General features: G+C 70.9%; 33 protein-coding genes and 1 pseudogene (1 of these 34 only partly in view). 16 read left to right on the top strand and 18 right to left on the bottom strand.

Annotation, left to right across the window (positions count from 1 at the left end):
* The first annotated feature begins 366 nt into the window (after positions 1-366).
* A complete protein-coding gene (locus tag U8525_RS26570; protein WP_374269284.1) occupies positions 367-9,780 on the top strand; it encodes an RHS repeat-associated core domain-containing protein in 9,414 nt (3,137 codons plus the stop codon).
* An 836-nt stretch (positions 9,781-10,616) separates the two neighbouring features.
* Positions 10,617-12,272 (top strand): ISL3 family transposase, encoded by a 1,656-nt coding sequence (locus U8525_RS26565; protein ID WP_374269283.1) that lies wholly within the window; start codon positions 10,617-10,619, stop codon positions 12,270-12,272.
* A 216-nt stretch (positions 12,273-12,488) separates the two neighbouring features.
* Here U8525_RS26565 and U8525_RS26560 read toward each other — a convergent pair.
* Positions 12,489-12,713, bottom strand: a pseudogene (locus U8525_RS26560) (ISAzo13 family transposase); the annotation flags it as partial.
* 208 nt (positions 12,714-12,921) lie between these two features.
* Between U8525_RS26560 and U8525_RS26555 the strand changes: the two are divergent.
* Complete coding sequence (locus tag U8525_RS26555; RefSeq protein ID WP_374269282.1) at positions 12,922-14,064, top strand: hypothetical protein; 1,143 nt, start codon at positions 12,922-12,924, stop codon at positions 14,062-14,064.
* On the top strand, positions 14,061-14,303 hold the full coding sequence (locus U8525_RS26550; protein ID WP_374269281.1) for a hypothetical protein: 243 nt from the start codon (positions 14,061-14,063) through the stop codon (positions 14,301-14,303). The genes U8525_RS26555 and U8525_RS26550 overlap by 4 nt, the downstream gene beginning before the upstream one ends.
* A gap of 173 nt (positions 14,304-14,476) precedes the next feature.
* On the opposite strand, the gene U8525_RS26545 is transcribed toward U8525_RS26550, so the two are convergent.
* A complete protein-coding gene (locus tag U8525_RS26545; RefSeq protein ID WP_374269279.1) occupies positions 14,477-15,331 on the bottom strand; it encodes a hypothetical protein in 855 nt (284 codons plus the stop codon).
* Between the two features lie 107 nt (positions 15,332-15,438).
* Here U8525_RS26545 and U8525_RS26540 point away from each other — a divergent pair, with 107 nt between their 5' ends.
* The 5 genes from U8525_RS26540 (at position 15,439) to U8525_RS26520 (ending at position 20,885) form a co-directional block, all read left to right on the top strand.
* Positions 15,439-15,621 carry a hypothetical protein gene (locus U8525_RS26540; protein ID WP_374269277.1) on the top strand — a complete coding sequence of 61 codons (183 nt, stop codon included), beginning with the start codon at positions 15,439-15,441 and terminating at the stop codon, positions 15,619-15,621.
* Between the two features lie 125 nt (positions 15,622-15,746).
* Positions 15,747-17,447, top strand: coding sequence for a hypothetical protein (locus U8525_RS26535; protein WP_374269276.1), 1,701 nt, complete (start codon positions 15,747-15,749; stop codon positions 17,445-17,447).
* Between the two features lie 2 nt (positions 17,448-17,449).
* Positions 17,450-19,333 carry an HAD-IIIA family hydrolase gene (locus U8525_RS26530; RefSeq protein WP_374269274.1) on the top strand — a complete coding sequence of 628 codons (1,884 nt, stop codon included), beginning with the start codon at positions 17,450-17,452 and terminating at the stop codon, positions 19,331-19,333.
* Positions 19,330-20,325, top strand: coding sequence for a hypothetical protein (locus tag U8525_RS26525; RefSeq protein ID WP_374269272.1), 996 nt, complete (start codon positions 19,330-19,332; stop codon positions 20,323-20,325). The genes U8525_RS26530 and U8525_RS26525 overlap by 4 nt, the downstream gene beginning before the upstream one ends.
* The gene (locus tag U8525_RS26520; RefSeq protein WP_374269270.1) at positions 20,322-20,885 is read left to right on the top strand and encodes an SIS domain-containing protein; all 564 of its coding nucleotides are present in this window, start codon (positions 20,322-20,324) and stop codon (positions 20,883-20,885) included. The genes U8525_RS26525 and U8525_RS26520 overlap by 4 nt, the downstream gene beginning before the upstream one ends.
* Here the strand turns inward: U8525_RS26520 and U8525_RS26515 are convergent.
* Both U8525_RS26515 and U8525_RS26510 read right to left on the bottom strand, forming a co-directional pair.
* Positions 20,848-21,756: a glycosyltransferase family 2 protein gene (locus tag U8525_RS26515; RefSeq protein WP_374269268.1), complete on the bottom strand. Its 909-nt coding sequence runs from the start codon at positions 21,754-21,756 to the stop codon at positions 20,848-20,850. The genes U8525_RS26520 and U8525_RS26515 overlap by 38 nt on opposite strands.
* Complete coding sequence (locus U8525_RS26510; protein ID WP_374269267.1) at positions 21,749-23,191, bottom strand: glycosyltransferase family 4 protein; 1,443 nt, start codon at positions 23,189-23,191, stop codon at positions 21,749-21,751. The genes U8525_RS26515 and U8525_RS26510 overlap by 8 nt, the downstream gene beginning before the upstream one ends.
* 466 nt (positions 23,192-23,657) lie before the next feature.
* On the opposite strand from U8525_RS26510, the gene U8525_RS26505 reads away from it, so the two are divergent.
* A complete protein-coding gene (locus U8525_RS26505; RefSeq protein WP_374269266.1) occupies positions 23,658-24,605 on the top strand; it encodes a phosphotransferase in 948 nt (315 codons plus the stop codon).
* Positions 24,606-24,724: 119 nt separating this feature from the next.
* Positions 24,725-25,636 carry a polysaccharide deacetylase family protein gene (locus U8525_RS26500; RefSeq protein ID WP_374269264.1) on the top strand — a complete coding sequence of 304 codons (912 nt, stop codon included), beginning with the start codon at positions 24,725-24,727 and terminating at the stop codon, positions 25,634-25,636.
* A 12-nt stretch (positions 25,637-25,648) separates the two neighbouring features.
* On the opposite strand, the gene U8525_RS26495 is transcribed toward U8525_RS26500, so the two are convergent.
* The 3 genes from U8525_RS26495 to U8525_RS26485 are packed head-to-tail and all read right to left on the bottom strand — an operon-like array spanning position 25,649 to position 29,819.
* The gene (locus tag U8525_RS26495; protein ID WP_374269263.1) at positions 25,649-27,910 is read right to left on the bottom strand and encodes a peptidase domain-containing ABC transporter; all 2,262 of its coding nucleotides are present in this window, start codon (positions 27,908-27,910) and stop codon (positions 25,649-25,651) included.
* 8 nt (positions 27,911-27,918) lie between these two features.
* A complete protein-coding gene (locus U8525_RS26490; RefSeq protein WP_374269261.1) occupies positions 27,919-28,857 on the bottom strand; it encodes an HlyD family efflux transporter periplasmic adaptor subunit in 939 nt (312 codons plus the stop codon).
* A 53-nt stretch (positions 28,858-28,910) separates the two neighbouring features.
* A complete protein-coding gene (locus U8525_RS26485) occupies positions 28,911-29,819 on the bottom strand; it encodes an efflux RND transporter periplasmic adaptor subunit (protein ID WP_374269260.1) in 909 nt (302 codons plus the stop codon).
* 150 nt (positions 29,820-29,969) lie between these two features.
* On the opposite strand from U8525_RS26485, the gene U8525_RS26480 reads away from it, so the two are divergent.
* Positions 29,970-30,230 (top strand): hypothetical protein, encoded by a 261-nt coding sequence (locus U8525_RS26480; RefSeq protein WP_374269258.1) that lies wholly within the window; start codon positions 29,970-29,972, stop codon positions 30,228-30,230.
* A 133-nt stretch (positions 30,231-30,363) separates the two neighbouring features.
* Complete coding sequence (locus tag U8525_RS26475; protein ID WP_374269257.1) at positions 30,364-30,954, top strand: DUF938 domain-containing protein; 591 nt, start codon at positions 30,364-30,366, stop codon at positions 30,952-30,954.
* Positions 30,955-31,001: 47 nt separating this feature from the next.
* Here U8525_RS26475 and U8525_RS26470 read toward each other — a convergent pair whose 3' ends face one another.
* The gene (locus tag U8525_RS26470) at positions 31,002-31,574 is read right to left on the bottom strand and encodes a hypothetical protein (RefSeq protein ID WP_374269255.1); all 573 of its coding nucleotides are present in this window, start codon (positions 31,572-31,574) and stop codon (positions 31,002-31,004) included.
* 153 nt (positions 31,575-31,727) lie between these two features.
* Positions 31,728-32,114 (bottom strand): hypothetical protein, encoded by a 387-nt coding sequence (locus U8525_RS26465; RefSeq protein ID WP_374269253.1) that lies wholly within the window; start codon positions 32,112-32,114, stop codon positions 31,728-31,730.
* Positions 32,115-32,354: 240 nt separating this feature from the next.
* Here U8525_RS26465 and U8525_RS26460 point away from each other — a divergent pair, with 240 nt between their 5' ends.
* On the top strand, positions 32,355-32,891 hold the full coding sequence (locus U8525_RS26460; protein ID WP_374269251.1) for a hypothetical protein: 537 nt from the start codon (positions 32,355-32,357) through the stop codon (positions 32,889-32,891).
* Positions 32,892-32,919: 28 nt separating this feature from the next.
* Complete coding sequence (locus U8525_RS26455) at positions 32,920-33,498, top strand: hypothetical protein (RefSeq protein ID WP_374269249.1); 579 nt, start codon at positions 32,920-32,922, stop codon at positions 33,496-33,498.
* A gap of 7 nt (positions 33,499-33,505) precedes the next feature.
* Here U8525_RS26455 and U8525_RS26450 read toward each other — a convergent pair whose 3' ends face one another.
* Complete coding sequence (locus U8525_RS26450) at positions 33,506-34,258, bottom strand: hypothetical protein (protein ID WP_374269248.1); 753 nt, start codon at positions 34,256-34,258, stop codon at positions 33,506-33,508.
* Between the two features lie 519 nt (positions 34,259-34,777).
* Between U8525_RS26450 and U8525_RS26445 the strand changes: the two genes are divergently transcribed.
* Positions 34,778-35,518 (top strand): SDR family oxidoreductase, encoded by a 741-nt coding sequence (locus U8525_RS26445; protein WP_374269247.1) that lies wholly within the window; start codon positions 34,778-34,780, stop codon positions 35,516-35,518.
* A 149-nt stretch (positions 35,519-35,667) separates the two neighbouring features.
* Here the strand turns inward: U8525_RS26445 and U8525_RS26440 are convergent, their stop codons facing one another.
* From U8525_RS26440 to U8525_RS26405, 8 genes are all read right to left on the bottom strand, one after another.
* On the bottom strand, positions 35,668-39,135 hold the full coding sequence (locus U8525_RS26440) for a methylmalonyl-CoA mutase family protein (protein ID WP_374269246.1): 3,468 nt from the start codon (positions 39,133-39,135) through the stop codon (positions 35,668-35,670).
* Between the two features lie 75 nt (positions 39,136-39,210).
* Positions 39,211-40,194, bottom strand: coding sequence for a methylmalonyl Co-A mutase-associated GTPase MeaB (gene meaB / locus U8525_RS26435; protein ID WP_374269244.1), 984 nt, complete (start codon positions 40,192-40,194; stop codon positions 39,211-39,213).
* Complete coding sequence (gene scpA / locus U8525_RS26430) at positions 40,191-42,377, bottom strand: methylmalonyl-CoA mutase (RefSeq protein WP_374269242.1); 2,187 nt, start codon at positions 42,375-42,377, stop codon at positions 40,191-40,193. The genes meaB and scpA overlap by 4 nt, the downstream gene beginning before the upstream one ends.
* Positions 42,377-44,260 carry a methylmalonyl-CoA mutase family protein gene (locus tag U8525_RS26425; protein WP_374269240.1) on the bottom strand — a complete coding sequence of 628 codons (1,884 nt, stop codon included), beginning with the start codon at positions 44,258-44,260 and terminating at the stop codon, positions 42,377-42,379. Before U8525_RS26425 ends, scpA begins: the two co-directional genes overlap by 1 nt.
* Before the next feature lie 113 nt (positions 44,261-44,373).
* On the bottom strand, positions 44,374-45,843 hold the full coding sequence (locus U8525_RS26420; RefSeq protein WP_374269239.1) for an efflux transporter outer membrane subunit: 1,470 nt from the start codon (positions 45,841-45,843) through the stop codon (positions 44,374-44,376).
* 10 nt (positions 45,844-45,853) lie between these two features.
* Positions 45,854-48,958 carry a multidrug efflux RND transporter permease subunit gene (locus U8525_RS26415; RefSeq protein WP_374269237.1) on the bottom strand — a complete coding sequence of 1,035 codons (3,105 nt, stop codon included), beginning with the start codon at positions 48,956-48,958 and terminating at the stop codon, positions 45,854-45,856.
* Positions 48,955-52,020, bottom strand: a complete 3,066-nt coding sequence (locus U8525_RS26410) for a multidrug efflux RND transporter permease subunit (protein WP_374269236.1) — start codon at positions 52,018-52,020, stop codon at positions 48,955-48,957. Before U8525_RS26410 ends, U8525_RS26415 begins: the two co-directional genes overlap by 4 nt.
* Positions 52,021-52,151, bottom strand: partial view of an MdtA/MuxA family multidrug efflux RND transporter periplasmic adaptor subunit gene (locus tag U8525_RS26405; protein ID WP_374269235.1) — the 3' portion only. Its footprint extends 1,189 nt past the window's final position; only the last 131 of its 1,320 coding nucleotides appear in the window; its start codon lies off the right edge, out of view; the stop codon is at positions 52,021-52,023.

Genomic DNA, 52,151 nt, shown 5'->3' with positions numbered 1-52,151 from the left:
TACCGGCTCGAACTCTCGAGCTGCCTTCGCCTCCGCCTGCAGCTTCGCCTCCATGGCCTTGAGCAGCGCGGCGACCTCCTCGGGCACTTCCAGCGTCACCTTCACCATGGCCGGGATTTCTCCCACGCCTTGGCCTGCTCCCGCCAACCCGCGCTTTAGCTCAGGCGATGCTCAGGATCAGATCCACACCCCATGAAAGTCGCAGGAACCTGCCGTCCTGGTTCGATACGGCAGCGGCGAAGGGCTCGGACGAAATTTCCATGCCAATGTCTGGTGTTGACAGCGTTTGAGGTGGGCGTGTAATGGCGTGTGAGGTGTCTTGAGTCGAGCATTATGAGGGAGCGTTTGATGCAGGCGGGCCGATGGGTGGTCGTGGTGCTGGTGTTGCTTGGGGCATGGGGGGCAAGGGCAGAAGGCGATGTCTCCGGGTGGCAGAGCCGGGTGTCCTCCTTGGGAAAGACGCTGCTGCATGAGGACTTCAGTCCTTCGAAGCGATCCTGCGAAGTCATCCCTACCGACCAGACGCAAGCCTTCGAGGCTGCCCGCCTCGCATGGGAAGCGAAGCGGGATGCTCCCCAAGAACAACTGGCGCAATCGCTGGAAAGGGCTCGCGCCGAACTCGGCGACGGCCCCGGCTGGTGGGCGCGATTCTGGCACGCTCCGGTCGCGGGCGACGCCGAGAAGATTTCCCTTGAGCGCTCCAGGGATGAGCTACTGCGCGCAAAGCAACTCCTCAGGAAGGTCGAGCTCGCGGGGGAAGCGGACCAGGCACGCAGACAGCGATTGCTGCTGGCGATCGAGCAACAGGTGGATTTGCTCGAGACGCTGAGGGATGGCGTCTTCTCCCGGGCTTGGGAAATGGCCCTGGGGCGCTTCCCCCAGGAGGGAATGGCGCAGTTGCGAGAGGGGCTTTCCCGCTTGGATGCGGACGTTGTCGTGGAGGACGTGACTCAGGTCGCCAATATCGAGAAGGTGGTGATGACCGACCTGCAGGAGGGGCTGGTCGGACAGCCCCTTGCCCAACCCGTGGCGGTGAGAGTGACGACCGTCAACGGGGATCCCGTGTCCGGTGCGGTCGTGACCTTCAAGCGCGCACTCGGTTCCCAACCCGGATTCCTTCCCGTCGGTGGTGCAGGGCAGGCCCAGGCCCAACTGCAGGCGACGACGGATGAGAATGGCCTGGCCGCGGTCCGGGTTGTGCCTGACACAAACATTGCCCGCTCCTCGTTCCTGCGGGAGGGACCGCACTCCCCCCAGCGGCTGGGATACAACGCCGTGACGGCGGAGACCTCCAACGGCACCAAGACCTTCGCGCTGGCTGCGCCCTTTGTCGAGGTGGGGTTGCCGGATGTGCCGGCTCAAATTCAAACCTTCTACGTCCCGCCTACGACGGAAGCGGGATTGCAAATGATTGCTCCCTTTTCGGGAAAGGTGTCGGACCAATACGGAAATGCCCTGGCCAATCAGTTGGTGACATGGAGCCAGTCGCCGGCCACCGGACGGTTCTTCCGCTATCAGGACTCAGCAACCCCCCAGGTGCTGAATGTCAGCAATCCCATGCAGTTGCAGACTCTGCAGGAGTGGACGGATGTCGACGGATGGATGAGCGCGGGGTACATCCCAGGCACGACGGCAGGTTACTACGCTGTGATGGCCTCCGTGGGGGGGCTGTCGCAGCCATTCGGCGTCTCTGCCTTCATTCCCACTGCCCGGTATACGCTGCGGGGGACGTATAACGGTGACTTCAACGGCGTCTACCAGACGACCGGCCCGCAGGTGTTGACCTTGCAGATCCTGCGCTGGCCGGTCGGGGCTCCTGGCTGGGTTCCAGTGCGAGGAGACGAGCCCGGGCTCGTCGATGTGCTGGTGGGGGCTTTTACCTATTCGGATAACGGCATCTTGCTGGATACCTTCGTGGCGGCTCCTGTTTGGACGAGCTCCGAGCCCCTGGACGACGAGTATTCAATGGCGTTCCGGCCGAGATACCTCGTGCGGGAAGGCTATCAACGGGTGTACTTCGCCGCGCAAGGCTACGAGCTTGATGCGAACGGGGAAGACGTGGAGGTGTGCTGCGGCCAAGAGCTTTACATCAGGCACTACTCGACTGTTCCGACGTTGAGTGCCCGCCGGCAATTGTACGGGGGAACGGTGGTCGCCGCAGGAGGACAGGCGGAGACGTCTGACTCAGGTCTGGGCTTCTACGTCATCAACAGGAGCTCTGATAATTTGTATGTCCGAACGACGATCCAGCCCAACGTGCCTGGCGACGATGTCCTGGTCTTCGCCGCCAACGTGCCCCGTGATGTGGACGGCGACATCGTCCTGCCAGCGTCCTCCAATTTTCAGAGGATCCTGCCGCTGGCGGTGGGAACGCAGGGAGGACGGGTTCGCTTCGAGCTGTTCGCGAAGAACTACTCCTCGACGTCCACCGTGAAGGTGTTGCAATCCGCTGAGGAGGTGGAGGTGCTGCCGCCGGAGCCCGGCCTTTTGATCGCGGGGCTTCCGCTGAGGGCCCGCTGGGTTCTGCCAGTGTGGGACTTCGTGTCCGCGCGAAAGGTGACGCCCGGCGAGCCGCCGCCGGATGACGCGCAGGTGCCCATCGCTTACGGCGCGCCGCTGGGTGTGAAGGTCTTCGGGAACGGACGGCTGGAGGTTCGCCGCGGACAGACGGAAATCGCCAGCGCGCAGGTGCTGGCGAATGCAACGGGTATCACCCAGGTCTCCTGGCTTGGAGGTGCCGCCATCGCGTTGGGGCAGGGGGGCATCGCGGTGATGGAGATTCCGCCTGGAACGGTGGGACAGGAGACCGTTCGGGTCACGCTCATTCCGGACAATCCCAATCAAACGTCCCTGAACCAGGAGGTCGTGCTGACGACGAGCGTGGGAACGGTGGGCAGGCTGCCGGTGGGCCATACCTTCGTGAAGGGCGTCAGCGTGGTGGACGGCCACCTGGTGAAACAGGCCGTGGACGTGGAGAGCCCCAGCCGAGGCCTGGGGCTCTCCTGGCAGCGTGCCTATGCCAGCGGTGACTCCGACGAGGGTGTGTTGGGGTTGGGCTGGACGCATGCGTACGAAGGCGCCGTGCAGCCGTTGCTTGGCGGTGGTTTCCGTTACGCGGTCACCAGCGGTGAGGGTGGTGGGCAGGTCTTCACCTGCACGGGAGAGGGTACGGAATGTGTGGCCCAGCGCGGATACCACGGCACGCTGCGCGTGGAGGGCGTGGGAGCCGCACGGGAGTACATCTTCCGAGCGAAGGATGGGACCGAGTACCGCCACGGCCGGCTCGACAGCGCGAGCTTCCCCGTGAAGTACCGCCTCACCTCCGTCGTGGCGCCCACAGGGCATCGTGTGCTGATGCGGTATGGTGATGCCTCCGTCGACGGCGCGCTGACGCGGGTGTTCGATGAGGCGAGCGGGCGGCTGCTGGAGTTGGGCCACGTCCGCGAGTCAGGGCACCTGAGATTGCGCACGGTGGAACTACACCACGCCACCTCGGTGGATGCGATGTCCACGACCTTCCTCAATGTCTGCGTCCAGTACGCCTACGACACCCAGCAACGACTGGTCTCCGTGTCTCGCTACGACGGCGCCTGCAGCAGTGGAACCCCGTTGAGGACCGAGTCGTACGCCTACGAGGATGGCGTATTGGAGGCAGGGCGGACACGGCTGAACCGGTACACGGGGCCTGAGGGGGAGGTGACCCGCTACACCTACTACGGCGCTACGGAGTCGATGCCAGGCGAGGACGACTTCCTGCTGCTGATGAGCAAGGACGAGCGGGTGAAGCAGGTGGTGGAGGTCATGGAGACGGCCCCGGTGCGGGAGGCCATCACCTCGTTCACCTACAGCATCGCCCCTGACACGCGGACGGTGCTGGGGCAGTCGCTCACCACGTACCGCACATCGGTGAAGGGCCCTCGGGCCGGGGTCCCCGAAACCCACTACTGGATGATGGCAACGGGCGCCGTCGTGGAGACAGAGAAGCCGCTGTCCACCGGCGTGGTGGCGCGGACCAGCGCGCTTTGGGACTCGGTTCACCGGGTACGCGAGGCGGAACTGGACGCCCGCGGACGTGTCACTCACCTAGCCTACGACGCGAGAGGCAATCTGGTGGAGCGCCGCATTGGGGGAGCGGCGCTCCCGGCCATGGGGACCGTGGCGGCCACGCTGCCCGTGCTCGACGGGCAAGGGCAGCCTGTCTCGGAGGTGGTGGAGAAGTGGGGCTATGAGGCGAGCTTCAACGCGCAAGTCTGCCACGTGGACGCGGAGGGTTACGCCACGGTCTCGCGGGTGGATTCTTCCGGGGATGCTCCCGAGGACGTGCTGCCGACGGGGACGGGGCGTCAGCTGGAGACCCGGCGCTACGTGAACCGGGTGCCGCGCCCGGTGTTGACCTCCGCCGCGACCTGTGAGGAGGCCGTGGCCTCGTTGCAGGAGTCCCCCCAGGACGTCGTGCTGAGCTGGCGCTACTGCGGGGTTGAAGGAGCGGCCTGCCCGTCGCTGGCTGTCACTGGAGACTGGGTGGAGAGCGTGGGCGCGGATGGTCACCGGGAGAAGGCCACGGCGTACGACGCCTACGGACAGCTGCGGACCAAGACGCTCCAGGTGAGCGGGGCAGCCACTGTGACGGTGCAGACCCTCTATGACGCCCGTGGGCGCCTGGAGGACGAGCAGGATGGGCTGGGGCGCCATCGGATCCAGCAGTGGGATGGGCTGGACCGGGTGAAGCGCGAGGAGTGGGTGAACCCTCACGGCGAGGGACAGGTGCGCACGGCGCTGTACTACCCGGGTGGCGAGCTCCAATACGAGACCCTGGGAGGGGACTTCATCCGCGAGCATTGGCTGGATGCCGCGGGCCGGCGAGCCCGGACGGTCGAGTCCGGAGGCGGGCTCACTGCCTCTTTGGAGACTCGCTATGCGTATGACGATGCCGGCAATCGCACGATGGTCATCGACCGGCGGGGTGTCCTTACGACCACGGTGTATGACTTCGCAGACCGCCCGGTGGAGATGCTGGTGTCCGTGGCGGATGCGTCACGGTTCGTGGCCCAGGGGGGCAACACCGGCGACGTGAGCCGGACCTACACACTGTCTCATGTGACCTACGACGCCGCTGGCAACAAGGTGGCGGAGGAGGACCTGTCCGGGTTCGACAGGCATTACCGGCTGGACTCGCTCTACCGGGCCGTGGAGGAGCAGAGCCCCGAGGTTCGGGGTGCGGACCTTGACGCGCCGCCCGTGCGCTATACGCAGACATTTGCATATGATCTGACCGGCCACCGGGTGCGGCAGGTGGATGGGAATGGCCACGCCCAGACGGCGGAGTACGACCTGTTGGGACGTGCCACCGTCCAGACGGATGCCGTCGGCCGGGTCGAGCGGCGCGAATACGATGGGCGCGGCAATGTGACAGAGGCCCGCTGGGAGGCGGGAGGCGTCCAGCATCGGAAGCAGACCACGACGTATGACGGCTTGAGCCGGGTGCTCTCGGTGACGGAGCGCGTGGCGACGAAGGCTGGGGAGGCGGTCTACACGACGCAGACCGTCCATGACGACATGGCGCATGTCGAGTGGACGCGCGATGCACGGGGCTTCGTCCAGGCTCGGCACCTGGACGGGCTGGGACGCATCTTCAAGGGGCAAGAGGACGCTGCGAATGGACCGCTGTCGCGCCAGCCCGACGACCCGAGGGTCGGGCCCGCGCTCAATCTGGTCTACACCGTGGAGTACGACCGGTACGGCCATGAATCCGCCCGGGTGGATGCGCTGGGCCGGCGGACGGAGACGGTACACGACGCGTTGGGCCGACTGTCGGATGTGTACCGGCCCATGGGCGTCTCCGAAAGTCAGACGCATGACGGGGAAGGCCATGTCATCCGCTCCATCGATGGGCGCGGTGTGGAGCGCGGCTTCACCTACGACGCGTTGGGACGGCTGCGAACCGAGACCCTCGTGGAGAGTCTGTCCAAGGGGGGACAGTCCCTGACGGTGAGTGAGCGCACGTATGTGGATGCTCCGGACACGGAGGCCCTGACGCGCGAGCAGGTGCGGGACGCGCGGGGGCAACTCACCGTGACGTACCGCGACGGACTCAGGCGGGTCGTCCGCCGCACGGACGCGGCGGGGTACGCCTCAGACACCTGGTTTGACGCTCTCTACAAGCGCGTGGAGAAGAATGCGAAGGGGCACCTCACCCGCTTCGCCTACGACGCCGCGGGCCGGGTGCTGAGCCAGTCCGAAGCCGCATCGGTGAGCGGCCCGGCTGCCTATGGCCAGAGCTGGCAGTACGGAGATGCAACCCGCGAGCTGACTCACTGGGACCGGCGCCAGGTTCCCACAGTGCAGCGGGCGGATGGCCTGGGCCGCAAGGTGTACTCCTCGCGGGGGCAGGGCCAGGACGTGGCGGAGGAGTCCTGGACCTATAACGCCGCGGGGCAGGTGGCGAGGGCGGTGGACGCGAATGGCTACGCGACCACCCGGCTCTACGATGGAGCGGCGCGTCTGGTGGAGGAGACCCAGGGCGCTGGATCGCCGGAAGCGGCGACGACTGCGTTCCAGTACGACGCCGCTGGTCAACTGATGCAGAAGAAGGGACCCCGCGCCACGGGCGTTCTCTTCGATGCGCGCTACACCTACGACGACCTGGGACGGCGCGTGCGCGAGGAGGATGCGCTCGGGCACGTCACGGCGTGGGCTTATGACGCTGCGGGCAACCGGGTGTGTATGAAGGAGCCGCTCGGCGCTCCCGCGATTTCCCATGGGGATGCGGCCGGGCTGACGCTGGCGGAGGTGGAGGAGCAGGTCTGCACGGACACGTATGTGACGTGGTACGCCTACGACGAGCAGGGCAAGCTGCTGTCCGTCACGGATGCCGCTGGTGGGCTCACGTCCTATGTCTACGACGCGGCCCGCAACCTGGTGGCGAAACAGGACGCGAACGGGAACCTCACGACCTACGAGTACGACGTGCGCAACCTGCGCACGGCCGAGCATCAGCATCTGGACTCGCATGCGCGGTTGACGGCGGCTCAGCGGAGCCAGGTGCCGCTGTTCGAAGCTGGCGCGACGCCGTCGGGCAGCGTGGGCACGCTGACGTGGCGTCACACGTATGACGCGAACGGGAACCCGAGCTCCATGACCGACCCGAAGGGGCAGGTGACGGTGTCTGGGTATGGGCTCCTCGATCGGCTGGCGAGCCGCACCTATTCGCAGCATGCGCAGCCGCGAGAGTTGCCGTCGGTGGACGCGGAGGGCTTCGCGTATGACGGCAATGGGAACCTGGGGCGTGCGACCCTGCTCAAGCAGACGCTGGGCGGCGTGGTGGAGGAGGCGACGACGTACACGTATGACGCACTTGATCGCGTGAAGACGCGGCTGCGGGAGCAGGACGGAAAGCAGCTCTCCTTCGAGTACGACGCCATGGGGCACCGTACGAGCGTGACGGACGCGGACGGAGTTGTAACGGGGTATGCATACGATGCATTGGGGCGCCTGATGCAGGCGACACTGCCGGCCGGCGTCGTGGAGTACCGGTACTGGCCGGACTCCTTGCTCAAGGGCGTGGTGTGGCCCAACGGCTTGTCGGAAGGGCGCTGCTATGACGCCGCGGGACGATTGGTTGATCTGGTCACGGCTCGGGGCACGGTCAGCGATAGTTGCCAAACGAGCGGACCGGTGATCAGCCGATTCGGCTATACCTACGACGCCAACGGGAATCGGTTGACGCAAGTGGAGACGCGCACCTCCTCCTCGACGCAGGTGCTGGGCGGCAATGAGACGACCCGGTACGGCTATGACGTCTTGAACCGGCTTACGGGAGTGGCTGAACCTGACTTCCTAAACACGTTGTATCGGCTCGATGCCGTCGGTAACCGCACAGGCGAGCGGCAGGCTAGGGTTCGACGGGAGAGGGGCCTTGGTCCCGATGCCTACTCCAGTGTGGAACCCAAGGCGCTCACGCGCGATGTCACCGGAACCTTCAACCGGGTGGACTGGCTGAGAGGGCTTGAGGACGCGAGAGGCGCCAAGCTGAATACGGTGCTGACCTACGACCTCGTGGGCAACCTGGTGGAGAAGGCGACGCAGAATGGCACCCGCACCTTCGCCTGGGACATCCGTAACACTCTCACCGCCGCGTATGATAACGGGCAGGACGTGGGGCGGTACGACTACGATAACGACCTCCAGCGGACGCAAAGGAATACGGCGTCCGAAGACGTCGCGTATGTGCTGGATGACGGTTTCATCCTGCAGGAGCTGGATGGAGCCCAGGCCACACATCCGTCGAAGCGACGCTATCACTATGGCGGGGGCCCGTTGGCAGTCAGCGAAGTGGCTTCCGCGGCAACGAACTTCCTGGGAACGGATGCGCTGGGGAGCGTGACGGACGCGCTGTCCACGAGTGGCACCGTCACTGTGGCCCGGCGGTATGACGCGTGGGGCGGTCCCCGCAGTGGCTCAGCGCCCACTGCCAGTGAGTTCAAGCTGGGCTACACGGGGCACCAGTACGACGTGGAGACGGGGCTCACGTATGCGCGGGCCCGGTACTACGACAGTGAACTGGGGCGGTTCATTTCGAGAGATTCGTATGAGGGGCAGTTGAGCGATGCGCCGAGTCTGCACCGGTATACGTACGCGTACGGGAATCCATTCAGCTACCGCGATGACGACGGCCACTCCGCTACAGCAGTTGGCACTGCTCTGGGCTTCGCGTGGGGTGTAGGCCAAGCCATTGGAGCGGGGGGCAACGACCTGCTCTGGGGACAGCGCAGGAGTTTTGGTGACTACGCTTCCATCGTGGCGCAGAACACCATCGGAGGCGCCGAACTGGGGTTGAGTATCGACGCCACAGTACTTTCAGGTGGAACGGGGTACCTTGTTGGCGGGGCGCTCGGGAACGCGGGATTCGATTCCCTGACCTTTGATGGTTCGGCAAAGAAGTGGCAGCAGCATGCCGACGACCAGGTCATCGAAGGAACCAAGGGCGCCGTTCTTGGCTATGGGCTCGGAAAGGCGCTGCCAGTGGTCGGTGCTGGGGCGGTATGGGTCACCAGCAAGGTGCCTGGAGGCAGGGCAGCAATAGAGCGAGTTGTGACACTGGGCGGGCGGGCCCTGAATGCCGCCGCAAGCAGTCTGCCAAAGGCAGAGTTGGGGATGTTGGGCTCTGCGGCAAACCCGTTCACAAGGTTCGCCAGTTCTGCGGAGACTGCTGTTGTCGAGGGCGCTAGTACGTCAGGGACTCGGTTGGTAGAAATGCCGAGTCATGCAGGTCCTATCGATCCAGTGGTTGATAGTGATGTGTTGGTAAAGGCTTGGAACGCGCAGCGTGGCAGCGTTCGCCCTGCTGATGAGGCCGCTTTGGATCTACTGCGCGATCCTAACTACCAGTGGGTGGTAACTCCTACGACCTATTCGGAGTTCACCACAGTGGCTACTGGCTCGGCGTCGAGGCGCCGCTTCTTGAGTAGCTTCGAGAACTTAGAGGTTCTTGCTGGCGAACGGGCGGCTATCCTTCGCACTGGTGAGAAGTTCGAAGCAGCGTTTGAGTTGCTCCGAGATGCGGCAAACCGGTCAAGGGCCGGCCAAGGTGATCGCGCTGTGACGGGTGGAATGAAGAGCCACTTCAACGACATCGTCAATGCGTCGTACTCCAAGGAACTAGGTATTCCATACGTAACTGCTGACGGAAAATTCATTAGGTTCCTTGGGCAGCACGGACGGAAGGCGGAGATTGATGGTCGGCATTTTCTTGAATTCTTGAAAAAAGGGCCGACGCAATGAGCAGGTATAACGAGTTTGTGGGGTTGGTCAGATGCAGTGTCTGTAATTGTCTGGAGGAAGTGGATTTTCAGGCGGATATCGGCATCTTGGAGCATAGGCGTTTTTCTGTCGGTGATATTGTCTGGGGGCTTGCTCCCACGATGCGTCGGTCCCCCGTAGGGCCCGCTCCAATTGCAGTCGGGCGCGACGTCTGGTCTTACGGACTTGGCCGGTGCCCGAATTGCACCGCCGAATTGTGGGCGGTTATCGAGGTCCGGGGGGGGCGATTTAGCAGGCTTGAGTTGACGCCAGAGCCCGAAAAGCCAGACGACTGGGGGCTGTTCAGGTAGGGCGACTCGAACGGATGTGTGATATTCCTTTCTCGGGTCCAGGGTGAGGGCCGGGTGCCTCAAACGAGCTGGCACTCTCGCCTTCGCCGCGCGGGCCTCCGGCTCCACGGGTAACTTCGGTCGTTGAGCGACGGTCGGGCGGTAAGGGCTGTCCCTGATTAGCGCAGCCAAAGGAGCATTGATGCGACGTGTAGGACGGCGAGGTAGTTGGTCGCCGTCTTTTCATCGCGGGTGGCGACAGCACGAAATCGCTTGAGTGAGCTTGCCCGGGTTTGGTGGCTCTCCCGCAGTTTGTGTGATCCTCGAGCAAGGAGGCAGGCGGTGCTGGCGGGAGGCCATTGCGGCGAGTACTCCTGGGAATGAAAGAGTTGTACTCGACTCCCGGCTGTCGGGTGGAGCGCGTGACACGTAGCAGTTCAGCGGGAGCTGTCCTCGTGGTTTGTGTGATCCTCGAGCAAGGAGGCAGGCGGTGCTGGCGGGAGGCCATTGCGGCGAGTACTCCTGGGAATGAAAGAGTTGTACTCGACTCCCGGCTGTCGGGTGGAGCGCGTGACACGTAGCAGTTCAGCGGGAGCTGTCCTCGTGGTGCGACCGGAGAGCAAAAGCGCGCGATGCCCTTCCTGCAAGGTGCGTAGCGAAACGCCGCACAGCACCTACGTCCGTCGCCCGGCTGACCTGCCTTCTGCTGGGCACGCTGTTCAGCTTCATCTGCGTGTGCGCCGTTTCTCCTGTCGAAACAAGACGTGCACGCGCCGCACCTTCGCGGAGCCCCTTCCTCGTCTGCTCGCCCCCCGTGCCCGGCGCACGCATCGGCTCGCCACGGCGCAGCGCGCGGTGGGCATGACGGCGGGAGCAGAAGCCGGGGCGAGGCTTCTCACGCCACTCGCCATGTCGACGAGTCCCGACACGCTGCTCCGGTTGATGCACAGCGCTCCCCTCCCTCCGAGGACACAGCCTCGGGTCCTCGGAGTGGATGACTGGGCCCTGCGAAAAGGCCGCACCTACGGCACCATCCTTGTCGACTTGGAAGCACACCGCGTCGTCGACCTATTGCCTGACCGCTCGGCACCAACTATTGCTGCATGGCTGCGCGAGCACCCAGTCGTCGAACTCATCGCCAGGGACCGCTCCACCGAGTACGCACGTGCGGCGAGTCTCGGAGCGCCCGGCGCCCAGCAGGTCGCGGACCGCTGGCACCTGCTACTCAATGGTCGGCAGATGGTGGAGCGCTGGCTGACTGGCAACCATGCGCGCCTGCGGGCTCTGCCCGAAGTGACGAGCGCGGAGGACTCTCCCGTGCGTCGTCACGCCAGTTTCCCGCGCACGCGTGCTGAATCGCGCGCCGGAGAGGAAAGCAGGGCCCGCCGAACTGCCGCCTACGAGGCGGTGCGGCGCCTGCACCTGGCTGGAGAGCCCCTGCTGAAAATCAGCCGCACCCTCGGGCTGGCGCGAGCAACGGTGCGCAAGTACGCCCACGCGGAAACCTTTCCAGAGCGTGCGGTTCGACTCCCCGGTCCAAGTATCCTCGACCCCTTCGTGGCGTACCTTGCACAGAGGCAGTCCGCTGGCTGCGAGAGTGCACTCGCCCTCTGGCGTGAGATTCGCGTCAAGGGCTTTGGCGGCACCTCGCGGCAGGTCCATCGCTGGCTCCAGACGCGGCGTACGGCACCGGCGCGCTCGACGCCCCGCACACGTCGTGGCCACGACTCAATCCCGAAGGCTCCGCGCCGCGTCGCAAGCCTCCCCTCGCCCAAGCAACTGGCATGGCTCTGCGTCCAGTCGCGCTCCGCGCTCACCTCCACGGAGGCAGCCACGCTGACCCGCATCGAGCAGGATGAAGAGGCTGCACGCGTCGCTGCACTGACACGTCGCTTCGGTGACCTGGTGCGCGAGCGGGGTGTCTCGCACGGTGCTGAGCCTGTCTCGTCCTGCGCTGCATTCGAGCAGTGGCTGGGCGAGGCACGTACGTGCGGCGTGCGCGCGGTGGAATCCTTCGCACAGGGGCTTGAACAGGACGGCGATGCCGTCCGGGCCGCGCTGACCACCCCCTGGAGCAACGCGCAGTCCGAAGGCCACATCACGAAACTCAAACTCCTGAAGCGACAGATGTATGGGCGAGCCAGCTTCGACCTGCTGCGCCGTCGCGCGCTGCTTGCCTCCTGAGCTTGCGCGTCACACAAACTGCGGGAGAGCCACGAAATCGGGGCAAGCCCATCCCGCTGAGCTGCTACGTGTCACGCGCTCCACCCGACAGCCGGGAGTCGAGTACAACTCTTTCATTCCCAGGAGTACTCGCCGCAATGGCTTCCCGCCAGCACCGCCTGCCTCCTTGCTCGAGGATCACACAAACTGCGGGAGAGCCACGGAATCGGGGCAGGCTCAAAACTCGTTGCGCTCGATGTGAAGGCTGGCCATCGCGGAGTCGGGCACCTCGACGCCGAGTTTGTACTTGCGCCGGTCGAGCCGCGATTTCACGCGAAGGCCCATTGTCGTGCGCGTCGAGCCGATGAGTTTGACGACGGTCTCGAAGTCCTCGAGCGGGCGGCCTCGCCAGTTCATCGTGATGTGCGAGAAGAGGCGGTGCTCCACCTTGTTCCACTTGCTCTGAGGCATCCCCTCATTTGAAGTTTCCCCTCGGAGAATTCGTGAGCGGTCGAGCAGGCGAACTCAGAGGGAGAAATGAGAATGAGGGGATACTTCAGCTCTTCCGGAGCACGCCGGTCCGGGCGGGAGCGCGACCGTTCAGCGAGCGGGGACGACCGTCCAACCCGCGGGGCCTGAAGGGGGCCCGGCCGCGACGGAGATTGCCGCCATGCGACGCAAGCTCGGATTGCTGGTGCTGGCCGTGGCGGTGTGGCTGCCGGCGCTCCATTGGCTGTTCCGGCCCTGGGACCGGGAGGCGCTGGCGGCGGCGCTGGCCTCCCGTCAACGCGCGTTCTCGCTCCAGGAGTCGAGCGCGGAGCGCGACGTGCTCCACCGCACGAACCCGGAGTGGGACCTGATGGTGCGCACCTTCTCCGCGCTGTCCTTCGCGAACCTCGCGCTGTCGGAGCCCGCGCGGAAGACGGAGCACCTGGCCGTGGTGGACGTGCTCATCGACCGGACGCTGCGCGACGAGCGCAAGGTGCACGAGGCCTTCTTCCTGCCGTACGTCCACGCGGCGCCTTTCAAGGACCCGGCCGGGCGCAGCCTCTTCGTGGAGGGAGAGCTGGCGCTGATGATGGCCGCGCGCCAGGCGGTGGAACCTCGCGCGGACTACGCGCCGCTCCTGCGCGAGCGCGTGGACCGCCTCGTCGGACAGCTGGAGCGCGCGCCGGTGCTCGCGGCGGAGAGCTACCCCGATGAAGGCTGGACGTTCTGCAACGCGGTGGCGCTCGCGGCGCTGCGGCTGTCGGACACGGTGGACGGGCGGGACCACGGGGCGCTCCTGCGCCGCTGGGTGGCCTCCGCGCGGGAGCACCTGTCCGACCGTCGGACCGGGCTGCTCGTGTCGAGCTTCACCTACGACGGCGTGACGAAGGACGGGCCGGAGGGCTCCACGCTGTGGCTCGCCGCGCACATGCTCCAGGTGGTGGACGCGGACTTCGCGCGCGACCAGTACCAGCAGGCCCGCGCCGCGCTCCTGGGGCAGGCGCTGGGCTTCGCGTGGGCGGGCGAGTGGCCTCCGGAGGCGGCGGCGGTGCAGGACCTCGACTCCGGGCCCACGATTCCGTGGGTGAACGCGAACGCGGGCTCCAGCGGGCTCGCGCTCGTGGGCGCGGCGGCGTTCGACGACGAGGAGGCCCTGGACGGGCTGCTCACCAGCCTCCACTTCGCGGCCTTCCCGGTGCGCGACGACACCGGCCTGCGCTTCGCGGCGGGCAATCCGCTCGCGGACGCGGTGCTGCTGTACGCGCTCGTCGAAGGACCCCTCTGGCGCCTGGCGCGGGCGCCGCCCCTGGAGGCACGCCGATGATGCGCCACCCGTTCGTCCTCGCCGCGCTGGGCCTGGGCGCGCTCTTCCTGGCGCTGCACCTGGGCGGCGGTCGTGAGTCCGTGGGCGTGCTGTCCGGGACCGCAGTGGGCGGTCCCTGGCGCGTGGGCTTCGGAGTCCTCTACGCGCTGGCCTGGTTCGGCGCGGTGCTGGTGGCGCCGGTGCTGCTGCTGGCGGGGCTGGCGGACGTCCTGCTCGGCCGCCGCCGGGCGAGGCGCTGAGCGCCGCTTCAGCGCCGGTACAGCGTGCCGCCCTTCATCACCAGCCGCACCTGGCGCACGGCGGAGATGTCCTGCGTGGGGTCGCCCTCCACGGCGACCAGGTCCGCGTAGAGCCCGGCCTCGCTCATCGTGTAATCGGACGCCCGGCCGCGAGGGAGCCGGGCGGCCCGCGTTCATGGACGGGCGCCGTAGAAGGCGCGGCACTGGGGCGAGGCTTCTCCCCACAGCGCGTCGACGACCTGCTCCAGGCCCATGCGCTCACGCACCTCCGGCTTCACCTCGCGCAGCAGGTGGATGGGGGAGATGCCGTAGACGAGCGCGTGCAGGGGGGAGTCCAGTCCCCGGCTCCAGTCAATGGCCCGGGCCTCGGCCTCCGTGGCGGGGACGGGGGTGAGGGAGCGGCGTCCCTCGTGGTGCGCGTTGCCCACCAGGCTGGTCTCCGGCTCGCCGTGCTCCACCAGACCCCGCGCGTGCCAGATGGGGCGGCGGTGGGCCATGGCCCAGATGTTGAGGCGCGTGTCGTCCGGCAGGCCCTTCGGCGTGCGCTCCAGCAGGGCGGTGTCCGCCCACGCGAGGAACTCACCCGCCAGGTCCACCGGCAACGCGCACGTCACGCCCACGAGCCCGTCGTCGGACGTCCACCACGCCTCACCCTCGGCGTAGGCCGTGAGGGCCGCCTCGTGGTTGGCGTAGAAGCACACCGGATGCGCGGGGCGGGCGGCGAGCGCCGCGCGCACCGCCTCCACGAAGCCGGGACAGGGCTCCGCGTCGTCGTTGAGCACGACCACGTGGGTGATGCCTTCCGAGGCCCGCGCGATGCCCCACCGCCAGCACGCGCTCGCGACGCTCCACACCCCCCGCCGCACGGTGTCCCGCTCCACGTGCAGCACGTCGCCGGCACCCAACCCGGCACGCAGGGTCTCCTCCAGACGCCGCAGGGCCGGGGCGCGCGCGGCATCGAACGCGGCATGCATCACCGCGAATGCAAGCCGGGGTGCGTCACGGGTGGGCTCCCTCTTCTGCTCCATGGCCATGGAGGCACCTTCCCTGTTCTGGCCAACGCCGGTCAATGCGTTGACCCTTCTCGTTTTTCTCTCCTAGCTTTGCTTCCGCGTCCTAAAGGAGGCGCATTCACATGAGCGACAACAACGAGAAGTTCCAGGGCCGTACCCCGGGCCGGAAGCTGAGCCGCGAGGACCTGTCCAAGACCACGGGCGGTGTGATCCTCATCCCCGGCTGTTGCACGCAGGGCTGCTGCGTGGAGCCCACGACGCCGCCGAAGGACACGACCACGGGTCCGGTCGTCGCCCCCAAGTAGTCCGCCGTCAGGGAATGCCCCCGGGGAGCGGACGCTTTCATGTCTGGCTTTGCCGGGGGTGTTCCCTCCGCCGTGCCCTCGCCCCACGCCGTCCCTTCGCCTCCCCTTTGCCCAGGCCTTCTCCCGTGTCCGACGACAATCGCTTCTGGTGGCCCTTCGACCTGTCCCCCGCCGAGGAGGCCGCGACCGGCGCGTTCCGGGAGCGGATGCGCCGCGAGCCCCAGGCGCTGGACGTGGGCGCGGCGACGCTGGCCGCGGACCTGCTCGCGCACATGATGGGCCGGCACGTGCGCGCCATCCTGGAGCGAGACTCGCTGCCGCACACCTGCCACCTGCTCAATGGCTGGGGCAACGCGCGCCTGGACGGGCGGCCCCTGCTGGAGCACCTGGAGCCGTTCGTCCACCGCGACGAGGCAGGCCGCCCCTACATCCTCCAGCGCGACCCGGAAGGCGAGTTCCACCCGTGGCAGGCCATCGCGTACACGGTGATGGCGGGCGTGGATCCGCTGCATCCGCTGCCGGGCGTGCGGGCGTCGTTCAAGGACATCGCGCTCAACAGCCGTCAGCTCAACGTGACGGACGGCATCGAGCTGGGGCACCTGCTCTACGCGCTGGCCGCGCTGGAGCCGGAGCCGCGCGCGGACACCGCGCCGTTCCTCATGGGCGCGGACGTGTGTGACGTGACGGCGCTGATGGAGCGCGCTGTGGACGCGCACCACCATGGCGGCTTCGAGGTCTGCCGCAAGGTGCACCTGACCGAGGGGCTCTGCGCGGCGGCGGCGAACATCCGGGGCATGGAGCGCTTCCGGAAGGACGCGCAAGGCTTCCTGGAGGGGCAGCTGGACATCCTCTTCGTGCTGGGCGCGGCGCTGGAGCAGGTGGACCTGCTGGCGGCCCGGGGGGAGAAGGGCGGCCCGGGGACGCTCCTGCACCAGCTGCGTGAGTCGCTGCTCATCGACTCGCCGCTGGAGAACCACTGCTACTACGTGGGCCACCTCATCGAGCTGGCGACGCTGGCGCACGTGGCGGGCTTCCCCATTCCCCAGGAGACCTGGAGCGCGATGGCGTTCGTGGCCAACCGCCTCAACCACACCTTCCCGCGCTTCCTGCCGCACACGGTGTTCGCGGAGTGCTTCCTGCACTTCGGCCACTACCGCCGCGCCATCACGCTGCTGCTGGAGGTGGACCGGGCCCGCGCCGGGGGCCGCGCGCTCACCCCCGCGGACTTCGCGCGCTACACGGTGGACTTCGACTGCCTGCCCCCGCTGCCCGCGGGCGTGTCGCTGGACGCCGCGGGCCCCGCGCCCACGGGCGAGGGCCTCTACACGCTGGCGCCGCCGCCGGCCGGGGGCCGGCCGGAGTTCGAGGCCATCGTCGCGCGCTACTCCCAGGGCGCGAGCGCGCACCTGAAGGCCCGGGGCGGCTTCCCGCACTTCCGCCGCATGGCGCCGCCGTCCTGGCCGCGCGCCTTCCACTACGAGCTGTTGGACTATGGCGGGGACGTGGGCGCTGAAATCCATCTGGAGAGCGACGCCGTGCGCCCGCTGGGGCCGCGCGTGCAGGCGCTGCGGGAGCGGGTGGCGGGCCGCTTCCCCGGGCTGGAGGTGACGTGGGATGGGGGCTGGTCGCGCGGGCGCGGCCGGCTGCGCGTGCTCTTCCCGGCGGGGACGCCGGTGGAGCGCGTGGCCTCGGGCATCCAGACGCTGGTGGAGGAGACCTTCGCGGACCTGGACGCGGCGGCCAGTGGCCTGTCCGTCCCCGTCGCCCCGTGGGCCCTGCCGCTGGCCACGCCGGCGTCCTCTCCGGTCGTCCCTCCGGCGCGATGAGCATGAAGCAGCTCGTCATCCTCGCCGGGGGCCAGGGCTCCCGCATGGGCGCGCACCTGGGCGGCCTGCCCAAGGTGATGGCGCCGTTCGGGGGCAAGCCGCTGCTCCAGCACCAACTGGAGCTGGGCGCGCGCCACGGGTTCACCGACGCGGTGCTGCTCGTGGGCCACGGGGCGGACGTCATCGAGGCGCACTTCGGCGACGGCGCGTCGCTGGGCCTGCGGCTGCGCTGTCTGCGCGACGTACGGCCGCTGGGCACGGCGGGGGCGCTGCTGCACGCGCTGCCCCAGCTGGCGGAGCGCTTCGCCGTCCTCTACGGCGACACGCTGCTGGACGTGGACCTGGCGCGGCTGTGGACGTGGCACCAGGCGGCGGACGCGGCGCTGACGCTGTTCCTGCACCCCAATGACCACCCCCACGACTCGGACCTGGTGGAGGTGGACGAAGCGGACCAGGTGGTGGCCTTCCACCCGCATCCGCACCCCGCCGGGACGCCCCTGCCCAACCTGGCCAACGCCGCGCTCTACGTCGTGGAGCGCCGGGCGCTGGAGGCGCTCTCTCCCCGGAAGGCGGACCTGGCGCGGGACGTCTTCCCGGAGCTGCTGGCGCGCGGCACGCGGCTCATGGGCTACCGCAGCCCGGAGTACATCAAGGACATGGGCACGCCCGAGCGCCATGCCCGCGTCACCGCGGACTTCGAGTCCGGGCGGCCCGCGCGCAGCTCGCTCGGCGCGCCCCGGCCCGGCGTGCTGCTGGACCGCGACGGCACGCTCAACCGCCACGTGGGCCACCTGAAGCGCGCGGAGGACCTGGAGCTGCTGGACGGCGTGGGCGCGGCGGTGCGCAGGCTCAACCAGGCCGGCCTGCGCACGGCGCTCGTCACCAACCAGCCGGTGGTGGCGCGGGGCGAGTGCTCGGACGCGGAGCTGCGCCGCATCCACGCGCGGCTGGAGTCGCTCCTGGGCCAGCAGGGCGCGTACCTGGACCGGCTCTACGTCTGTCCCCACCACCCGGACGCGGGCTTCCCCGGCGAGCGGCCGGAGCTGAAGGGGCCATGCGCCTGCCGCAAGCCGGGCGTGGCCCTGGTGGAGCGGGCCGCGCGCGAGCTGCACCTGGACCTGCGCGAGTCGTGGCTGGTGGGAGACACCACGGGGGACGTGCGGACCGCGCACGCGGCGGGGCTGCGCTCGGTGCTGGTGCGCACGGGCGAGGCCGGCGGCGACGCGCGCTTCGGCGACCGTCCGGACTACGTCTTCCTGTCGCTGGGCGAGGCGGTGGACTTCATCCTGGAGGGCCACGCGGCGCTGTCCGCGCGCCTGGCCCCGCTGGCCGCCAGGCTGCGCCCCGGGGACTGGGTGGGCGTGGGGGGCCTGGCGCACGCGGGCAAGAGCACCGCGTCCACGGTGCTGCGGGAGCTGCTGCGCGCGCGCGGACAGCCCGCGGCGCTGGTGTCGCTGGACAACTGGATCCGCTCGGTGGGCGCGCGGCGCTCCGGGGGGCTGTCGGACAGCTTTGACTACGAGGCCATCCAGGACGCGCTGGACCGGCTGCGCGCGGGCGAGCGGCTGCGCCTGCCCTGGTATGACCGCGCCACGCGCACGCGCCACGAGAACGGCGACACGCTGGCCCTGTCCCCGGACGAGGTGCTCATCGTGGAGGGCGTGCCCGCGCTGGACGTGCCGGGCCTGCTGCCCCGGCTGGACTTGAAGCTGTACGTGGAGGCGCCCGAGGAGGCGCGGCGCGAGCGCTTCGTGAAGGACCGGCGCTGGCGCGGCCAGGATGAGGCCGCCGCCCGGGCGCTGTACGCGGCGCGGGAGGAGGGCGAGCACCCGCTGGTGCGCTCCACGCGCGCCCGCGCGGACGTGGTGCTGGAGGGCGCGGTATGATCCTGGCCTCCGCGCCCCTGCGGATGAGCTTCGTGGGGGGCGGCAGCGACCTGCCCTCCTATTCCCGCGAGCACGGTGGCGCGGTGGTGTCCGCCACCATCGACAAGTATGTGTACGTCGCGGTGCACGCCACCTTCGACGGGTCGCTGCGGCTGGGCGGCGGCTTCACGGAGGTGGCCGCCAGCACGGACGCGCTGAAGCACCCGCTCACCCGCGAGGTGCTGCGCCTCCTGGAGGTCCGGGGCGGGCTGGACATCGTCTCCATGTCGGACGTGCCGGCGCAGGGCACGGGGCTGGGGTCCTCCAGCAGCTTCACGGTGGCGCTGCTGCACGCGGTGGCGGCGCACCAGGGGCGCGCCGTGGACGCGGCGACGCTGGCCCGGTGGAGCTGCCACGTGGAGCTGGAGCGGCTGGGAGAGCCCATCGGGAAGCAGGACCCGTACGCCGCGGCGTTCGGAGGGCTGAACTTCATCGAGTTCCACCCGGACGACACCGTCAGCGTGCACCCGGTGGCGTGCCCGGACGCCACGCTGGCCACGCTCCAGTCGCGCCTGCTCACCTTCTACACGGGCATCACCCGCCCGGCGGCGTCGGTGCTGCGCGGGCAGGACGCGGCCATCCAGTCCCAGCGCCACACGCGCGAGGCCCTCGGCCGCATGGTGGCGCTGGCGCGGCGGATGCGGGGGGACCTGGAGCGCGGGGACCTGGACGGCTTCGCGGCGCTCCTGGACGAGAACTGGCGCCTCAAGCGCGAGCTGCGCGACGGGGTGAGCTCGCCCACCATCGATGACTGGTACGCGCGCGCCCGCCGGGCCGGAGCCCAGGGCGGCAAGCTGCTGGGCGCGGGCGGCGGGGGCTTCCTGTTGTTCTACGCGCCGGAGGAGCATCACCCGGCCATCGCCGCGGCGCTGCCGGAGCTGCGGCGGGTGGACATGCGGCTCCAGCCCCGGGGCAGCGCCATCACCCCGGTGCGCAGGGGGGAGGGGACATGAGCTTCAGCCGTGGCTATTACGAGCGGATGGTGAAGGCCATCCAGGCGCTGGACCTGGACGAGGTGGAGCGCGCGGTGGACCTGGTGGAGGCCACCTGGCGCGCCGACGGCACCGTCTACACCTGCGGCAACGGGGGCAGCGGCTCCACCGCGTCGCACTACGCCTCCGACTGGAGCAAGAGCATTCGCGCGCGCGACGGCAAGCGGCTGCGCTGCATGTGCCTCAACGACAACCTGCCCCTGCTGATGGCGTACGCGAACGACGTCTCCTATGAGGCCGTCTTCGAGGAGCCCCTGAAGAACCTGCTGCGGCCCGGGGACCTGGTCATCGGCATCTCCGGCAGCGGCAACTCGCCCAACGTGCTCAACGCCATTGCCTATGCGAACGCGAACGGCGCGCGCACGCTGGGCATCTGCGGGTTCGACGGCGGGAAGCTCAAGCCCCTGGCGCAGCACGCGGTGCACGTGCGCGAGCACCACATGCAGCTGGTGGAGGACCTGCACCTGTCCTTCGGCCACGTCGTCATGGGCCGGCTGTGCGGCGACCCGCGCTTCCTCTGACGGGCGCGGGCGCCACCGCCACCTGGCGCGCCTTCCAGGTGGTCGCGTCGTCCACGCGCGTGCCCCAGTAGTGCCCCTGGTGGTAGCTCTCCATGCAGCGGGCCAGGTTGAGATGCTCGCTCTGCGCGCGGGTCTGGCCGGCCAGGTCCCGCCGGTCGTCGCCGTGGGTGAGGTGCAGCACGTCCCCGTGCCTGCGCTGCGTGAGGCCCAGCTCCAGCTGCAGGCGCACCAGCAGGTCCAGGTCCTCCCACCCCCAGCCGGCCAGGTCCGAGTTCATCCCGTTCACGGCCTCGAAGTGCTTGCGGCGCATGAGCACCATGCCGGGGCCGCTGCGGCTGCCGTCGCCCAGGTGCACGCGGTTGGTCTCCACGCGGGCCTCGCGGCCCTGCTCATCCACGAAGTGCACCGCGTACGCCAGCTCCCGCAGCTTCGACTCGCGCCGCTCGCGCGCGGGCTCGGACTCGAAGACGCGGTCCACGGTGACGAAGTGCTTGCGGCCCAGCCGCTCGCGCGCGGCCTCCAGGAAGTCGCTCTTCAGCACGACGTCCGTGTCCAGGAAGAAGAGGCAGTCCGCGCGGGCGTCGGAGGCGCCCACGTTGAGGGCCAGCGACTTGTTGAAGGGCGTGCCGGGCAGCTCCACGCCGCGCAGGCCGGGGAAGCGCGCGGCGTGGAGGCCTTCGCGGAACAGCGCGGGGCTCCCGCCGCAGTTGACGACCACCACCTCGTAGGGGTGCGCGGTGAAGAAGCGGCGGTTGCGCTTCAGCGTGACGCCCAGCTCCGGGCGGTCCTTCCACGGGATGACGATGGACAGCACGGGGCGCGCGGGCATGGACTGGGAGCAGAGCCGCTCGCCGCCCGGGCCGTCAATCACCGGACACGAGCAGCCCCTCGCGCACCCAGTGCGCCGCCCGCGCCGCGTCCCACAGGCCCTCCGCTTTCAGCGTGGCGACGGAGACAGGCTCGCGGCAGCGCGCCACCAGGGCCGCGTCCCGGGGCTCCAGCGCGAAGCGCGCGGGCCAGGCCGGGTCATCCAGCCGCACGGTGCCGGGGAGCTCCTCCACCAGCGGCGCGGCCACCCACAGCCGCGAGGGCTCGCCGGGCACCGGCGCGGACGTGCTCGCGTAGTGGGCCACCTCGCGGGCGTAGTGCTCCCAGGGAAAGCCGGGCGTGGGCGGCAGCAGGCCGGACGGGGGCGGCTCCGGGGGCCGGGGCTTCAGCCGCAGCGGCGCGGAGGGCCCCTGGCGGCGTGCCGCGATGGCGCCTGACACGGCGTCGCACAGGATGCGGGCGCAGGCGGCCTCGCCATGGTGGGTGGCCGCGCGGCGCACGGCCCCTTCCGACAGGCGCTGGCGCAGGCCCGGCTCCGTGAGCACGCGCGCGATGGCCTCCACGCCGCCCAGCACGTCCGAGCGCAGCCCCGTGCGCGTGGTCCACGTGGGCATGAGGAAGCCCGTCTCGCCTGGGCGGACGGTGTCCTTCAGGCCGCCGTAGGCCGCGCCCACCACGGGCGTGCCGCACGCCATGGCCTCCACGGGGGTGTAGCCGAAGTTCTCGTCGATGGAGTGCGTGGGGTGGACCAGGACGTCCAGCGCGCCGTAGGTGGAGGCGAGGTCCTCGTCCGTGAGGTTGGCGGGGAAGTAGAAGAGGTCCTCGCCCAGGCCCAGCGCGGTGATGACGCGGCCCAGCTCCTGCTGGTAGCCGGGCGTGTAGCCCAGCACGGGGTAGTCCACCCAGTAGTTGCCCACCACCACGCCGGCCACGCGGCGCGGGTGCAGGCGCTCGCGCAGCCGGGCCAGCATGCGCAGGAACAGGTGCGCGTTCTTCTGCGGCACCAGCCGCCCCACGAAGCCCACGACGACGTCGTAGCCCTCGACGCCCAGCAGCTCCCGGCACTCCTGGCGCTCGCGCGGGTGGAAGACGCCGGGGTCCACGGGCAGGGGCAGGTGGCACAGGTGCGGGGTGGGGCCGTCGAAGACGTCTCGGAAGATGGCGGCGTCGGACGTGCAGTTGATGAGCAGCGCGTCGGTGCGCTCCAGCCGGTCCAGATGCGCGGCGAGGAAGCCCTGGTCCAGGATGGGGCCGCCGTGCATGGCGAACACATGGGGTAGGTCCACGCGCGGACGCTCCAGCCAGGTGCGCCGGCTGTTGAAGGACAGCACCGCCTCCACGTCACCCGGGAGGGGCGCGTCCTCGTCCACGCACACCAGCGAGAAGCGCGAGGAGAGCGCGCGCTCGTAGAAGTGGCGGGTGCGCTCCACGCTGGGCCACAGGTGCTTGCCGAATCCGAACAGCGCGATGCGTGGCATGGCGGTCGCTCCTCGAGCTCGCGGCGGGGCACCGCGCACGGGGCCGCCATCCTAAGGAGGTCGCCACGCGTTCGTCAGCCCATGTCGCAGCCTGCGGTCCCCCGTGAGGACGCAGGCCCCGGGAGCGCAGAGGCCGCCGCGTCCATGTCGGCCCCGCCTGGTTGGAGGGTGCGGTTGGCCTCGGAGCGGATGCTGGCCCGCCGCGAGGGGGGATGCCGGGGCACGGCGCTTGAGGCCTTGCCCAGGAGGCCCCGCAGGCCCTCCCCTGAAGGGGCGCGCCAACGCCAATGGACCTCTGGCGTAGCCGCCGGGCGGTGCTTTCGCCCCGGACGTGTTCACCTCATGCTGGCGGCCTGCTCGGGACCGAGCCCCCTTTCACGGCGGAACTTCCGCGCGCGGACCGCGGTTCAGGGAATGCTGGACGCGGGGGGCTGGGTCCCCGGCCTTCGAAAGGGCTCACGCACGCATGGACACGCTGGCGCTTCCACCCCTCTCCTGGGAGGCCTTGCAGGCGATGCTGTCCGAGGGCCTGGGCCCGGACGCGGTGCTGGAGGAGGTGCGCGAGCTGACGGGCGGGGTCGTCCACGTGGCGCTCCTGCTCCTCACCTCGGATGGACGGCGCGCGGTGGCCAAGGTGTCGCGCACGGCCTGTGACGCGGACCTCGCCCGCGAGGCCCTGCACCTGGAGGCCCTGCGCCAACGTGGACTGCCCGCGCCCCGCGTCCACGCCGCCCGCGTGGGCACGGCGGACGCCCCCCGAAGCTGGCTGCTCATGGCCTTCCACGAAGGCGTGAACCTGCTGGAGGCCCGCCAGCGCTGCGAGCCGGAGGCGTGGGACGCCCTCATGGCCCACCTGGGCGAGCTGCTCGCCACGCTCCACCGCGTCCAGGGGACCGATTGGGGCCCTGTGTCCGGCGCGGACGGGCCCGGCGGGTTCGCCTCGTGGCCGGCCTTCTTCCGCTCGCTCCACGCGCCCGCCTGGGACGACGTGCGCCGCACCGCGCTGCTGCCTCCGGAGGCGAACGCGCGCATCGCGGCCCTGCACGCGCGGCTGGACGTGCTGCTCGCGGACGCGGGCCCGCCGTGCCTCACGCATGGCGACCCCTTCGGCGCCAACCTGCTCGCGTGTCCGGACGCGGACGGACGCTGGCGCATCAGCGCGGTGTTGGATCCGTACCTGCGCTGGGGCTCGCCGGAGGCGGAGCTCGTCCGCCTGGAGCACGCGGGCATCGCGTCCCCCGCGCTGCGCGAGGCCTACGCGCGCCTGCGCCCGGAGTCGGAAGCGCGCAGGAGGGCCCACGCGCCCCTCTACCGCCTCTACAACGCGCTGGAGCAGCTCGCGTTCCTCGTGGCCCGCCAGCGGCGGGGCGTCCTCGCCGCCCTCGACGTGCTCCCTCCGGTGGAGTCAGGGTAGGCTTGGATTCCATGTTCCAGCCCTCCTCCGTCCTCCCGCGTCTCGCGCGGTGGCTGGCCTCGGCCGCCGCGTTGTCGGTCGCCGCGTGCGCCACCCCCTCTTCGTCTTCGGAAGCCGCCATGCAGACTCCCGCCGCGCCGCCGCCCGCCGCCACGCCCGGGGCCCGGCCGCCCATCGAGGTGGCGGTGACGTTCGATGACCTGCCGGCCCACGGCCCCGCGCTTCCCGGCATGTCGCGCATGGCCATCATCGAGTCGCTCAACGCGACGCTGCGCAAGCACCAGATGCCCCCCGCGGTGGGCTACGTGAACGGCCACCACGTGGAGGCGCGGCCGGACGAGCGCGAGGTGCTGAAGGCGTGGCTCGCGGCGGGCAACCAGCTGGGCAGCCACACCTGGTCGCACGCGAACCTGCGCGAGGTGGGGCTCGACGCGTACCTGAAGGATATCGACCGCAACGAGCCGCTGCTGGCGGAGCTGGCCGGCACCGCGGACAACGGCCGCGCGTGGAAGACGTTCCGCTACCCCTATCTCCAGGAGGGCATGGACCTGCCGTCGCGCGACGCCATCCGCCAGCACCTCTTCGCCAGGGGCTACCGCGTGGCGCAGGTGACCATCGACTTCGGGGACTGGGCCTGGAACGACGCGTACGCCCGCTGCGTGGCCGCGGGCAACACGAAGGCCCAGGAGTCGCTGCGCGAGGGCTTCCGCAAGACGGCGGTGAACTTCCTGCGCTGGGCGGACGCCGCGGGGCAGCAGGCCACCGGCCACCGCATGCGCCACGTGCTGCTGCTGCACGCAGGCGCCTTCCAGGCCCAGACGCTGGACGCGCTCTTGACCGCCTATGAGAAGGCCGGCGTGCGCTTCATCTCCATGGACGAGGCGCTCCAGGACCCCGCCTACGCGGTGGACCCCGGCGTGGGCGACACCTGGGGCTCCAGCTTCCTGGAGCAGCTCATCGAGGGGAAGAAGGCCCCCCACCCGCCGTTCCCGCTCCAGCCGCTGGACGTGCTGGACGCCGTCTGCCGGTAGGCGGCGCCCGCCTCAGCGCAGCTGGGCCGCGACGAGCTGCGCGTAGCGCCCTCCGCTGGCGAGCAGCTCGTCGTGGCGGCCCGCCTCCACCAGCCGGCCGCCGTCCAGCGTGAGGATGAGGTCCGCGTCCATGATGGTGCTCAGCCTGTGGGCGATGACGATGCGCGTGCAGGACAGGTCCGCGAGCGCGCGCTGCACCTGGGCCTCGGTGATGGCGTCGAGCGCGCTCGTGGCCTCGTCCAGCAGCAGGACGGCCGGCTTGCGCACCAGCGCCCGCGCCAGGGCCAGCCGCTGCCGCTGGCCGCCGGACAGGGACGACCCCTGGTCCACCAGCGGGGACTCGTAGGCCATGGGCATGGCCATGATCTCATCGTGCAGCTGCGCCTGCTTCGCCGCCTCCACCACGGCGTCCAGCGGCAGGCTGGGGTCCGTGAGCGCGATGTTGGCGCGCACGCTGTCGCCGAACACGTAGGGGCTCTGCATGACGATGCCCAGCTGGCGGCGCACGTCGCGCAGGTCCAGCTCGAACAGCTCCTGCCCGTCGTAGAGGATGCGGCCGGACTCGGGCCGGTACATGCCCAGGAGCAGCTTCGCCAGCGTGGACTTGCCGGAGCCGGACCTCCCCACCAGCGCCACCAGCTGCCCGGGGCGGATGTCCACGGAGATGTCCTCCAGCGTGGCGGGCCCCTGGCGCGTGTAGCGGAACGACACCTTCTCCAGCGTGATGCCGCCCTTGAGGCGCGGCGTGGGGCGCGCCTGGCGCACGGCCTGCTCGCGCGGCGTGTCCAGCACGTCGTTGATGCGCGCCAGGTACGTGCCCAGCAACTGGAACTGGATGACCGTGGCCACCAGGTTGGACAGGGGGCCCAGGAGGCCCAGCGCCAGCGAGTTGAGGGCCAGCATCGCGCCCAGGCTCAAGGCCCCGTCCAGCACCTGCGCCGCGCCGAAGCAGAGGATGAACAGGGGCGAGCCCAGCCGCAGCACGCCCAGGAGGGACTCGGTGAGCAGCGTCAGCCGGCCGCGCTCCAGCGACACGTTGAGCACGTCCACGAAGAGGCTGGACCAGTGCTCCAGCGCGCGCGGCTCGCAGCCCGTCGCCTTGAGCGTCTCCATGCCCGCCAGCACTTCAATCTGGTACGCCTGCGAGCGCGCCTCCGTCTCCAGGTTGCGCGACATGAGCTCGCGCTGGCGCTTCCTCGCGCCCAGGAAGATGGCCACCTGGAGCAGCCCCAGCACCACCACCAGCGCGCACAGGGTGGGGCTCGCGACGAGCAGCACCGCCAGGTACGCCAGCACCATGGAGCCGTCCAGCAGGCCGGACAGCGCGCCGGACGTCAGCAGCTCGCGCACGATGGAGTTGCTGTTGAGGCGGTTGCTCAGGTCTCCCGCGGTGCGCTGCTGGAAGAAGACGTAGGGCAGCTCCATCAGGTGCTCCAGGAAGCCCAGCGTCACCCGCACGTCGAACTCCGTGCGCAGGTGCAGCAGCAGGTGCGAGCGCACGAGCGACGTGAGGAACTGGAAGAGCAGGAGCCCCACGGAGCCCGCGCCCATCACCCACAGCAGCGGCCGGTCCCCCCGGGGGATGACGCGGTCGGTGACGAGCCCGACGAGCAGGGGCGGCCCCAGCGCGAACACCTGCACCATCACGGACGTGGCGAGGATGCGGAAGAGCAGCGCGCGCTGGCCCAGCAGGTGGTGCGCGTAGCGCCAGACGGTGCGCGGCGGGCGCTTCGCGGGCTCGAAGGTGTCGGACGGCTCCAGCAGCACCGCCACGCCGGTGAAGTGCCGCCGGAACTGCTCCAGGGGCAGCGAGCGCCGGCCCATGGCCGGATCCACGATGTCCACCCAGCCCGCGCGCAGCCGCTCGAAGACGACGAAGTGGCGGAAGTCCCAGTGCAGGATGCTGCCGGTGGGCAGGAACTCCAGGTCCTCCAGCTCCAGGCGCGTGCCCCGGCCCCTGAGGCCGTAGCGGTGCGCGGTGTCCAGGATGTCCAGGGCGCTGACGCCGCTGATGCTCACGCCCATCACGTCGCGCACCTCCTCCAGCGGCACCTCGCGGCCGTACCAGGCCAGCACCATGGAGAGGCAGGCGGCGCCGCACTCCGACACGCTCACCTGCTGCACGAAGGGCATCCGGCGCGCGGCGGGCCGGGGGCCCAGCCGGCGCAGCACCGGGAAGCGGTCCAGGAGAGAGGGCTCCCGGGACGGCTCCGGCGGCGGATTCCGGGGCGGCTCGGACGACGGCTGGGGAGCGGTGGGCTCGGGGGCGGACATGGGAGGGTTCAGGGCCAGAGCGCGCGCAGGCCGGGGACGAGCAGCAGGAGGATGGGCCGCGAGCGCACGCGCGCATCCGCCTGGCCGAGCATCCCGTCGAAGTACTGGATGCTCGCGCCATCCGCTTCGAAGGCGCGTGAGGCCAGCCGCGCGCGCACCATCACCACCGCGCCGCTCACCTCCACGCTGGAGGACAGGGTGGGGCCCAGGGCGCGCTGCACCTCCTGCGGGCCCACCACCTCGCCGCCCACCTCGTCGATGGTGAGCTCCTGGTACTGGTGGGGGAAACCGCGCAGCTCCAGGCGCAGGGGGCCGCCGGGGACGAGCAGGGGCCGGTATTCGCCGGGCAGCAGGGCCGTCACCAGCGTGGCGGCGTCCTCGCGGACGAGCGACGCGACGACCTCGCCTTCCGCCAGGTGCTGCCCGCGGTGGATGCGCACGTCGTTGACGACGCCCGCCTCGGGGGCGCGCACGGTCCACTGCTCCAGCCGGACGCGGGCCAGCTCCAGCTGCGCGCGCAGGGACGCGAGCGACTGGCGGGCGCTCTCATCGGACGGGTCGCGCAGGCGGCGGCGCAGCAGCAGCTCGAACTCGCGCTCGTAGCGCTCCAGCTCCGCCAGCTCCTGCGGCGCGCCCAGCCGCGCCAGCACCTGGCCCGCGGCGACGCGCTGGCCGCTTCGGACCTCCACGGCGGCCACGGTGCCGCGCACGGGCGAGGGCAGGTCGATGCGGCCCTCCAGGCGGATGACGGCGGGGCCCTCCGCGTACTCGGACACGTGGACGACCGCGCTGAAGAGCAGGGCGAAGACGCACGCGCCCAGGAGCACCCAGAAGACGGGCGTCGTCCACGCGGGCGCCAGGCGCAGCAGGCCGCCGCGCTCCCAGCCTTGCGTGTAGTGCTCGAGGGCCTCCGTGCGGAAGAGTCTGGCCCGGTCGTCCTCTGCCACGGCGGTCGCGTCTCCTGTGGGCCAGCGTAGTCCGCCCCCCGGGGGGGCGCCAGCTAGCGGGCCTGCACGGGGCGGGGGACGACGCGCGCGGCCGTGCCCACGACGACGGAGGCCGTGTCGCCCGGGGCATCGAAGGTGGCCAGCGCGAACACCATCCGCGAGGCGGCGTCCACCTCCGGGGCGATGCGCTCCACGTGACCCGGCAGGGTGCGCCCGGACGAGGACAGCTCCAGCCCCACCGGAGCGCCCGCGCGCACCTCGCCCAGCTGCTCCTCCGGGATGGCGAAGCGCACCTGCACCGGCCCCGTGCGCAACAGCCGCACCAGGGGGGCGCCGCCCGCGACGCGGCCGCCCGCGTCCACCCAGCGCTCCACCACGCGGCCCGCGAAGGGGGCGCGCAGGGTGGTGTCCGCCAGCCGCTTCCGGGCCTGGGCGAGCGCCGCCTGCCGCTCGCGGACGCCAGCCAGCGCGGCGGCGTGGCGGACCTGGGCGGCCTTCACCTGGTAGCGCGTCTGGGAGAGCTCCGTCTCGGAGAAGGTCTCCGTGGGCGAGCGCAGGTAGCGCTCCAGCAGCTCGCTGGCGGCGCGGGCCTCCAGCGCGGCGCGGTCCGCTTCCGCCTGGGCCGCCGCCAGCCGGGCCTCGGCCATGGCGACCTCCTGCTGGAGGGGCGTCGGATCCAACCGCCCCAGCTCCGTGCCCGCCTCCACCGCGTCGTCCAGGCGCACCGTGAGCCGTTCCAGCACGCCGTCGAACGGGGCGCTGACGTCCGCGCTCTCGCTGATGACGACGCCCACGAAGCCCAGGCGGCCGGAGGGCAGGGGGGCGGTCACGGCTTCCGGCGCCTGCCGCTCCCGGGGCAGCGGCGCGGGGCGGGAGGCGCGGGAGCCCGCCCAGACGGCCACGGCGAGCACGCTGGCGAGCGCGAGGCCTCCCAGGATGCGTGTGCGCGCGCTGCTCTTCACCGGACGGGGGCTCCTGATGGGGACGTCGCGGATGATAGCGCGAGGACACGATGGAGGCATGAAGCGTCACGTCCCCGCCGTCGAACGCAACGACGGAGTGCTCCTCGACGTCATCCGGGAGGGCTGCCCACCTCGGGCACGCTGCTGGAGGTGGACAGCGTCCTCGGCCCGCGCTCGGCCTTCCTCGTCCTCGGCCATGCCCGTCCGGGGCTGGCCTTGCAGGTCACGCGTGGGGACCCGGAGATGCTGGCGGACGTCGAGCTGATGCGAGCGCGGTCGGGGCAGGCCAACACCCTGCCCGCCCTCCTGTTGGACCCGAGCTTGGACACGGGGCCGGTGGCGCCCGGGGCCGCCATGCGCTGCTTGCTCATCTCGACTCCGCGCGCCACGGGCTCCAGTGCGAGCGCGTGATGAAGCTGGCCGGCGACAACTTCGCGGTGGTGTTCAGGGCGTGAAGCCGCGCGAGGTGCCGGGGCCTGGAACAACGTGACGATTGGCTCTCCGTCGAGGATGGATGCCCGTGACGAACAGATACGGTGGGGGTATGAAACGTCATGCGCCCGCCACCGAACGCAACCGCGAACCGCTCCTCGCCGTGCTCCGGGAGGTGCTGCCCCCGGAGGGCACGCTGCTGGAGGTGGCGAGCGGCACCGGCCAGCACGCGGCCTTCTTCGCGCGGGCCTTCCCGGGGCTGACCTGGCAGCCGACGGACGGCGACCCGACGGCGCTGGAGAGCATCGACGCGTGGCGCGCGGAGGAGGGACTGTCCCACGTCCTGCCCGCGCGCGTGCTGGATGCGAGCTCGGACACGTGGCCGGTGGCGCACGCGGACGCGGTGCTCTGCGTGAACATGATCCACATCGCACCCTGGGCGGCGTGCCAGGGCTTGATGCGGGGCGCGGCGCGGGTGCTGCGTCCAGGTGGCAGGCTGGTGCTGTACGGGCCCTACTTCGTGGAGGGCCAGGAGCCCGCGCCGAGCAACCTCGCCTTCGACGAATCGCTCCGCGCGCGCGACCCGTCCTGGGGCGTGCGCGAGCTGGGCGCCGTGACGGCCGAGGCCGCGCGCCACGGCCTCCAGCGCGAGCGCGTGGTGGCGATGCCGAGCAACAACCTCACGGTGGTGTTCCGCCGGTAGGGCCGCCCCGGGACGGCGTGCACCCCGCCGCCCCGGGACGCCCGGGCCTACATGCCGGGGCAGTGGCCGCCCTGGAGCTGGCGGGCGGTCTCGTGGACCTCGTCGATGAGCTGGCGCTTCTGCATCTCATCCTGGGCGGAGTAGGTGATGGTGACGCCGTTCGGCATGTCCTGCGCCACGGCCGTGGAGGGGACGGTGGGCGCCCCGGCCATGCCCTTGCTGCCGCCGCCGCCGGTGCCGCTGTCGTCGCGTCCGCTCTGGAGCTCCGTGGAGCTGTCGCCCAGGTCCTCTTCATTCGCCAGGTCCGTGGCGGACTCGGCGTTGGTGCGCTTGGACTGCTCGTCCAGCATCCGCCGGGCCCGCGTCTGGAGATCCGACACCTGTGAGGGGTCGGACGTGGTGAACATGAGCGCCACGCCGTCGGACGTGTCCTGCGTGTGGACCTGCGTGCCCGGCACCGACATGGGGCAGCGCTGGTCCCTCGCGGACGGCATCGCGGTGGACGGGGCGGCGGCGGACATCGGCTGCGTCGACTCCTCCTTGTGCATCCCCTTCTTGGAGCAACCCGCGGAGAAACAAAGCGCCGCGGCCGCGGCAAGTGTCAGCGAAAGTCGGGACATGGGCATGGTGTGCCTCCTCCGTCATGGGTTCGTCGTGCGGCAAGGTGGAGAGGCAACCTGACCCTTGCAACACGTCCCCCACGCCGCCGTGCTTGAAGGCCCCACCCCGTGGATGGGCGCCTCCATCGCGGAGCCGACACCCCCGCGCCTGACTCACCAGGCGGCTTCGAGCTGGAGCGTCAGCCCGTGCTTCTCGTAGTTGCCGTTCGTGGCGTCATACGCGTGGCACAGGCGCGCCGAGCCCTCGCACGCGGCCGGGTCGTCGTCCGTCCGCCGCGTGTCGATGTTGGAGCGGTTCACCAGCAGCTCATAGCGCGCGACGAGCTGCAGATGGCCAGACAGCCGGGCGCTCACGGTGGGGATGAGCACGAGGCGCGTGTCCTGGCGGCGGCGGGCATTCCACGTCTCGGCGTCGCCGCCGGCTGTCACGACGCGCAGGGAGTTGTCCTCCCGGTAGCGGCGCCACTCCACGTCCGCGTCCAGGCTGGCGGTGAGCCAGGGCAGGGGTTGCCATCGGCCGGAGGCGCCCACGAAGGGCACGCGGCCCCACGCCTCCCCCCCCCCCCCCCCGGGCGGGAAATGAATGATGTGGATGGTGGAACGGCCGGGGAGACAAAGCCTGACGGAGCGCAGGCCGGAGCGACAAAGACAGACGGCGCCGCGTTCATCGCATCCCGGCCCCTGGCTCGTCACCCCTCCCTCCCTTGGACAGGGGATGACAGGGGTTGCCGGGAGACCGGGCTCCGCTGGGGCCACGGCCTTCCGGGTACGATGCGCGCCATGGCTCTTCCTCTCCGCACCGTGCTGCCCCTGCTGGCCTGCGCGCTCGGCGTCTCCTCCTGCTACTGGCTGGACGACCTGCCCCGGGCCACGGGGGAGTGCCGGGGCACGTACCAGGGGCGGCGCGTGCGCTGGCCGCTCCAGGAGTTCTCCGCGCTGGTGCACCGCTCCGGACAGGGCGAGCTGCCGGACACCTTCATCGACCTGGACTACACGCCGGAGGACGAGCCGGTCCTGGAGGGCTTCGGCGTGGACATCCACCTGGTGGAGGGCGTCCGGGTGGAGAAGGCCCGGACCGTGAGCCTCATCCCCCGGGAGACGCAGCTGGTGCCCACGGAGTCGTCGCTGGTGACGCGGTGGGTGGGGAACATCGGCGCGGGGGCCGGCTACCTCTCCCCGCCCGGCGTCCCGGTGGATGGCTCGGTGACGCTGGAGGACGTGACGGCGTCCGCCGCGCAAGGCCGCTTCGTCTACCGCTACGCGGACGGGGACACGCTGACGTGCACCTTCGACGTGCTGGAGGACGTCGAGGAATGAGCGGGCGGAGCCTGCTAGCCTCCCGGCCATGGGCGTCCACGACTACCGATGCAGTGTCTGCGGTCCCCCCGCGTCGTTTGCCTGCGGGGAGAAGACCGGCGAGGAGTGCGAGGAGGACGGCATTGGCGACGACGAGGCCGTGCTGGAGCTGTTCTTCTTCGCCGCGGACGAGGCGCCGGAGGATGCCGACGCCTTCGAGGAGGCCCGGGGCCGCGCCCGGCGCACGCGGACGCAGGCCTTCGGCTACGACTGGGGGGAGTGGGAGTTCGTCCCCAGCCTCAACTACCGGCGGCTGCTCATGGACGACGATGACGCCACGGGCGTCTGGCGCATCGAGCCGTTCGACGAGGACACGAGCGACGGCAGTCCGGTCTCCTTGGAGATTCCCGAGGACGAGCGCGTCTGGGTGGTCAATTACTGCTCCAGCTGCCACCCGCTGTTCGTGGAAGGCAAGGCGCCCGCGGACGAGCCCTGTCTGGAATACCTCCGGGCCATCGCCGAGAACCTGGGCCTGGACTTCGACGGCGTGAAGGGGAGCGCGGACAAGCCGGCCTTCATCGCCACCGTGCGGGAGCGGGTGGCCCGCAGGCGGCCCGTGTCCCGCTGAGCGCTGTTCAGCTGGCGGAGGCGCGCGGGTCCTCGGCGCTCGCGTCGTCCGGGAGGTTGGCGACCCAGGTCGTCACCTCTTCCAGGTGGAGCGTCTCCTCGCGGAGGACCTCGCGGAAGGCGCCCACCAGGTCGGACGGCCCCAGCTCCTCGGCCAGGTCCATGAGCATCGCCCAGCCCGCGTTGTTGAGGATCTCGGCGATGAGGACCGCGCGCAGCGCGTCCGGCAGCGTGGCGCACGGGTCGTCCACGGCCCGGAGGAGCCCATGGGGGCGGGGATCCGCGCCGTCCCCGAGCCCGGCCACCTGGGGCGCGTCCGCGCCGTATCGGTAGATGCACTCGCGGACGAGGTTCAGGTGGTCCAGCTCCTGGTTGTGCAGCTCCACCAGCCGCTCGGCGGTGGGGCCTCCCGGGTAGCTGCCCAGGGCCTGGGTCTTCACCAGCAGGCCCGCGTAGAGCCGCGAGCTGGTCCGCTCGAAGGCGAGCCGCTCCCGCAGCTGGGCGACGAAGAGCAGGGACGTGGCGCCGTCCACGACCTGGAGCACGCTGCCCACCACCTCCTTGAAGTCCGGCAGGTTCAGCCCTCCCAGCTGCCCCGCGATGCGCGCGAGCTGCGACCGCAGGAACCGCACGGCGCTGCCCGAGGGGCGCCGCGCGGTGTCATGGCGCGGCTCCTCGCGCGCCAGCTGCTCCAGCTCCTCGACGGTGAGTTGTTCCGCCGAGTGCTTCAGGCCCCAGTCTCCACCTTCAGCAGCTGACATCGCGCCCCTCCCGCCGGAGATGTCTCCCGGTGCGATGGCGAGCGCCAGGGGCCGGAAGAGAGGCACAACGTGGAACCGCGACGCCGCATCCGCCATTCGCCCTGGGGGGCAGGCGCACCGACGCGGGAGAGGAGTCCAGGGGCCTTGGTCGCCCGGCGAGCCCGCGGGAAGGTGGCGCACAGGACATCCGACGGTCCTCGCGGGTGAGCTGGGGCGGGCGCTCGTGGCCCGCGGAGTGGCGGGCCAGCGCCGCGTCCATGGCGCGGGCCCGCGTCAGCCGGCGGGGCCTCCCTCATCGGGCGGTCCAGCCGCCCGGGCTCGCTCCAGGGCTGGCCGCGGGCAGCGGTGGGGCGTGCCGCATGCCCGCATGTCAGGGGCCCGGTGCGGACGCGGTGCCCGTGCGGGACCAGGCATGAGGTCCGCGAGCATCCGGATGCCGCCGTCTCCACGCTCCTTGAGAGGGTTCTGCCACAGCCCCGGCGCCCCTTTCGCGCCGGGCCTTCGAGCGGGGAGCGAGCCATGACGACGGGCATCCAGGGCAAGGTGGTGGCCATCACCGGGGCGAGCAGCGGCATCGGCGAAGCGACGGCCCGCCTGCTCGCCGGTCAGGGGGCGAAGGTGGTGCTGGGCGCGCGCCGGGCGGACCGGCTGGCGGCGCTGACGGGCGAGCTGCGGGGCGAGGGCGGCGAGGCGCGCTACCGGCCGCTGGACGTGACGAGGCGCGAGGACGTGGAGGGCTTCGTGGCCTTCACGTTGAAGGAGTTCGGGCGGCTGGACGTGCTCATCAACAACGCGGGGGTGATGCCGCTGTCGAGGCTGGAGGAGCTGAAGCTGGACGAGTGGAACTGGATGATCGACGTGAACCTCCGGGGCGTGCTGCACGGCATCGCGGCGGGGCTGCCGGTGATGAAGCGCCAGAAGGCGGGGCAGTTCATCAACCTGGCTTCCATCGCCGGGCACGCGGTGAGCCCGACGGCGTCGGTGTACTGCGCCACCAAGTCCGCGGTGATCGCCCTCTCGGAGGGGCTGCGCCAGGAGGTGGGCGCGGACATCCGCGTCACGGTGATCTCGCCAGGAGTCACCACGTCGGATTTGGCGGAGAGCATCAGCGACCCGGCCACGCGCGACGCCACCCGCGAGTTCCGCAAGGAGGCGATTCCGGCGGACGCCGTCGCTCGCGCCATCCGCTACGCCATCCGCCAGCCGGCGGAGGTGGACGTGAGTGAAATCATCATCCGCCCCACGTCGAGCCCATACTGAGAGGGGCTGGGCGGGACGTCAGCCTTCGCAGGGGGTGGGCGCCTTGCGCGGTCGCGCAGGGGGCCTCCACCTGCCAGCTCGACGCCCTGGCTCCCTGATGAACCCACGCCGTGGTCCCGGGACACCTGCCCGGGACCGCGGCGCTCGCGTCACATGTTGCGCCGGTACTGGCCGCCCACCTCGTACAGCGCGCGGGACAGCTGGCCCAGCGTGCACACCTTGCAGGCGTCCATCAGCGCGCCGAACACGTTGCCGTTGTCCAGGGCCGCGCGGCGCACCGCCTCCAGCGCGGCGGGCGCCGTCTTCGCGTTGCGCTTCCAGAAGGCGTCGCGCGAGGTGATGGCGTAGTCCTTCTCCTCCTTCGTCGCGCGGATCACCTCCGGCGGCGTCACCGTGGGCGAGCCCTTCGGGTCCAGGAAGGTGTTCACGCCGATGATGGGCAGCGTCCCGTCGTGCTTGAGCGTCTCGTAGTAGAGCGACTCCTCCTGGATCTTGGAGCGCTGGTACATGCGCTCCATCGCGCCCAGCACGCCGCCGCGCTCGGAGATGGCCCGGAACTCGTTGAGCACCGCCGCCTCCACCAGGTCCGTCAGCTCCTCGATGATGAAGGCGCCCTGGTTGGGGTTCTCGTTCTTCGACAGGCCGAATTCCTTGTTGATGATCAGCTGGATGGCCAGCGCCCGCCGCACGCTCTCCTCCGTGGGCGTGGTGATGGCCTCGTCGTAGGCGTTGGTGTGCAACGAGTTGCAGTTGTCGTTGAGCGCCAGCAACGCCTGCAGCGTGGTGCGGATGTCGTTGAACGCGATCTCCTGCGCGTGCAGCGAACGGCCAGACGTCTGGATGTGATACTTCAGCTTCTGCGACCGGTCGTTGCCGCCGTACTTGTCCCGGATGGCCTTGGCCCAGATGCGGCGGGCCACGCGCCCCAGCACCGCGTACTCCGGGTCCATGCCGTTGGAGAAGAAGAACGACAGGTTGGGCGCGAAGTCGTCGATGTGCATCCCGCGCGACAGGTAGTACTCGACGAAGGTGAAGCCGTTGGCCAGCGTGAAGGCCAGCTGGGAGATGGGGTTCGCCCCGGCCTCCGCGATGTGGTACCCGGAGATGGACACCGAGTAGAAGTTCCGCACCTTCTGGTCGATGAAGTACTGCTGGATGTCGCCCATCACGCGCAGGGCGAACTCCGTGGAGAAGATGCAGGTGTTCTGCGCCTGGTCCTCCTTGAGGATGTCCGCCTGCACCGTGCCGCGCACCGCCTGGAGCGTGGACGCGCGGATCTTCGCGTAGACCTCCGGCGGCAGCACCTCATCCCCGGACACGCCCAGCAGGAGCAGGCCCAGCCCGTCGTTGCCCTGGGGCAGCTCGCCCTGGTAGCGCGGGCGCGGCAGGCCGCGCTCCTGGTAGAGCGCGTCGATCTTCTTCTCGACCTCCTCCACCTTGCCGTTGGCGCGGATCCACTTCTCGCACTGCTGGTCCACCGCGGCGTTGAGGAAGAAGCCCAGCAGCATGGGCGCCGGGCCGTTGATGGTCATGGACACGGACGTGGACGGGTCCGCCAGGTCGAAGCCGGAGTAGAGCTTCTTCGCGTCGTCCACGTTCGCGATGGACACCCCCGAGTTGCCCACCTTGCCGTAGATGTCCGGCCGGTGGTCCGGGTCCTCGCCGTACAGCGTCACCGAGTCGAACGCCGTGGACAGGCGCTTCGCCGGCAGGCCGCGCGACACGTAGTGGAAGCGCTTGTTGGTGCGCTCCGGGCCGCCCTCGCCCGCGAACATGCGCGCGGGGTCCTCGCCCTCGCGCTTGAGCGGGAAGACGCCCGCGGTGAACGGGAAGGCGCCCGGCGCGTTCTCCCGCAGGAGCCACGTCAGGATGTCGCCCCAGTCCTCGTACCGGGGCAGCGCGATCTTCGGCACGCGCAGGTGCGACAGCGTCTCCGAGATGAGGTCCAGCTCGATGACCTTGTCGCGCACCTGGAACTGGTACTTGGACGCGGCGTAGCGCTTCTTCGTCGCGGGCCACTCGGCCAGCAGGCGCCGGCAGTCCGCGTGCAGGCGGCTCTCCAGGTCCTGGTACAGCGCCACCAGGTCGCCCAGGTACGCGGGCTCCCCCTCCACGCGCTCCGTCACCTGCACCACGTCGGCCGCGTCCTTCGGCTCGACGATCTCCAGCTTCTTCTTCCCCACGTTCTGGCGCAGGGCCTGGATGGTGCCGTGCAACTGGTACATGCGCCGGGCGATGGCGGCCTGGGCGCGCACGAAGCCGTCGTAGCCCTCGCAGGCCTCGACGATCTCCGCCAGGTAGCGCGTGCGCTCCGGGGGGATGATCCACTTCTTCTCGCTCATGCCGGGGGAGAGCGCGAAGCGGCTGTCCAGCTTCGCGCCCGTCTTCCTCACCAGCGCGTCGATGAGGGCCCGGTACAGCGTGTTCATGCCCGGGTCGTTGAACTGCGACGCGATGGTGCCGTACACGGGCACCGCGTCGTCGCCGAGCGTGAAGGCGTTGTGGTTGCGCTTCCACTGCTTGCGCACGTCGCGCAGCGCGTCCAGCGACCCGCGCTTGTCGAACTTGTTGATGGCGATGACGTCCGCGAAGTCGAGCATGTCGATCTTCTCGAGCTGCGTCGCCGCGCCGTACTCGGCCGTCATCACGTAGAGCGCCACGTCCGAGTGCTCGGTGATCTCCGTGTCCGACTGCCCGATGCCGGAGGTCTCCACCACGATGAGGTCGAAGCCCGCCGCCTTGCAGACCTCGATGGAGTGGGCGACGTGCCGGGACAGGGCCAGGTTGCTCTGGCGGGTGGCCATCGAGCGCATGTAGACGCGCGGGTTGTCGATGGCGTTCATGCGGATGCGGTCGCCCAGGAGCGCGCCGCCGGACTTGCGCTTGGACGGATCCACGGAGAGCACCGCCAGCGTCTTGTCCGGGAAGTCCGCGAGGAAGCGGCGCACCAGCTCGTCCACCAGGCTGGACTTGCCGGCGCCGCCCGTGCCGGTGATGCCCAGCACGGGCACCCGGGGCGCGCTGGCGACGGCCGCCTTCAGCGCGGCGCGCAGGTCCTCGCCCGCGTCCGCGAAGTTCTCCGCGATGGTGATGAGGGACGCGATGCGCTCCGGCTCGCGGGGCAGCGGGTCCTGGAGCAGCCCCTGGAAGTCCTGGGAGCGCTTCTCGAAGTCACACTGGGAGATGAGGTCGTCGATCATCCCCTGGAGGCCCATGGCGCGGCCGTCGTCCGGGGAATAGATGCGCGCGACGCCGTACCGGTGCAGCTCCTCGATCTCCGCGGGGAGGATGGTGCCGCCGCCACCGCCGAACACCTTGATGTTCGCGCCGCGCTCGCGCAGCAGGTCAATCATGTACTTGAAGTACTCGACGTGGCCGCCCTGGTAGGACGTGAGGGCGATGCCCTGGGCGTCCTCCTGGATGGCGCAGTCGACGATCTCCGCCACGGACCGGTTGTGGCCCAGGTGGATGATCTCCGCGCCGGAGGACTGCATCAGGCGGCGCATCACGTTGATGGCCGCGTCGTGTCCGTCGAAGAGGCTGGCGGCCGTGACGATGCGGACGTGGTGGCGGGGCCGGTACGGCTGGGGAGCGGTGTTCGGTTGGGGGTGTCGCACGGGCGTACACTAGGAGTGCGGTGCAGGCCCGGCAAGCGATTGAGGCAGGCGTTGCGCGCTGGACGACGCGGCTTGTCAGGGCTGCGATTGCGGCAGGAACGCGCCCAGCACACGCAGTGCGGCGGAGGTGGGCGTCGCGCGCCCTTCGCGTACGGCCTGCTCCAACTCCGGCACCAGGGCGGCCACCGCGGGGTGCGCCCGCAGGGCCGCTCGCAGGCCGTCGTTCACCATGGCCCACATCCAGCCCACCTGCTGCTGGGTGCGCCGGTGGGACAGCTCGCCGGAGGCCTGGCGCTTCGCGAGGACGTCCTCCACGGCGCTCCACAGCGCGCCGATGCCGCTGCCCTCCAGGGCGCTGCACGTGGTGACCACCGGCTCCGCGCCGGGGCGCATCAGGTGCAGGGCGGCGCGGTACTCCGCGCGGGCCCGCGTGGCGCGCGGCAGGTTGTCGCCGTCCGCCTTGTTGATGGCCACCATGTCCGCCACTTCGAGGATGCCGCGCTTGATGCCCTGCAGCTCGTCGCCGGCGCCCGCGAGCATCAGCACCAGGTAGAAGTCCACCAGGTCCGCGACCACCGTCTCGGACTGGCCCACGCCCACCGTCTCCACCAGCACCACGTCGAAGCCGGCGGCCTCGCAGAGCAGCAGCGTCTCCCGCGTCTTGCGCGCGACGCCGCCCAGCGTGCCGCTGGAGGGGCTGGGGCGGATGTACGCGGCCTGCTCGCGCGCCAGCCGGTACATGCGCGTCTTGTCGCCCAGGATGCTGCCGCCCGTGATGCTGCTGGACGGGTCGATGGCGAGCACTGCCACCTTCTGGCCGCCCCCCACCAGGTGCATGCCCAGCGCGTCGATGAACGTGCTCTTGCCCACGCCCGGCACGCCGCTGATGCCCACGCGGCGGCTCCGGCCGGTGCGGGGCAGGAGCCGGGTGAGGACCTCCTGCGCGAGCGCGGCGTGGCGCGGGAGCTCGCTCTCCACCAGCGTGATGGCGCGCGCGAGCACCGCCCGGTCGCCCGCGCGCACGCCCTCCACGTAGGTGTCCACGGGCAGCGGCTTCACGCCGCCTCCTGCTCGGCGGCCAGCTTGTCGAGCAGCTCGATGGCCGCCTTCGCGATGACGGTGCCCGGGCCGAAGATGGCGGCGGCGCCGGCGGCGCGGAGCGCGTCGTAGTCCTGCGGCGGGATGACGCCGCCCACCACGACCATGATGTCCTCGCGGCCCAGGGCCTTGAGGGCGTGCTTGAGCTGCGGCACCAGCGTGAGGTGGCCCGCGGCCAGCGACGACGCGCCCACCACGTGCACGTCGTTCTCCACCGCCTGGCGCGCGGACTCCTCCGGCGTCTGGAACAGCGGGCCGATGTCCACGTCGAAGCCCAGGTCCGCGAACGCGGTGGCGATGACCTTCTGCCCGCGGTCGTGGCCGTCCTGGCCCATCTTCGCGATGAGGATGCGCGGCCGGCGGCCGAAGCGCTGGAGGAAGTCATCCGCCTTCGCCCGCGCCTCCGCGATGCCCCGCGCCTGCCCCGCTTCCGCTGAATACACGCCCGTCACCCCGCGCACGGTGGCCTCGTAGCGCCCGAAGACCTTCTCCAGGGCGTCGCTGATCTCCCCCACGGTGGCCTTCGCCCGCGCCGCGTCGATGGCCAGCGCCAGCAGGTTGCCCTCGCCGCGCCGGCCCGCCTCCGTGAGCGCGTCCAGGCGGCGGCGGACCTCTTCGCCGTCGCGCTCCGCGCGCAGCTCGCGCAGGCGGGCGATCTGCGCCTCGCGCACGGCGGAGTTGTCCACCTTGAGGATCTCCAGGGTGTCCGCGCGCTCCGGCGGGTACTTGTTCACGCCGATGATGGCCTGGCGCCCGGAGTCGATGCGCGCCTGCGTGCGCGCGGCGGCCTCCTCGATGCGCAGCTTGGGCAGGCCCGCCTCGATGGCCTTCGTCATGCCGCCCAGCGCCTCCACCTCCTGGATGTGGCCCCAGGCCTTCTGGGCCAGCTCGTGGGTGAGGCGCTCCACGTAGTAGCTGCCGCCCCACGGGTCGATGACGCGCGTGGTGCCGCTCTCCAGCTGGAGGTACAGCTGGGTGTTGCGGGCGATGCGCGCGCTGAAGTCGGTGGGCAGCGCGATGGCCTCGTCCAGCGAGTTGGTGTGCAGGCTCTGGGTGTGGCCCTGCGTCGCGGCCATGGCCTCCACGCAGGTGCGCACGACGTTGTTGTAGACGTCCTGCGCGGTGAGGCTCCAGCCGGACGTCTGGCAGTGGGTGCGCAGCGCCAGGCTCTTGTCGCTCCTGGGCTGGAAGCCCTTGATGAGGCGGGCCCAGAGGAGGCGGGCCGCGCGCATCTTGGCCACCTCCATGAAGAAGTTCATCCCGATGGCCCAGAAGAACGACAGGCGCGGGGCGAACGCGTCCACGCCCAGGCCGGCGGCGAGGCCCGCGCGCACGTACTCCACGCCGTCCGCGAGCGTGTAGCCCAGCTCCAGGTCCTGCGTCGCGCCGGCCTCCTGCATGTGGTAGCCGCTGATGCTGATGCTGTTGAAGCGCGGCATCCGCTCCGCCGTGAACTTGAAGATGTCCCCGATGATGCGCATCGAAGGCGCTGGCGGATAGATGTACGTGTTGCGGACCATGAACTCCTTGAGGATGTCGTTCTGGATGGTCCCGCTGAGCTGCTCGGGCTTCACGCCCTGCTCCTCGGCCGCGACCACGTAGAGCGCGAGCACGGGGAGGACGGCGCCGTTCATCGTCATCGACACGCTCATCTGGTCGAGCGGGATGCGGTCGAACAGGATGCGCATGTCCTTGATGGAGTCGATGGCGACGCCCGCCATGCCCACGTCACCCGCGACGCGCGGGTGGTCGCTGTCGTAGCCCCGGTGCGTGGCCAGGTCGAACGCGATGGACAGGCCCTTCTGCCCGGCCGCGAGGTTGCGGCGGTAGAAGGCGTTGGACGCCTCCGCCGTGGAGAAGCCCGCGTACTGGCGCACCGTCCACGGCTGCTGCACGTACATGGTGGAGTAGGGGCCGCGCACGAACGGCGGCAGGCCCGGCAGCGAGCCCAGGTGCGCCACGCCCTCCAGGTCCTCGGGGGTGTAGAGCGGCTTCACCGGGATGCCCTCGGGCGTGTCCCAGCGCTCGGCGGCGGCCGTGGCCTGGCCCGCGTGCGCGCGCTGCTGCTCCAGCACGGCCGCGGGCGGCTGGGTTTCGGGGGCGTCGAAGGCGACGCGGGAGAAGTCCGGAACGGTGGGGCGCATCAGGCCACTCCGAGCTGCTGGTGCAGCGTCTTCAGGAGCTGGAACAGGTCCGCTCCCGCGTAGAGGAAGAGGTCCACGCCGGCCGCGCGGAAGGCGGCCTCGTGGTCACCGGGGCGGCCCGCGACGGCGACCGTGCGGGCGCCCTTCGCCTTGAGGGCCGCGACATAGGCGGGCACGGCCTCCGGGTAGAGCGCGTCCGGGCCGGAGATGACCGCGAGCGGCGTGTCCGCCTTCGCGAACAGCTCCGCGGCGGCGCTCGCGTCCGCGAAGCCGTGGTGCTCGTCCGCCTCGATGCCGCCCACGGCGAGCACGTTGGTCACCCACGTGGAGCGCGCGGTGTGCTCCGCCACGGTGCCCAGGCTCGCCATGAAGGCGCGAGGCCGGACGCCGTGCGCCGCGTGGTAGCGGTCGCTCGCGTCGCGCAGGGCCTCGAAGGCCTCCGCCACGCGGACGGGCTGGAGCGGCGCGACGGCGCCCTCCTCGCGCGCGGCCGCGGCCGGGCGGGCCTCGCGCCGCACGGGGGCCTCGTGGAGGTGGGGGAACTCGCTGACGCCCACGATGGGGAGCTTGCGCGTGCGCACGGCCTTGTCGCGCGCGGCGCGCGTCTCCGTGAGGACGCGGGCCACGTCCCCCCGCGCGATGGCGCGGGAGAGGCCGCCCAGCGCCTCGATGCGCTGGAGCTCCGCCCAGGCCGCGCGGGCGAGCTCGCCGGTGAGCTGCTCCAGGTAGTAGCTGCCGCCCGCGGGATCCGCGACGCGGTTGAGGCTGGACTCGTCGCGCAGGATGAGCTGCGTGTTGCGCGCGAGGCGCCGGCCCTGTTCGTCGGGCGTGCCCAGGGGCTCGTCGAAGGGGGCGGTGCTCACGCTGTCCGCGCCCGCGACGACGGCGGCGAAGGACTCCGCGGTGCCGCGCAGGATGTTCACCCACGGGTCGCGCCGCGTCTTGGTGGCGCTGGCCGTGCGCGCGTGCAGCGCCATGGCCTGCGACTCCGGCGCGCCGCCGGAAGCGGCGACGACCTTGGACCACAGCAGCCGCGCCGCGCGCAGCTTCGCGATCTCCGGGAAGAACTGCCCGCCCACGGACAGGGCGAACTGCATGGACCGGGCGGCCTCACCCGGGGACACGCCCGCGCGCTCCAGCTCGCGCAGGTACTCCACGCCGGTGGCGAGGGTCCACGCCAGCTCGTGCACGGACGTGGCGCCCGCGTCCGCCCAGGGGCGCGAGGACACCAGCAGCGCGCGCAGGCCCGGCGCGTCCTTGAGCAGCGAGCTGACGATGGGCGCGGCCTCCGCCAGCGTGCGGGCCACGTCCACCTTCGCGGCGCCGTGGCGCGCGAGCGCCGCGATGGGGTCGATGCCCAGGCCGCCGCGCAGGGCCTGCTTCGCGGCGCCGGCCTTCCGCGCCAGCACCTCCAGCAGCAGGGACGCGGGCCGGAGCACGTCCGAGGTCGGCTCCAGGTGCACCGGCGTGCGCTCCAGCGGCACGTGCTGGAGCAGCCGCTCCAGCGTGGCCTCGTCCCCCACCTCCAGGCCCAGGGGCGCGTCCAGCAGCAGCCACACGCCCTGCGTGCCGCGCTCCAGGTCCTCGCGGAGCGCCTCGGCGGTCGCGCCCACGTCCGGGCCCGCGTACTCCTGGCACAGGAGCCAGCCACCCTCGGTGTGGCCCAGCGCGTGGGTGCCGCGCACGTAGGGCGCGACGCCCGGAGGCTCCGCGGGCGCCGGGGCGTCCTGGGAGGTGTAGAGGGGCTGGAGGGACAGGCCGCCCTCCAGGGGCGACTGGAGCACCGTGAAGGGCTTGCCCTTGAGGTCCTTGTCCACCAGCCGGCGCCACTCCTCGACGGAAGGGGGCGGGAACTCCGCTGCGGTAAGAGGCACGTCAGCCATGCCCCTCCCATAGGCGCATTGCCCGCCCGGGGGCAATGGAAGGCTGGAGGGGCCTCCGCGCGTGCGTCCGGCCGGTGACCCCGAGCGGACGCGCCGTGTCATGTGGCGAGGGCCTACGGCCGTGGCCGCCCGGGGGGCTCCGGCCGCCGGGAGGGAGGCGGGGGCGCGTCCCAGCCGCCGCCCAGGGCCTTGATGAGCCCCACCGCGGACACCATGCGCTGCCCGGCGATGCCCGCCAGCTTCTGCTCGGCGGAGTAGAGCGTGGCCTGCGCGGTGACGACCTCCAGGTACGTCACGGTGCCGGCCTTGTACTGGTTGGTCACCACCTCCAGCGCCTGGCGCGCGTAGCCCACGGCTTCCTGTTGAAGCCCCGCCTCCTGCTCCAGCACCCGCAGCGCCACGAGCTGGTCCTCCACGTCCTGGAACGCGGCGAGCACCGTCTGCCGGTACTCCGCGATGCCCTGGGCGTAGGAGGCGCGCGCCTCCTCCGTCCGCGCCGCGCGGAGCCCGCCGTCGAAGAGGGTGGCCACGAGCTGCGGCCCCAGGGCCCACACCAGGTGGGGCGCCGTGAGCCACTGCGCCAGGGTGGCGCTGGTGAAGCCGCCGGACGCGGACAGGTCCAGGGATGGGAACCACGCGGAGATGGCGATGCCGATCTGCGCGTTGGCGGCGGCGGCCCGGCGCTCCGCCGCGGCGATGTCCGGCCGGCGCTCCAGGAGCGAGGAGGGGAGCGCCGCGGGCAGCGGCGGCGGCGTGGCGGCCAGGGGCACGCGGGGCAGGGCGAAGCTGGACGCGGGCTCGCCCACGAGGACCGCGATGGCGTGCTCGTAGGTCGCGCGGGCGATCTCGTTCTCCGTCGCGGCGGCCTGCGCCAGCGCGAGCTGCGTCTGCGCCTGGAGCACGTCCGGCCGCGCCGCCACGCCCTGCGCGTAGCGGTTCCGGGTGAGCTGGAGCGACCGCTGGTAGCCCACGACGGCGTCGTCCAGCAGCCGCTGCGTGGCGTCCAGCGCGCGGAGCTGGAAGTAGCTCTGCGCGAGCATGGCCTGGGCGGACAGCTTCGCGTTGTCCAGGTCGGAGCCGGCGGCCTGGGCGTTGGCCCTCGCGCCCGCCACCTGCCGGCGCACGCGGCCCCAGAGGTCCGGCTCCCAGGTGGCCTCCAGGGACAGGTCGTGGACGTTGCCCACGGTGGGCACGCCGGCGTTGGTGCCGGTGGGGGTGTTGGCGGTCCGCCCCGCGCCGCGCGCCCGCGTCAGGGAGGCGGAGCCCCCCAGGGTGGGAAGCAGCGACGCGCGGGCCTCGGCCACCAGCGCGCGGGCGCGGCGGTACGCGGCCTCGTAGCCCGCCACGGTCTGGTTGGCGCGGGCGACGCGCTCCTCCAGCGCGTCCAGCTCCGGGTCCTCGAAGCGCTTCCACCACGCGCCCCGGTCGTGTCTGTCATTGGGCTCCGCGGGCTTCCAGCCGTCGGCGGCCTCCTTGAAGTGTTGGGGCACCGCGACGCGGGGGCGGTGGTAGTCCGGGCCCACGGCGCACGCGGTCAGCAGGCCGCAGAGGAGCCACGGGGCGGCGTGGAGGTGGAGGCGCATCGTCGGCTCCTCAGGCGCCCTCGGGGCGGCCGTGCGCGAGGCGGCGCTCCCGCCACTGGCGCACCCGCCGGCCCAGGCGGTCCAGGGTCATGTAGATGACCGGGGTGGTGTAGAGCGTGAGCAGCTGGCTCACGCACAGCCCTCCGGCGATGGCGATGCCCAGGGGCTTGCGGAGCTCGGAGCCCACGCCCGTGCCCAGCGCCAGGGGCAGCGCGCCCAGGAGCGCCGCCATCGTCGTCATCAGGATGGGGCGCAGGCGCAGCTGCGCGGCGCGGAAGATGGCCTCCTTCGAGCCGAGCCGCTCCTGGCGCTCCGTCACCAGCGCGAAGTCGATCATCATGATGGCGTTCTTCTTCACGATGCCGATGAGCAGGATGATGCCGATGAGCGCGATGATGGACAGGTCCAGCCGGAACAGCAGCAGCGCGAGCAGCGCGCCGACCCCCGCCGACGGCAGCGTGGACAGGATGGTCAGCGGGTGGATGAGGCTCTCGTAGAGGATGCCCAGCACGATGTAGACGGCGAACAGCGCGGCGGCGATGAGCAGCGGCTCCGACGCGAGCGACGCCTGGAACGCCTGGGCCGTGCCGCTGAAGCTGCCCTGCACGCCCGCGGGCAGGCCCAGCTCGCGCACGGCGGCTTCAACCTCCGTCACCACGGTGCCCAGGGACGTCCCCGGCTTCAGGTTGAAGGACAGGGTCGCGGAGGGGAACTGGCCCTGGTGGTTGACGGACAGGAGCGTGCTCGCGGGCGCGAAGGTCGCGAACGCGGCCAGCGGCACCTGGGCCCCGGAGGCGCCCGCCACGTAGAGGTCATTCAGGCTCTCCGGCCGTTGCCAGAAGGGCCCCTGGACCACCATCACCACGTGGTACTGGTTGCGCCCGGTGTACAGGGTGGACACCTGCCGCTGGCCGAAGGCGTCGTAGAGCACGTCGTCGATCTGCGCCGCCGTGAGCCCGAAGCGCGCCGCCGTGTCGTGGTCCACCACCACGTTCGTCTCCAGGCCGTGGCTGCGCTGGTCGCTGTTGACGTCCAGCACGCCCGGCACCTGCTTCAGCCGCTCCAGCACGCGCGGGGCCCACCGGTCGAGCACGGCGAGGGAGTCCGCGGACAGGGTGTACTGGTACTGCGCGTTGCCCATCCGCCCGCCGATGACCAGGTCCTGCGCGGACTGGAGGTACACGGTCGCGCCGGGCACGGCCTGGAGCTTCCCCCGCAGGCGCCCGATGACGGCGTCGGCGTTGAGCTGGCGCTCCTCCAGGGGCTTGAGCGTGACGTAGAGCGTGCCCGCGTTCGTGGAGCCGCCGCCCGGCCCGCCTCCGCCCACGGAGCCCGCCACCGACTGCACGGCCGGGTCCTGGCCGATGAGCCGCACGTAGGCGGTGAACTTCTCGCGCATGGCCGCGAAGGAGATGTCCTGCTCCGCCTGGATGCTGGCGCTGAGCCGGCCGGTGTCCTGCTGCGGGAAGAAGCCCTTGGGCACGACGACGAACAGGTACGCGCTGAGCGCGACCGCCGCGACGGTGAGCAGGAGCAGCAGCACGGGGTGCTCCAGCGACCACGCGAGGCTGCGCGCGTAGCCCCGGCGCAGGGCCTCGAAGGGCTGGAGGGACGCGCGGGCCCGCTTCGGCTCTTGGGCGCGCAGGAGCCGCGCGCACATGACCGGGGTCACCGTCAGCGACACGACCAGCGACATGAGGATGGCCACCGACAGCGTGATGGCGAACTCGCGGAACAGCCGCCCCACGATGCCCTGCATCAGCAGCAGCGGGATGAAGACGGCGATGAGGGAGAGGCTCATCGACAGCACGGTGAAGCCGACCTCGCGCGCGCCGCGCAGCGCGGCCTCCAGCGGGGCGAGGCCGTCCTCGATGTGCCGCTCGATGTCCTCCAGCACGACGATGGCGTCGTCCACCACGAAGCCGGTGGAGATGGTGAGCGCCATCATGGACAGGTTGTCCAGGCTGAAGCCCAGCAGCGACATCACCGCGAAGGTGCCCAGCAGGGACAGGGGCACGGCGACGCTGGGGATGAGCGTGGCGCGCGCGTTGCCCAGGAACGCGAACACCACCAGGATGACCAGGCCAATGGACGTGAGCAGCGTCGCCTCCACGTCCCGCAGCGAGGCGCGGATGGTGGTGGTGCGGTCCATCATCACCGTGAGGTCCACGTCCGCGGGGAGCATGGCCTGGAAGGCAGGCAGCTGGTCCCGGAGCGCGTCCACGGTGTCGATGACGTTCGCCCCGGGCTGCTTGAAGATGACCAGGATGACGGCCTGCTTGCCATTGGCGAGCCCCAGGCTGTGCACGTCCTCCACGTCGTCGTCCGTCACCCGGGCCACGTCCTCGAGCCGCACCGGCGCGCCGTTCGCGTACGCGATGATGAGCGGCCGGTACTGCTCCGCGCGCAGCAGCTGGTCCGTGGCGGTGAGGGTGTACGCGCGGGGGCCGTCCTCCAGCTGGCCCTTGGGGCGGTTGGCGTTCTGCGCGCCCAGCGCGGTGCGGACCGCCTCCAGCCCCAGGCCGTACTTGTTGAGCGCGGTGGGGTTCACCTCCGCGCGCACGGCGGGCAGCGCGCCGCCGCCCACGAAGACCTGGCCCACGCCCTTCACCTGGGCCACCTTCTGCTGGAGGACGGTGGACGCGACGTCGTAGAGCTGCGCGCGGCCCTTGTGCTCGGACGTCAGCGCCAGGAGCATGATGGGCGCGTCCGCGGGGTTCACCTTCCGGTAGGTGGGGTTGTTGGGCAGGTTCGTGGGCAGGTTGCCCCGGGCGGCGTTGATGGCGGCCTGGACGTCGCGCGCCGCCCCGTCGATGTCCCGCGACAGGTCGAACTGCACGACGATGCTGGTGGAGCCCAGGTTGCTGGACGACGTCATCTGCGTGATGCCCGCGATGCGGCCCAGCTGCCGCTCCAGCGGCGTCGCGACGGAGGCGGCCATCGTCTGGGGGCTGGCGCCCGGGAGCTGCGCCTGCACGCTGATGGTGGGGAACTCCACCTGCGGCAGCGGCGCCACGGGCAGCAGCTTGAACGCGAGCCCCCCCAGGAGCGCCAGGCCGATGGCCAGCAGGGACGTGGTGACGGGGCGCCGGATGAAGAGCGCGGACGGGTTCATGGCCGCCGCCACCGGCGCCCCAGCGCGTCGAAGCCCAGGTAGATGACGGGCGTGGTGAACAGGGTCAGCAGCTGGCTGACCATCAGCCCGCCGATGATGGCGATGCCCAGCGGGCGGCGCAGCTCCGAGCCGATGCCGCCGCCCAGCGCCAGCGGCACGGCGCCCAGCATGGACGCCATCGTCGTCATCAGGATGGGGCGGAAGCGCAGGAGGCACGCCTCGTGGATGGCGGCGAGGGGGCGCTTCTTCTCCACGCGCTCGGCCTCCAGCGCGAAGTCGATCATCATGATGGCGTTCTTCATCACGATGCCGATGAGCAGGATGATGCCGATGAGGGCGATCATCCCCAGCTCCAGCCCGCACAGCCGCAGCGCGAGCAGCGCGCCCAGGGTCGCCGAAGGCAGCGTGGACAGGATGGTGAGCGGGTGGATGTACGATTCGTACAGGACGCCCAGCACGATGTAGACGACCACCACCGCCGCGAGCACGAGGAAGCCCTCGTGGGCGAGCGAGTCCTGGAACGTGCGCGCGGTGCCCTCGAAGGCCGTCTGGACGGAGGCCGGGATCCGGAGCCGGTCGCGCGCGTCATCGAAGGCGGCCACCGCCTGGGACAGCGACACGCCCGGGGCGGGGTTGAAGGACACGAGGGCCACGGGGAACTGGCCCTGGCGGTTGATGGTGAGCGGGCCCAGGCCCTGGCCCACGGTGGCGAGCGTCCCCAGGGGCACCGCTCCTCCCGTGGAGGACCGCAGGTAGAGGGAGTCCAGGGCGGTGTCCGCGCGCTGGAGCGCCGGGGGCACCTCCAGCACCACGCGGTACTGGTTGAGCTGGGTGAAGATGGTGGACACTTGGCGCTGGCCGAAGGCGTCGTAGAGCGCGTCGTCCATCTGCTGGGGCGTGATGCCCAGCCGCGCGGCGGTGTCCCGGTCCAGGGTGACGTTCATCCGCAGGCCGCCGTTCTGGAGGTCGCTGGAGACGTCCGTCAGCTCCGGCCTCCCGCGCAGGTGCTCCACCAGCCGCCCCGTCCAGGTGTCCAGCTCCGCGGCGTCGGGGGAGCTCAGGCTGTACTGGTACTGGGTGCGGCTCACGCGGCTGTCCAGCGTCAGGTCCTGCACGGGCGACAGCGCCAGGGAGATGCCCGGCACGTCCGCCAGCGCGGCCTGGAGCCGGCGGATGACCTCCGTGGCGGAGGCGTCCCGGTCTCCCAGCGGCTTGAGGGTGATGAGCATCCGCCCGCTGTTCTGCGTGAGGTTGGTGCCGTCCACGCCGATGAAGGACGACAGGTTCTCCACGGCGGGGTCCTCCAGCACGGCGCGCGCCAGCGCCTGCTGCCGCTCGGCCATGGCGGGGAAGGAGATGGACTGCGGCGCCTGGGAGATGCCCTGGATGACGCCGGTGTCCTGCACGGGGAAGAAGCCCTTGGGGATGGTGACGAGCAGGAGCGCGGTGAGCGCCAGCGTGCCCCCCGCGATGAGGAGCGTGAGCGCGCGGTGGCGGAGCACCCAGGTGAGCGCGGTGTCGTAGCGCCGGACCAGGGCGTTGAAGGCGCCGCCCATGACGCGCTCGAAGCGGCTGTCCTCCCCGGGGGGATGGCGGCGCAGCAGGCGCGAGCACAGCATGGGGGTGAGCGTCAGCGACACGACGGCGGACAGGAGGATGGTCACCGCGAGGGTGATGGCGAACTCGCGGAACAGCCGGCCCACGACGTCGCCCATGAAGAACAGCGGGATGAGCACGGCGATGAGCGACACCGTCAGCGACAGGATGGTGAAGCCGATCTGCTTGGAGCCCCGGAGCGCCGCGTCCAGGGGGCGCGTGCCGCCTTCGATGTAGCGGCTGATGTTCTCGATCATCACGATGGCGTCGTCGACGACGAAGCCGGTGGCGATGGTGAGCGCCATCAGGGTGAGGTTGTTGAGGGAGAAGCCCAACAGCGACATGGCCGCGAAGGTGCCCACGAGCGACAGGGGCACGGCGACGCTGGGGATGAAGGTGGCGGAGGCGTTGCGCAGGAACACGAAGATGACGCCCACCACCAGCGCGATGGAGAACAGCAGGTCGCGCTGCACGTCGCTCACGGAGGCGCGGATGGTGGTGGTGCGGTCGCTCAGGACGGTGACCTTCACCTGCGCGGGCAGGGTGGCCCGGAGCTGGGGCAGCAGCTTGCGCACGCTGTCCACGACGGCGATGACGTTGGCGCCCGGCTGTCGCTGCACGTTGAGGATGACGGCGGGCGTGGCGCCGGCCCACGCGGCCTGCCGGACGTTCTCCGCGCCGTCGAAGACGTGGGCCACGTCGGACAGGCGCAAGGGGGCGCCGTCGCGGTACGCGAGGATGAGCGGGGCGTAGTCGGCGCTGGACAGCCGCTGGTCGTTGGCGTTGAGCGTGTACGCCTGGCGGGGCCCGTCGAAGCTGCCCTTGGGGCGGTTGACGTTGGCGGCGGCGATGGCGGTGCGCACGTCCTCCAGCGTCAGCCCGTGCGCGGCGAGCGCGGGGCCGTTCGCCTGGACGCGGACGGCGGGGCGCTGGCCGCCGCTGATGCTCACCAGGCCCACGCCGGGAAGCTGCGACAGCTTCTGCGCGAGCCGCGTGTCGGCCAGGTCCTCCACCTGCGGCAGCGGCACGGTGTCGGAGGTGAGGGCGAGCGTGATGACCGGCGTGTCCGCCGGGTTGACCTTGTTGTAGATGGGCGGGTTCGGCAGGTCCGTGGGCAGCAGGTTCGCGGCGGCGTTGATGGCGGCCTGGACCTGCTGCTCCGCGATGTCCAGGCTCATCTGGAGCGTGAACTGGAGCGTGATGACAGACGCGCCGCTGGAGCTGGACGACGTCATCTGGTTGAGGCCGGGCATCTGCCCGAACTGCCGCTCCAGGGGGGCGGTGACGCCGGAGGCCACCACCTCCGGGCTCGCGCCGGGCTGGAAGGTGAGGACCTGGATGGTGGGGTAGTTCACCTCCGGCAGCGCGGAGACGGGCAGCAGCCGGTACGACAGCACCCCGGCCAGCAGCAGGGCCAGCATCAGCAGCGACGTGGCGATGGGCCGCAGGATGAAGGGCTCGGACATTCAGTGCCCGCCGTCCGGGGTGCCCTGGCCGCTGCCGCCGACGCCCGGCGCCTGGGGGCCGCGTGAAGCCGGATGCCGGCGGATGGGGGCGCCGTTGGTCAATTGATCCGCGCCCTCCACCACCACCTGCT

Source organism: Corallococcus sp. RDP092CA (assembly GCF_041903675.1).
In the GTDB taxonomy this organism is placed as follows: Bacteria; Myxococcota; Myxococcia; order Myxococcales; family Myxococcaceae; genus Corallococcus.
This window is presented reverse-complemented; position numbering and strand designations above follow the sequence as displayed.

Bases quoted from the DNA above. Each gene is read 5' to 3' on its own strand.
- U8525_RS26565 (WP_374269283.1), top strand. From the start codon at position 10,617: ATGAAAGAGTTGTACTCGACTCCCGGCTGTCGGGTGGAGCGCGTGACA.
- U8525_RS26555 (WP_374269282.1), top strand. From the start codon at position 12,922: ATGCGACGCAAGCTCGGATTGCTGGTGCTGGCCGTGGCGGTGTGGCTG.
- U8525_RS26550 (WP_374269281.1), top strand. From the start codon at position 14,061: ATGATGCGCCACCCGTTCGTCCTCGCCGCGCTGGGCCTGGGCGCGCTC.
- U8525_RS26545 (WP_374269279.1), bottom strand. From the start codon at position 15,331: ATGGAGCAGAAGAGGGAGCCCACCCGTGACGCACCCCGGCTTGCATTC.
- U8525_RS26540 (WP_374269277.1), top strand. From the start codon at position 15,439: ATGAGCGACAACAACGAGAAGTTCCAGGGCCGTACCCCGGGCCGGAAG.
- U8525_RS26530 (WP_374269274.1), top strand. From the start codon at position 17,450: ATGAAGCAGCTCGTCATCCTCGCCGGGGGCCAGGGCTCCCGCATGGGC.
- U8525_RS26525 (WP_374269272.1), top strand. From the start codon at position 19,330: ATGATCCTGGCCTCCGCGCCCCTGCGGATGAGCTTCGTGGGGGGCGGC.
- U8525_RS26520 (WP_374269270.1), top strand. From the start codon at position 20,322: ATGAGCTTCAGCCGTGGCTATTACGAGCGGATGGTGAAGGCCATCCAG.
- U8525_RS26510 (WP_374269267.1), bottom strand. From the start codon at position 23,191: ATGCCACGCATCGCGCTGTTCGGATTCGGCAAGCACCTGTGGCCCAGC.
- U8525_RS26505 (WP_374269266.1), top strand. From the start codon at position 23,658: ATGGACACGCTGGCGCTTCCACCCCTCTCCTGGGAGGCCTTGCAGGCG.
- U8525_RS26500 (WP_374269264.1), top strand. From the start codon at position 24,725: ATGCAGACTCCCGCCGCGCCGCCGCCCGCCGCCACGCCCGGGGCCCGG.
- U8525_RS26495 (WP_374269263.1), bottom strand. From the start codon at position 27,910: ATGTCCGCCCCCGAGCCCACCGCTCCCCAGCCGTCGTCCGAGCCGCCC.
- U8525_RS26475 (WP_374269257.1), top strand. From the start codon at position 30,364: ATGAAACGTCATGCGCCCGCCACCGAACGCAACCGCGAACCGCTCCTC.
- U8525_RS26470 (WP_374269255.1), bottom strand. From the start codon at position 31,574: ATGTCCCGACTTTCGCTGACACTTGCCGCGGCCGCGGCGCTTTGTTTC.
- U8525_RS26460 (WP_374269251.1), top strand. From the start codon at position 32,355: ATGGCTCTTCCTCTCCGCACCGTGCTGCCCCTGCTGGCCTGCGCGCTC.
- U8525_RS26455 (WP_374269249.1), top strand. From the start codon at position 32,920: ATGGGCGTCCACGACTACCGATGCAGTGTCTGCGGTCCCCCCGCGTCG.
- U8525_RS26450 (WP_374269248.1), bottom strand. From the start codon at position 34,258: ATGTCAGCTGCTGAAGGTGGAGACTGGGGCCTGAAGCACTCGGCGGAA.
- U8525_RS26445 (WP_374269247.1), top strand. From the start codon at position 34,778: ATGACGACGGGCATCCAGGGCAAGGTGGTGGCCATCACCGGGGCGAGC.
- scpA (WP_374269242.1), bottom strand. From the start codon at position 42,377: ATGCGCCCCACCGTTCCGGACTTCTCCCGCGTCGCCTTCGACGCCCCC.
- U8525_RS26425 (WP_374269240.1), bottom strand. From the start codon at position 44,260: ATGGCTGACGTGCCTCTTACCGCAGCGGAGTTCCCGCCCCCTTCCGTC.
- U8525_RS26420 (WP_374269239.1), bottom strand. From the start codon at position 45,843: ATGCGCCTCCACCTCCACGCCGCCCCGTGGCTCCTCTGCGGCCTGCTG.
- U8525_RS26415 (WP_374269237.1), bottom strand. From the start codon at position 48,958: ATGAACCCGTCCGCGCTCTTCATCCGGCGCCCCGTCACCACGTCCCTG.
- U8525_RS26410 (WP_374269236.1), bottom strand. From the start codon at position 52,020: ATGTCCGAGCCCTTCATCCTGCGGCCCATCGCCACGTCGCTGCTGATG.